This window comes from Streptomyces jeddahensis (assembly GCF_001642995.1).
Lineage (GTDB): Bacteria > Actinomycetota > Actinomycetes > Streptomycetales > Streptomycetaceae > Streptomyces > Streptomyces jeddahensis.
This window is the reverse complement of record NZ_LOHS01000116.1, coordinates 1-54,748: the sequence shown is the minus strand read 5'-3', so window position 1 is coordinate 54,748 and position 54,748 is coordinate 1. Positions and strand designations below refer to the sequence as shown.

The 54,748-nt window shown below is 71.1% G+C and carries 59 protein-coding genes and 1 riboswitch (1 of these 60 cut by a window edge); of the genes, 32 read left to right on the top strand and 27 right to left on the bottom strand.

The window, feature by feature from the left end:
- The 5 genes in view from STSP_RS27775 to STSP_RS27755 are tightly spaced (at most 8 nt apart) and all read right to left on the bottom strand, a layout consistent with a single transcriptional unit that may run on beyond the window.
- Positions 1-113, bottom strand: partial view of an amidohydrolase family protein gene (locus STSP_RS27775; protein WP_067283516.1) — the start only. 745 nt of this gene lie to the left of the window's left edge; the window shows 113 of its 858 coding nt (coding positions 1-113); its start codon is at positions 111-113; its stop codon lies beyond the left edge, outside the window.
- 8 nt (positions 114-121) lie between these two features.
- Complete coding sequence (locus tag STSP_RS27770) at positions 122-433, bottom strand: L-rhamnose mutarotase (RefSeq protein WP_067283514.1); 312 nt, start codon at positions 431-433, stop codon at positions 122-124.
- Complete coding sequence (locus tag STSP_RS27765; RefSeq protein ID WP_067283552.1) at positions 430-1,422, bottom strand: aldo/keto reductase; 993 nt, start codon at positions 1,420-1,422, stop codon at positions 430-432. Before STSP_RS27765 ends, STSP_RS27770 begins: the two co-directional genes overlap by 4 nt.
- A 5-nt stretch (positions 1,423-1,427) precedes the next feature.
- Complete coding sequence (locus tag STSP_RS27760) at positions 1,428-2,210, bottom strand: SDR family NAD(P)-dependent oxidoreductase (RefSeq protein WP_067283513.1); 783 nt, start codon at positions 2,208-2,210, stop codon at positions 1,428-1,430.
- Positions 2,207-3,562: an L-fuconate dehydratase gene (locus tag STSP_RS27755; protein WP_067283511.1), complete on the bottom strand. Its 1,356-nt coding sequence runs from the start codon at positions 3,560-3,562 to the stop codon at positions 2,207-2,209. Before STSP_RS27755 ends, STSP_RS27760 begins: the two co-directional genes overlap by 4 nt.
- Before the next feature lie 203 nt (positions 3,563-3,765).
- Between STSP_RS27755 and STSP_RS27750 the strand changes: the two genes are divergently transcribed.
- Positions 3,766-4,500 (top strand): FadR/GntR family transcriptional regulator, encoded by a 735-nt coding sequence (locus STSP_RS27750; protein WP_067283510.1) that lies wholly within the window; start codon positions 3,766-3,768, stop codon positions 4,498-4,500.
- On the opposite strand, the gene STSP_RS27745 is transcribed toward STSP_RS27750, so the two are convergent.
- The 3 genes from STSP_RS27745 to STSP_RS41330 form a co-directional block, all read right to left on the bottom strand.
- On the bottom strand, positions 4,444-4,803 hold the full coding sequence (locus STSP_RS27745; protein WP_157902912.1) for a hypothetical protein: 360 nt from the start codon (positions 4,801-4,803) through the stop codon (positions 4,444-4,446). The two genes, STSP_RS27750 and STSP_RS27745, sit on opposite strands and share 57 nt — an antisense overlap.
- Positions 4,804-4,877: 74 nt before the next feature.
- Positions 4,878-5,354: an SPW repeat protein gene (locus STSP_RS27740; RefSeq protein ID WP_232789817.1), complete on the bottom strand. Its 477-nt coding sequence runs from the start codon at positions 5,352-5,354 to the stop codon at positions 4,878-4,880.
- A gap of 257 nt (positions 5,355-5,611) precedes the next feature.
- The gene (locus STSP_RS41330; RefSeq protein WP_198547446.1) at positions 5,612-5,887 is read right to left on the bottom strand and encodes a hypothetical protein; all 276 of its coding nucleotides are present in this window, start codon (positions 5,885-5,887) and stop codon (positions 5,612-5,614) included.
- A 227-nt stretch (positions 5,888-6,114) separates the two neighbouring features.
- Between STSP_RS41330 and dhaK the strand changes: the two genes are divergently transcribed.
- The 5 genes from dhaK to STSP_RS27710 all read left to right on the top strand — a co-directional run bounded on the left by dhaK (position 6,115) and on the right by STSP_RS27710 (position 10,154).
- Entirely contained in the window at positions 6,115-7,107 is a 993-nt protein-coding gene (gene dhaK, locus STSP_RS27730) for a dihydroxyacetone kinase subunit DhaK (protein ID WP_067283502.1), read from the top strand.
- Between the two features lie 58 nt (positions 7,108-7,165).
- The gene (gene dhaL / locus STSP_RS27725; RefSeq protein ID WP_067283500.1) at positions 7,166-7,765 is read left to right on the top strand and encodes a dihydroxyacetone kinase subunit DhaL; all 600 of its coding nucleotides are present in this window, start codon (positions 7,166-7,168) and stop codon (positions 7,763-7,765) included.
- Positions 7,766-7,775: 10 nt separating this feature from the next.
- Positions 7,776-8,201, top strand: coding sequence for a PTS-dependent dihydroxyacetone kinase phosphotransferase subunit DhaM (locus tag STSP_RS27720; RefSeq protein ID WP_067283499.1), 426 nt, complete (start codon positions 7,776-7,778; stop codon positions 8,199-8,201).
- A gap of 151 nt (positions 8,202-8,352) precedes the next feature.
- A complete protein-coding gene (locus tag STSP_RS27715; RefSeq protein ID WP_067283497.1) occupies positions 8,353-9,348 on the top strand; it encodes a fibronectin type III domain-containing protein in 996 nt (331 codons plus the stop codon).
- Between the two features lie 287 nt (positions 9,349-9,635).
- Positions 9,636-10,154, top strand: coding sequence for a hypothetical protein (locus STSP_RS27710; RefSeq protein ID WP_067283495.1), 519 nt, complete (start codon positions 9,636-9,638; stop codon positions 10,152-10,154).
- A 60-nt stretch (positions 10,155-10,214) separates the two neighbouring features.
- Here STSP_RS27710 and STSP_RS27705 read toward each other — a convergent pair whose 3' ends face one another.
- Positions 10,215-10,814 (bottom strand): PadR family transcriptional regulator, encoded by a 600-nt coding sequence (locus STSP_RS27705; protein ID WP_067283494.1) that lies wholly within the window; start codon positions 10,812-10,814, stop codon positions 10,215-10,217.
- A 79-nt stretch (positions 10,815-10,893) separates the two neighbouring features.
- A complete protein-coding gene (locus STSP_RS27700; RefSeq protein ID WP_067283492.1) occupies positions 10,894-12,915 on the bottom strand; it encodes an NADPH-dependent 2,4-dienoyl-CoA reductase in 2,022 nt (673 codons plus the stop codon).
- A 219-nt stretch (positions 12,916-13,134) separates the two neighbouring features.
- Between STSP_RS27700 and STSP_RS27695 the strand changes: the two genes are divergently transcribed.
- Positions 13,135-13,428 (top strand): hypothetical protein, encoded by a 294-nt coding sequence (locus STSP_RS27695; protein WP_067283484.1) that lies wholly within the window; start codon positions 13,135-13,137, stop codon positions 13,426-13,428.
- A gap of 330 nt (positions 13,429-13,758) precedes the next feature.
- The gene (locus STSP_RS27690) at positions 13,759-14,808 is read left to right on the top strand and encodes a LacI family DNA-binding transcriptional regulator (protein ID WP_067283482.1); all 1,050 of its coding nucleotides are present in this window, start codon (positions 13,759-13,761) and stop codon (positions 14,806-14,808) included.
- A gap of 84 nt (positions 14,809-14,892) precedes the next feature.
- Here STSP_RS27690 and STSP_RS39310 read toward each other — a convergent pair whose 3' ends face one another.
- The gene (locus STSP_RS39310) at positions 14,893-16,860 is read right to left on the bottom strand and encodes a serine/threonine-protein kinase (protein ID WP_067283480.1); all 1,968 of its coding nucleotides are present in this window, start codon (positions 16,858-16,860) and stop codon (positions 14,893-14,895) included.
- Between the two features lie 245 nt (positions 16,861-17,105).
- Between STSP_RS39310 and STSP_RS27680 the strand changes: the two genes are divergently transcribed.
- On the top strand, positions 17,106-18,644 hold the full coding sequence (locus STSP_RS27680) for an ATP-dependent DNA ligase (protein ID WP_067283479.1): 1,539 nt from the start codon (positions 17,106-17,108) through the stop codon (positions 18,642-18,644).
- 34 nt (positions 18,645-18,678) lie between these two features.
- Here the strand turns inward: STSP_RS27680 and STSP_RS27675 are convergent, their stop codons facing one another.
- Both STSP_RS27675 and STSP_RS39765 read right to left on the bottom strand, forming a co-directional pair.
- Complete coding sequence (locus STSP_RS27675; RefSeq protein ID WP_067283478.1) at positions 18,679-20,094, bottom strand: glycosyltransferase; 1,416 nt, start codon at positions 20,092-20,094, stop codon at positions 18,679-18,681.
- Positions 20,091-20,270, bottom strand: coding sequence for a hypothetical protein (locus STSP_RS39765; RefSeq protein WP_067283477.1), 180 nt, complete (start codon positions 20,268-20,270; stop codon positions 20,091-20,093). The genes STSP_RS27675 and STSP_RS39765 overlap by 4 nt, the downstream gene beginning before the upstream one ends.
- A 347-nt stretch (positions 20,271-20,617) precedes the next feature.
- Here STSP_RS39765 and STSP_RS27665 point away from each other — a divergent pair, with 347 nt between their 5' ends.
- The 6 genes from STSP_RS27665 (at position 20,618) to STSP_RS27640 (ending at position 26,735) form a co-directional block, all read left to right on the top strand.
- Positions 20,618-21,094 carry an NUDIX domain-containing protein gene (locus STSP_RS27665; protein WP_067283476.1) on the top strand — a complete coding sequence of 159 codons (477 nt, stop codon included), beginning with the start codon at positions 20,618-20,620 and terminating at the stop codon, positions 21,092-21,094.
- A 178-nt stretch (positions 21,095-21,272) separates the two neighbouring features.
- Positions 21,273-22,667: an NADP-dependent succinic semialdehyde dehydrogenase gene (locus STSP_RS27660; protein WP_067283475.1), complete on the top strand. Its 1,395-nt coding sequence runs from the start codon at positions 21,273-21,275 to the stop codon at positions 22,665-22,667.
- A gap of 242 nt (positions 22,668-22,909) precedes the next feature.
- On the top strand, positions 22,910-23,173 hold the full coding sequence (locus STSP_RS27655; RefSeq protein WP_078067559.1) for a DUF6213 family protein: 264 nt from the start codon (positions 22,910-22,912) through the stop codon (positions 23,171-23,173).
- A 232-nt stretch (positions 23,174-23,405) separates the two neighbouring features.
- Positions 23,406-24,497, top strand: coding sequence for a type III polyketide synthase (locus tag STSP_RS27650; RefSeq protein WP_067283473.1), 1,092 nt, complete (start codon positions 23,406-23,408; stop codon positions 24,495-24,497).
- A gap of 188 nt (positions 24,498-24,685) precedes the next feature.
- Positions 24,686-25,216 (top strand): cupin domain-containing protein, encoded by a 531-nt coding sequence (locus STSP_RS27645; protein ID WP_067283551.1) that lies wholly within the window; start codon positions 24,686-24,688, stop codon positions 25,214-25,216.
- A gap of 130 nt (positions 25,217-25,346) precedes the next feature.
- Entirely contained in the window at positions 25,347-26,735 is a 1,389-nt protein-coding gene (locus STSP_RS27640; RefSeq protein WP_232789816.1) for an acetamidase/formamidase family protein, read from the top strand.
- A 25-nt stretch (positions 26,736-26,760) separates the two neighbouring features.
- Here STSP_RS27640 and STSP_RS27635 read toward each other — a convergent pair whose 3' ends face one another.
- The gene (locus STSP_RS27635) at positions 26,761-27,987 is read right to left on the bottom strand and encodes an acyl-CoA dehydrogenase family protein (RefSeq protein WP_067283472.1); all 1,227 of its coding nucleotides are present in this window, start codon (positions 27,985-27,987) and stop codon (positions 26,761-26,763) included.
- Positions 27,988-28,150: 163 nt separating this feature from the next.
- Here STSP_RS27635 and STSP_RS27630 point away from each other — a divergent pair, with 163 nt between their 5' ends.
- Positions 28,151-28,795, top strand: a complete 645-nt coding sequence (locus STSP_RS27630; protein ID WP_067283471.1) for a TetR family transcriptional regulator — start codon at positions 28,151-28,153, stop codon at positions 28,793-28,795.
- A 102-nt stretch (positions 28,796-28,897) separates the two neighbouring features.
- Here the strand turns inward: STSP_RS27630 and def are convergent, their stop codons facing one another.
- The gene (gene def, locus STSP_RS27625) at positions 28,898-29,449 is read right to left on the bottom strand and encodes a peptide deformylase (RefSeq protein ID WP_067283549.1); all 552 of its coding nucleotides are present in this window, start codon (positions 29,447-29,449) and stop codon (positions 28,898-28,900) included.
- 233 nt (positions 29,450-29,682) lie between these two features.
- Between def and STSP_RS27620 the strand changes: the two genes are divergently transcribed.
- The 5 genes from STSP_RS27620 (at position 29,683) to STSP_RS38705 (ending at position 34,381) form a co-directional block, all read left to right on the top strand.
- Entirely contained in the window at positions 29,683-30,921 is a 1,239-nt protein-coding gene (locus STSP_RS27620) for a MurT ligase domain-containing protein (protein WP_067283469.1), read from the top strand.
- A 23-nt stretch (positions 30,922-30,944) separates the two neighbouring features.
- Positions 30,945-31,673: a type 1 glutamine amidotransferase gene (locus STSP_RS27615; protein WP_067283467.1), complete on the top strand. Its 729-nt coding sequence runs from the start codon at positions 30,945-30,947 to the stop codon at positions 31,671-31,673.
- Between the two features lie 202 nt (positions 31,674-31,875).
- Positions 31,876-32,901 carry a 6-phosphofructokinase gene (locus STSP_RS27610; RefSeq protein WP_067283466.1) on the top strand — a complete coding sequence of 342 codons (1,026 nt, stop codon included), beginning with the start codon at positions 31,876-31,878 and terminating at the stop codon, positions 32,899-32,901.
- 166 nt (positions 32,902-33,067) lie between these two features.
- The gene (locus tag STSP_RS27605; protein WP_067283464.1) at positions 33,068-34,018 is read left to right on the top strand and encodes a cytochrome c oxidase assembly protein; all 951 of its coding nucleotides are present in this window, start codon (positions 33,068-33,070) and stop codon (positions 34,016-34,018) included.
- A gap of 204 nt (positions 34,019-34,222) precedes the next feature.
- The gene (locus tag STSP_RS38705) at positions 34,223-34,381 is read left to right on the top strand and encodes a hypothetical protein (RefSeq protein ID WP_107441415.1); all 159 of its coding nucleotides are present in this window, start codon (positions 34,223-34,225) and stop codon (positions 34,379-34,381) included.
- A gap of 103 nt (positions 34,382-34,484) precedes the next feature.
- Here the strand turns inward: STSP_RS38705 and STSP_RS27600 are convergent, their stop codons facing one another.
- A complete protein-coding gene (locus STSP_RS27600; RefSeq protein ID WP_067283462.1) occupies positions 34,485-34,892 on the bottom strand; it encodes an SSI family serine proteinase inhibitor in 408 nt (135 codons plus the stop codon).
- A gap of 417 nt (positions 34,893-35,309) precedes the next feature.
- Between STSP_RS27600 and STSP_RS27595 the strand changes: the two genes are divergently transcribed.
- Positions 35,310-35,879, top strand: coding sequence for a TetR/AcrR family transcriptional regulator (locus STSP_RS27595; protein ID WP_067283460.1), 570 nt, complete (start codon positions 35,310-35,312; stop codon positions 35,877-35,879).
- A gap of 75 nt (positions 35,880-35,954) precedes the next feature.
- Here the strand turns inward: STSP_RS27595 and STSP_RS27590 are convergent, their stop codons facing one another.
- Positions 35,955-36,722 carry a class I SAM-dependent methyltransferase gene (locus STSP_RS27590; protein ID WP_067283459.1) on the bottom strand — a complete coding sequence of 256 codons (768 nt, stop codon included), beginning with the start codon at positions 36,720-36,722 and terminating at the stop codon, positions 35,955-35,957.
- A 289-nt stretch (positions 36,723-37,011) separates the two neighbouring features.
- Between STSP_RS27590 and STSP_RS27585 the strand changes: the two genes are divergently transcribed.
- The gene (locus tag STSP_RS27585; RefSeq protein WP_067283457.1) at positions 37,012-37,797 is read left to right on the top strand and encodes a lysophospholipid acyltransferase family protein; all 786 of its coding nucleotides are present in this window, start codon (positions 37,012-37,014) and stop codon (positions 37,795-37,797) included.
- Between the two features lie 89 nt (positions 37,798-37,886).
- On the opposite strand, the gene STSP_RS27580 is transcribed toward STSP_RS27585, so the two are convergent.
- The 8 genes from STSP_RS27580 to STSP_RS27545 form a co-directional block, all read right to left on the bottom strand.
- Positions 37,887-39,410, bottom strand: a complete 1,524-nt coding sequence (locus STSP_RS27580; protein WP_078067562.1) for an alpha/beta hydrolase — start codon at positions 39,408-39,410, stop codon at positions 37,887-37,889.
- Between the two features lie 209 nt (positions 39,411-39,619).
- On the bottom strand, positions 39,620-40,378 hold the full coding sequence (locus STSP_RS27575) for an urease accessory protein UreD (protein WP_067283453.1): 759 nt from the start codon (positions 40,376-40,378) through the stop codon (positions 39,620-39,622).
- Positions 40,378-41,076, bottom strand: coding sequence for an urease accessory protein UreG (gene ureG / locus STSP_RS27570; RefSeq protein WP_067283451.1), 699 nt, complete (start codon positions 41,074-41,076; stop codon positions 40,378-40,380). The genes STSP_RS27575 and ureG overlap by 1 nt, the downstream gene beginning before the upstream one ends.
- A 201-nt stretch (positions 41,077-41,277) precedes the next feature.
- Positions 41,278-41,952: an urease accessory protein UreF gene (locus STSP_RS27565; protein WP_067283450.1), complete on the bottom strand. Its 675-nt coding sequence runs from the start codon at positions 41,950-41,952 to the stop codon at positions 41,278-41,280.
- Positions 41,953-41,960: 8 nt separating this feature from the next.
- Positions 41,961-43,682: an urease subunit alpha gene (locus tag STSP_RS27560; protein ID WP_067283448.1), complete on the bottom strand. Its 1,722-nt coding sequence runs from the start codon at positions 43,680-43,682 to the stop codon at positions 41,961-41,963.
- A complete protein-coding gene (locus tag STSP_RS27555; protein ID WP_067283446.1) occupies positions 43,675-43,986 on the bottom strand; it encodes an urease subunit beta in 312 nt (103 codons plus the stop codon). Before STSP_RS27555 ends, STSP_RS27560 begins: the two co-directional genes overlap by 8 nt.
- A gap of 10 nt (positions 43,987-43,996) precedes the next feature.
- Positions 43,997-44,299 (bottom strand): urease subunit gamma, encoded by a 303-nt coding sequence (locus STSP_RS27550; RefSeq protein WP_010355509.1) that lies wholly within the window; start codon positions 44,297-44,299, stop codon positions 43,997-43,999.
- A gap of 416 nt (positions 44,300-44,715) precedes the next feature.
- A complete protein-coding gene (locus STSP_RS27545; RefSeq protein ID WP_067283445.1) occupies positions 44,716-44,994 on the bottom strand; it encodes a type II toxin-antitoxin system Phd/YefM family antitoxin in 279 nt (92 codons plus the stop codon).
- A 189-nt stretch (positions 44,995-45,183) separates the two neighbouring features.
- On the opposite strand from STSP_RS27545, the gene STSP_RS27540 reads away from it, so the two are divergent.
- The 4 genes from STSP_RS27540 to STSP_RS27525 all read left to right on the top strand — a co-directional run bounded on the left by STSP_RS27540 (position 45,184) and on the right by STSP_RS27525 (position 47,916).
- Positions 45,184-45,834, top strand: a complete 651-nt coding sequence (locus tag STSP_RS27540; RefSeq protein WP_067283443.1) for an ATP-dependent Clp protease proteolytic subunit — start codon at positions 45,184-45,186, stop codon at positions 45,832-45,834.
- A 7-nt stretch (positions 45,835-45,841) separates the two neighbouring features.
- Entirely contained in the window at positions 45,842-46,150 is a 309-nt protein-coding gene (locus tag STSP_RS27535; RefSeq protein ID WP_067283442.1) for a hypothetical protein, read from the top strand.
- Between the two features lie 397 nt (positions 46,151-46,547).
- A riboswitch (cyclic di-AMP (ydaO/yuaA leader) is annotated at positions 46,548-46,707 on the top strand.
- Between the two features lie 3 nt (positions 46,708-46,710).
- Complete coding sequence (locus STSP_RS27530; protein ID WP_067283440.1) at positions 46,711-47,190, top strand: C40 family peptidase; 480 nt, start codon at positions 46,711-46,713, stop codon at positions 47,188-47,190.
- Positions 47,191-47,313: 123 nt separating this feature from the next.
- The gene (locus STSP_RS27525) at positions 47,314-47,916 is read left to right on the top strand and encodes a DUF6328 family protein (protein WP_078067556.1); all 603 of its coding nucleotides are present in this window, start codon (positions 47,314-47,316) and stop codon (positions 47,914-47,916) included.
- 390 nt (positions 47,917-48,306) lie between these two features.
- Here STSP_RS27525 and STSP_RS27520 read toward each other — a convergent pair whose 3' ends face one another.
- Positions 48,307-48,738 carry an ATP-binding protein gene (locus STSP_RS27520; protein WP_067283438.1) on the bottom strand — a complete coding sequence of 144 codons (432 nt, stop codon included), beginning with the start codon at positions 48,736-48,738 and terminating at the stop codon, positions 48,307-48,309.
- A gap of 254 nt (positions 48,739-48,992) precedes the next feature.
- Between STSP_RS27520 and STSP_RS27515 the strand changes: the two genes are divergently transcribed.
- Positions 48,993-49,853: a helix-turn-helix domain-containing protein gene (locus STSP_RS27515; RefSeq protein WP_067283437.1), complete on the top strand. Its 861-nt coding sequence runs from the start codon at positions 48,993-48,995 to the stop codon at positions 49,851-49,853.
- An 8-nt stretch (positions 49,854-49,861) separates the two neighbouring features.
- Entirely contained in the window at positions 49,862-50,098 is a 237-nt protein-coding gene (locus STSP_RS27510; RefSeq protein ID WP_067283435.1) for a DUF397 domain-containing protein, read from the top strand.
- Here STSP_RS27510 and STSP_RS27505 read toward each other — a convergent pair.
- Positions 50,080-51,234 carry an 8-amino-7-oxononanoate synthase gene (locus tag STSP_RS27505; RefSeq protein WP_067283433.1) on the bottom strand — a complete coding sequence of 385 codons (1,155 nt, stop codon included), beginning with the start codon at positions 51,232-51,234 and terminating at the stop codon, positions 50,080-50,082. The genes STSP_RS27510 and STSP_RS27505 overlap by 19 nt on opposite strands.
- Positions 51,235-51,411: 177 nt before the next feature.
- Here STSP_RS27505 and bioB point away from each other — a divergent pair, with 177 nt between their 5' ends.
- The 3 genes from bioB to bioD all read left to right on the top strand — a co-directional run bounded on the left by bioB (position 51,412) and on the right by bioD (position 54,673).
- Positions 51,412-52,563, top strand: a complete 1,152-nt coding sequence (gene bioB / locus STSP_RS27500; RefSeq protein WP_067283431.1) for a biotin synthase BioB — start codon at positions 51,412-51,414, stop codon at positions 52,561-52,563.
- On the top strand, positions 52,556-53,851 hold the full coding sequence (locus STSP_RS27495) for an adenosylmethionine--8-amino-7-oxononanoate transaminase (protein WP_107441414.1): 1,296 nt from the start codon (positions 52,556-52,558) through the stop codon (positions 53,849-53,851). The genes bioB and STSP_RS27495 overlap by 8 nt, the downstream gene beginning before the upstream one ends.
- Before the next feature lie 72 nt (positions 53,852-53,923).
- A complete protein-coding gene (bioD, locus tag STSP_RS27490; protein ID WP_067283429.1) occupies positions 53,924-54,673 on the top strand; it encodes a dethiobiotin synthase in 750 nt (249 codons plus the stop codon).
- Positions 54,674-54,748: the final 75 nt, after the last annotated feature.

The window sequence follows — 54,748 nt, the reverse complement described above, 5'->3', positions numbered from 1 at the left end:
AAGGTGCGCCGGATCGGAGCCAGGTCCGGGCCGGTGATCCAGTCCTGGTCCCGTACCGACAGGTCCCACACGTGGTGGTGCGCGTCAACGATCCGGTCTATCCCGTCGACCATGGCTTCCCTCACAGCTCCCATACGACGGGCAGGCCGGCGTCCGCGCCCTCGGCCGAATAGTCGTGGACGACGTCCAGGAGGTCGGCCATGCGGGCCTGCCAGGCGATGTTGACGGGGAGTTTCTCCAGCTCGGCGAGCATGCGCCCGTAGTCCTCACACTCGAGGACATGGAACAGGTCCGTACCGCTGCGCCAGATCGTCCAGGAGGTGGCGCCAGCCGCCCGGATCGCGGCCGTGAGCTCCGCCGGGACCTCCCGGTGCGCCCTCTCGTACTCCTCGATGCGGTCGGCGCGGACCTTGGTGTGCAGGGCGATCCTCATGACGGCTCCTCTCCGGGTACCGGAACGTCGTCGGGCAGGAGCCGCTCCGCGCGGAGCTCCGCCCAGAAGTCTGCGGGCACGGCCACCGCGAACTGCTCTGCCGCGTCTCGTACTTCGGCCGCCGAGCGGGTGCCGACCAGCACGCTGGTGACGGCCGGGTGCGCCAGGGGGAAGGCCAGGGCGGCGGCGCGCAGGGTGGTGCCGTGCCGTTCGGCCAGGTGCTTCAGCCGTAGCGCCCGGTCGAGGAGGGCGGGCGGTGCGGCGGCGTAGTCGTACGTGGCTCCCGGGCGCGGGTCCGCGAGCAGCCCGGAGTTGAAGACGCCTCCGACGACCACCGATGTGCCGCGCGCGGCGGCGGCCGGGAGCAGTGCGGTGAGGGCCTGCTGGTCGAGGAGCGTGTAGCGGCCCGCGCACAGGACCGCGTCGACGTCCGTGTCCAGGACGAACCGGGTCAGCATCTCGGCCTGGTTCATGCCGGCGCCGATCGCGCCGATCACACCCTCCGAGCGGAGCTTCTCGAGCGCCGGGTACCCCTCGCGGAAGGCCTGTTCGGCGCGGTCGTCGGGGTCGTGCAGATAGACCACGTCGACCCGGTCCAGGCCGAGCCGCGTGAGGCTGTCCTCCAGCGAGCGGCGGACGCCGTCGGCGCTGAAGTCCCAGACCCGGCGGTGGGTCGCGGGCACGGCGAAGCCGTTCGCGAGGTCGTCCCCTCCGCCGTCGCCGGGTTCCAGGAGTCGCCCGGCCTTCGTGGACACGGTGTACGCCGGGCGCGGACGCTCCCGCAGGGCCTCGCCGAGGCGCCGTTCGGACAGGCCGAGGCCGTAGTGCGGCGCCGTGTCGAAGTAGCGGACACCGGCGTCCCAGGCGGCCGCGACGGCGGCGTACGCCTGTTCGTCACCGACCGCCGCGTACAGGTTGCCGATGCCCGCCGCGCCGAACGACAGCTCCGTCACCTCGACGGTGCTCCGGCCGAGAGTGCGTGTACGCATGGCGGTCACTGTCCCACCGGCCGCAGCCGCAGCCCCTGCATCCCGCCGTCGACGGCGAGCGCCGTGCCGGTCGTGGCGCCGGAGAGCGGGCTCGCCAGGTAGGCGATGGCGCCCGCGACCTCGTCCGCCGACACCAGGCGCCCGGTGGGCTGGCGCGCCTCCAGGGCGGCGCGCTCGGCGGCCGGGTCGTCCGTGGCGTCCAGCAGCCGGCCCACCCAGGGGGTGTCGGCGGTGCCGGGGTTCACGCAGTTGACGCGGATGCCCTCGCGTACGTGGTCGGCGGCCATGGCGAGGGTCAGCGAGTACACCGCGCCCTTCGTGGCCGAGTACAGGGCGCGCTGCGGCAGGCCCGCGGTGGCGGCGATCGAGCAGGTGTTGACGATCGCGGCCCGGTCGGAGGCGCGCAGGTGTGGGAGCGCGGCACGGGTGGTGCGGACCATGCCGACGACGTTGACGTCCAGCACGCGGTGCCACTCGTCGTCGTCGTTGTCCTCCACGGTGCCCTGGGCGCCGATGCCCGCGTTGTTAACCAGGACGTCGAGGCCGCCGAGGTCCGCGACCGCGGCGGTGACGGCCTCGCGTACGGAGGCGTCGTCGGTGACGTCGGCCCGGTACGCGAGGAGGGGCGTGTCCCCGTCCTTCAGGGCTTCCGGGTTCAGGTCGAGCACGGCCACCTGGGCGCCCCGGGCGGCCAGCAGTTCAGCGGTCGCCCGGCCGATGCCCGAGGCGCCGCCGGTGACGAGGACCTTGAGGCCCCCGAAGTCCTGGGAGTGCTGGGCGTCCGTCATGCCGCTGTTCCCTTCTGCTGCGCGTGCTCCCGCTGAGCGAGGTCGGCGGCCCAGAAGGCCCCGCCCGGGTACGTGTACTCCGCGATGGACTCGGGCCGCATGGCGGCCGAGAAGCCCGGCGCGGTGGGTGCCTGGTAATGACCTTCGCGGATCACCACCGGCTCGAGGAAGTGCTCGTGCAGATGGTCGACGTACTCGATGACACGGTCCTCGGTGGTGCCGGACAGCGCGACGTAGTCGAACATCGACAGGTGCTGGACGAGTTCGCACAGGCCGACGCCGCCCGCATGCGGGCAGACTGGCATGCCGAACTTGGCCGCGAGCAGCAGGATCGCGAGGTTCTCGTTGACGCCGCCGACCCGGGCGGCGTCGATCTGCAGCACGTCGATCGCGCCGGCCTGCAGCAGCTGCTTGAAGACGATGCGGTTCTGGACGTGCTCACCGGTGGCGACCTTGACCGGCGCGACGGCCTTGCGGATCGCCGCATGCCCGAGCACGTCGTCGGGGCTGGTGGGTTCCTCGATCCAGTACGGGTCGAACTCGGCGAGCGCCTGGGTCCAGGTGATCGCCTCGTCCACGTCCCAGCGCTGGTTGGCGTCGACGGCCATACGGACACCGGGTCCGACGACGGAACGGGCGACGCGGCAGCGCCGCACGTCGTCGGCGAGATCGGCGCCGACCTTGAGCTTGATCTGCGTGAAGCCGTCGGCGACGGCCTGCGCGGCGAGCCTGGTCAGCTTCTCGTCGTCGTAGCCGAGCCAGCCGGGCGAGGTGGTGTACGCGGGGAAGCCTCGGCGCAGCAGATCGGCCGCGCGCTCGTGGGAGCCCTCCCGGCCGCGCCGCAGGAGTCCCAGCGCCTCGCCGGGCGTGAGCGCGTCCGTCAGGTACCGGAAGTCGATCTGCGAGACGAGCCACTCGGGCTCCGCGTCCGCGAGGAACTGCCACAGCGGCTTCCGTGCACGTTTCGCCGCGAGGTCCCAGACGGCGTTGACGACCGCGCCGATCGCCATGTGCATCAGGCCCTTCTCGGGGCCGAGCCACCGCAGCTGGCTGTCCCCGATCAGGTCCCGGCTCACCACTCCCGGATCGGCGCACAGCTCCTCGACGTCACGCCCGAGCACATGCGGCCGCAGGGCGTCGATCGCGGCCACCTGGACGTCGTTGCCCCGTCCGATCGTGAAGGTGAACCCGTGCCCCTCGTGCCCGTCCCCGGCGTCCGTGCGGAGGACCACGTAGGCCGCCGAGTAGTCGGGATCCGGGTTCATGGCGTCGGACCCATCGAGCTCCCGTGACGTGGGAAAGCGGATGTCGTAGGTGTCGACCGCGGTGATGCGGGCGGGGGTCGGGGACACAGATGGCCTTTCGGTTTCCGGTACGGGCTTGTTGCGGTACGGGGTTCAGTGGCGGTTCGGGGCTCGGAATATTTATCAGACCACTTCAGGATCACAACAGACTTCAGCGCGCACTTTTCCCTGCTTGGACGGTATTCACCGTCATGGTGGTCTGACCACATTCCCGAATAGACTCGGCGGCCGAGGCGACGGAAGGACGTGCCGTGGACGAGTCGGTCCCACAGAAGGGCACCGTGACGCAGCGCGCCATCGAGCAGATCAAGGCGATGATCGGCGAGGGGCGGCTGGAACCGGGACAGCGGCTGCCGACCGAGCGCGATCTCGCCACCCAGCTCGGCATCTCGCGCAGCTCGATGCGCGAGGCGATCCGCGCCCTCACCGTGCTCGGCGTGCTGGAGGCCCGGCACGGCTCCGGCATCTACGTCACGCAGCTGGAGGCCGGGGACCTGCTGGAGACCTTCGGCGTCGTCGCCGATCTCTCCCGCGGCCCGCGTCTGGTCGAGCTCCTTGAGGTGCGGCGCGTCCTGGAGTCGACGGCGACCGCGCTGGCGGCCGCGCGGATCACCCCTGAGCAGCTCGCCGAGGTGGAGAAGCACCTCGAGGCGATGAACGCGACCGAGGACCCGGAGGAGATCCTCTTCCACGACCTGGCGTTCCACCGGGCCATCGTGGCGGCCGCCGGAAACGAGACGATGGCGGCGATCCTCGAAGGGCTGTCCTCGCGAACCTTCCGGGCCCGGGTCTGGCGCGGCTACCAGGAGGAGGGCGCGTTCGAGCGCACACGCCGCGAACACGCCCGCATCCATCGCGCTCTGGCGGACCACGACCCGGAGGCGGCGCGGGCGGCCGCCGCCGCGCATGTCGGGGAGGTCGAGGCGTGGCTACGGGGCCAGGTGGAAGAGCACGGCTGGACGACGACGAACGGCACACGGCCGTAGCGCACAAGCGCGCCGGTCCCGGCCCACGCGAATCCCGGACCCGCGAGTCCCGACCCAAGCGATCGCCGCGACGCGCAGGAGCAGCAGGGCTGCCTCGCCGCGGCGCCCGATGAGTTCGATGCCCTTCTCCCGCAGCCGTTCGGTGACCGTGGGCTCGCCGGCCGGCTCGGCGCCGAGCCCGGCGCCGTAGCGCTTGCCGATGTCGGCGATCTCGCGGACGTGCCGCTGCGATCGGCCGGCGAGGGCGTGGGCGAGGTAGTGGATGTCGTGGTCGGTCCTGAACTGTTGCGCTGAGCCGGGCACGCGGCAGAGGGCGCCGGCCGCCACGGGGCCTACAGGTCCGGCCCCGGGCGCCCGGCCCGGTGCGCTGGGTGAGGTCAGGCCGGTCGCCCTCCGTATGTCGCGGACGCACGCCGGCGGTCCACCTGCCTGGCGGCTGCGCTGGCGGCGAGGGCCAGAATCAGTGCGATCGCACCGACGATGACGTTGTTGACGATCGTCCTCGCGGTGCTCACGTCACCCGCCACGGCCCACGGCGAGATGATCGTCCACGCAGCGAGGGCGCACGCGGCCCACGCCATGCTGTGCGTGCGCTCGTAGGCACGGCCGAAGCCGCCGCTCATGAGCAGCGCGTAGGCGACGCCGACGACCAGGTTGTTGACCGCCAGGGTCGACAGACCGTTGAACCCAGCGATCCAGGGAGAAGCGGCCAGGTAGAGGCCCGTGATGAGTGCCGCCGTCTCGATGGCCTGTGCCCGAGGGGTGGTCGTGGCACGTTCGGCCATGTCGTGACGCTGGCGCATGGCGACGATGTCGGGATGTGTTTCCATGTCCGACCGGGGCGAAGTCGTCATGGCGATCACCTCCGAAGTGTCGTGCGGGTTAGTACCCCGGGGCCGGGTACCCCATCGGGGCCGTATAACCATCAGGCACCCGGCCATCGCCGAAGGCTCGGGAAGAGCAGGTCGTCCGCAGGTGTCAGGCTGGGGCCGCGATGATCGAGGTCCCGCCCGCCGGGCCGACCGGCACCAGCTACTGCAGGCGCTCGCCGCACTGACCGATCCCGCACCGGATGCGGATCATCGGGCGCCCCTGGAGAGACGCACCGACGTCAGCGCGCCCGGCCCGCGAGCTGGGCCTGGGCCGCCCGCTGCTGCACATGCACCTGCAGCGCCTGGAGGCCGCCGGGCTGGTCATCGGATCCCTCGAAGCTGCGAAGGACGGCGAGACGATGAAGTACGTCGAAGTCGCCTCGTGCTTCTTCGAGTTGCCGCCGCCCGGCCATGCCAGTCCGGGCCGTGCCCGTCCTGGCCGCGCGGGGCTCGGCCCGGCAGACGGCCCGCACGCCCGAGGCCGGGCCGAGGCCGGGACCGCCTTCGTGACCCACCGGGTGATCCGTTTCATACTGGACGTGACAGGAGCCGTCCCGTACCCGCCCAGAGCCGCCCGCAGCCGCCTGACGGAGCGTCACGAAAGTCAGCATCAGGTCAGCGTCAACACCGCCAGGAGCCGCCGCGGTCACTGCGAAGCACCAAGATCGACAACTTGCCATACCAGCTCTGACCTGCACAACCACAGGTGACGGCCACCGCTGTGAAGGACCGAGGAGGCACCATGAAGATGCTGATCAACGTAGCGGAGACGGTGGTCGCGGACGCGCTGCGGGGTCTGGCGGTCGCTCATCCCGAGCTGACGGTCGACGTCGAGAACCGCGTCGTCGTACGGCGGGACGCTCCGGTGGAGGGGAAGGTCGCCCTCGTCTCCGGCGGCGGGTCGGGGCACGAGCCGCTGCACGGCGGTTTCGTGGGGCTCGGCATGCTGTCGGCCGCGTGTCCCGGTGAGGTGTTCACCTCACCCGTTCCGGATCAGATGGTGCGGGCCGCGGCCGCGGTGGACAGCGGCGCGGGCGTCCTGTTCATCGTGAAGAACTACACGGGCGACGTGCTCAACTTCGACATGGCGGCCGAGCTCGCCGAGGACGAGGGCGTCCAGATCGCGAAGGTGCTGGTCAACGATGATGTGGCGGTCACCGACAGCCTGTACACGGCGGGCCGCCGCGGCACCGGCGCGACCCTGTTCGTCGAGAAGATCGCAGGCGCGGCGGCGGAGGAGGGGCAGCCGCTGGAGCGGGTCCAGACGATCGCCCGGCAGGTCAACGAGAACGCGCGCAGCTTCGGCGTCGCGCTGAGCGCGTGCACCACGCCCGCCAAGGGCAGCCCCACCTTCGACCTGCCTCCGGGAGAGCTGGAACTCGGGATCGGCATCCACGGCGAGCCGGGCCGCGAGCGGCGCGCCATGATGACGGCGCGGGAGATCGCCGACTTCGCGGTCGACGCGATCCTGCAGGACATGCCCCCGAAGAACCCGGTGCTGCTCCTCGTCAACGGCATGGGCGCGACGCCGCTGCTGGAGCTGTACGGCTTCAGCGCGGAGGTGCACCGCGTGCTGGCCGAGCGGGACGTGGCCGTGGCCCGCACACTGGTGGGCAACTACGTCACCTCGCTGGACATGGCGGGAGCCTCCGTGACGCTGTGCCAGATCGACGAGGAGCTGCTGCGGTTGTGGGACGCCCCCGTCCGTACGCCCGGACTGCGCTGGGGGATCTGAGGGGTCGTCCGATGAATGGCCCACACGCGTCAACGTACCGACCACCGAAGGAGATTCCGTGCTCGACGCCGACTTCTTCCGCCGCTGGATGACGGCGGCCGCCGCAGCCGTCGACCGGGAGGCGGAGCGCCTCACCGCGCTGGACTCGCCGATCGGCGACGCCGACCACGGCACCAACATGCTGCGCGGGTTCAGGGCGGTGACCGCGGCCCTGGAGAAAGAGGACCCGGCCACTCCCGGTGCCGTCCTCACGCTCTCGGGGCGGCAGTTGATCTCCACGGTCGGCGGCGCGTCGGGGCCGCTGTACGGCACCCTGCTGCGCCGCACCGGCAAGGCGCTCGGCGACGCGGCGGAGGTCAGCGAGGAGGAGCTGGCCGCCGCGCTGCGGACGGGCGTGGAGGCCGTGGCGACGCTGGGCGGGGCCGCGCCCGGCGACAAGACGATGCTGGACGCGCTGATCCCGGCGGTCGACGCGCTGGCCGAGTCCTTCGCCGCGGCATGCGAGGCCGCCGAGAAGGGTGCGGTCGCGACGACACCGCTGCTGGCCCGCAAGGGCAGGGCGAGCTATCTGGGCGAGCGCAGCATCGGGCACCAGGATCCCGGCGCCACGTCGTCGGCTCTGCTGTTCGCGACGCTCGCCGAGGCGGCCGGTGAGTGAGGAGGCGTCGGTGAACAACCACGGCAAGAACGACGACAAACTCGTGGGCGTCGTCCTGGTGTCCCACAGCGCCGCGGTCGCGGCCTCGGTCGCCGAACTGGCGGCCGGGCTCGCGGGCGGCGGCGCGACCGCGCCGGTGGCGGCCGCGGGCGGTACGGAGGACGGCGGGCTGGGTACGAGCTCGGAACTGATCGCCGCGGCGGCCGCCGGGGTCGACCGGGGCGCCGGCGTGGCGTTGCTGGCCGATCTGGGCAGCGCGGTGCTGACCGTGAAGGCCCTGCTCGCCGAGGGCGACGAACTGCCCGACGGCGCCCGTCTGGTGGACGCACCGTTCGTCGAGGGCGCCGTGGCGGCGGTCGTCACGGCGTCCGCGGGCGCGGATCTCGACGCGGTGGAGGCGGCGGCAGCGGAGGCGTACACGTACCGGAAGGTGTGACCCCGCCGCCCCCGCCCACGCGGAGGAGCGCCCATCACGCGAGATCCCGCCGGAGGGTTGAGCGCCGCACCCCTTGATGCCCCTCTTGATGTGTTCCCGTCACCCATGGCATACAGGTCTGGACCAATGCCCTCGAGGGGAAGGCATCACCATGCGACGCACTCCCGGGCTCGACCTGCTGACCGCGGTGGCCTGCGCCACCGCGGTCATGACGGCGACCTCCTGCGCAGGGAGCGACGAGGCGGCCCGGGGCGACCGGCCCCCTTCGGCCCCGACGGGCGTCACGGCACAGGCGGGCAGCGCCACCTCGGTCCACGTCATGTGGAACCAGGTGGGCAACGGCTCCACCGTCGTCGCCTACGAGGTGTATCGCGGCACCACCAAGGTCAAGGAGGTACCGGGTGATCACCACATGGTGGACGTCACCGGACTGAAGCCGTCGGCCACCTATGCGTTCGCTGTGCGGGCCCGGGGCGCCGACGGGAACACCGGGCCGTTCAGCAAGAAGGTGCCCGTCACCACGCCTGCCGGAGTCGAGGAGGACCGCGAGCCGCCGACCCGGCCACGGGAGGTACGCGGGCGGGTCGCCGGAAGCCGGGCCGTCTCGTTGTCCTGGAGCCGCTCGACGGACGACCGCGGCGTGGCGTCGTACGACATCTACCAAGGCACGTCGAAGATCCACAGCACCCCTGGCGGCGAGACGTCGGCGCTGCTCACCGGGCTGCGTCCCGGCACCACGTACGCGTTCACCGTCAGGGCACGGGACGCGGCCGACAACACGTCACCCGCGAGCCGCACCGTCCGGCTCACCACCGCGGCGGACGGCGGTGACGGGCGCGGTACGGCGCCCATCGGCTTCCGCGCGACGACGCACCACACGGACGGTGCGTACTACATCGACCTGTCCTGGACGCCGCCGCGCACGGGCGGTGCGGTGACGGAGTACCGCATCCATCTCGACGGACGGCTGGCCACCACCCTCGTCTGGGGCGGTGCGGCGCCACAGGACAGGGCCGAGCACAGCTTCTTCGTGACGCGCGAGAGCGGCGTGACCTACCGCGTACGGATCCGGGCGAAGCTCCCCGACGGCACGTGGGGCGGCTTCTCCCCCGAGCGGACGGTGACGACGGGGACAGGGCGGGGATAGCCGCGGCCGGACAGCCCCGACCGGACAGTCGCGGCCGCGACAGTCGCGGCCGGACAGCCGGACGGAGAGCTCCGGGGGCGGCCCGGCTGCCGACTGCCGGTGGCCGGGCGAACCGGCGACTCCCCGTCCGGCGGTCAGCCGGACGAAGGACGTTTCACCTGCCCGGATGCGGTCCGCATGCGGCCGGGACCCACGGCATCTTGACTCGACGTCAGGCAGCACGGGCGTTCCCAATCCTCGGCGGCGCATGGGATGTACCGCCAACCGTGCCGCCGGAGGGCAGAGACATGCGTACCAACACTCAGATATCCGTCCGATCCGGCCTGATCGCAGCCGCCGCCGCGCTGCCGCTGACGCTGGCCGCTCCATCGGTCGCCGCGGACAACGGGATCACCGTGACCAGCACCGGTTCCACGGTCTCGGTGAACACCGCCGCCTGCCCAGGCGGCGGCAACGCCTCACTCCTGTCCAGCGGCCTGACCACCTTCACTCAGGGCAGGCAGGCGGTGCTGGCGGTGGGTGCCACCAACCAGACGGCCGCCTGGTCGAACGTCAGCCCAGGCGCGTACACGGTGATCGTGAACTGCAACGACGGCCGGAACGTGGGCAGCCAGCCCGTCACCGTCACCCTCACACCCACCCTTTCGACGACGAACTCGCCTGCGCTCGGAGTCAGGGGCGGCATCGGCGGTGGCATCAAGGACTACGGCACCCTCACGATGGTCGGCGGCGGGGTCATGGTGGCCGCGGCGCTGGGCGGCGGCGCGTGGTACATCCGCCGGCGCAACACGCATCACAGGACCTGATCCGGGTCCCCGATGGCCGACTGCCGTCCGCCCGATGTCCCCCCGGGCGGACGGCAGCGGTCATGCCGGTGGCGTGGGCGTGTCCACTGCGGGCGGCGTCGAAGCCTCCGCCGCCGCCGACGGCGACGCCGGTGGCTCCAGATCGGCCAGCGTGCGGCTGAGCCATCGCGTCCAGAACGTCTCCAGGTCGATACCGGCACGCAGGACGGCATGGCGCAGCCGGTCCTCGACCGTGTCCCGGCCGGGCGGGAAGTCCCGCTCCTCGATCTCGAGGTACTCCGTCAACTGCCGCTGATGCAGGGCGAGATGGCGGCGCAGCTCCGACTCGATGCCCTCCGCGCCGACGACTCCGGCGGCACGCAGCCGCAGCAGAAGAGGGTCGCGGATGGGCTTCGGGTCCTGCGACTCGGCCGTCCAGCGGGCGAGCTCCGCACGGCCTGCCGGCAGGACCTCGTACTCCTTCTTCTGGCCACGGGTCGGCTGCGCCGACGGCAGGGCCCGGATGTAGCCCTCGTGCTCCAGTTTCCCCAGCTCGCGATAGATCTGCTGATGCGTGGCCGACCAGAAGTAGCCGATGGACCTGTCGAACCTCCGTGTCAGCTCGAGCCCGGACGACGGCTTCTCGAGCAGGGCGGTGAGGATCGCGTGCGGGAGTGACATGGGGGGCATCCTAGGGACGGGGTCTGACAGGCACCGATGGCGCCGTCACAGGCCACGCATCCGGCAAGCCGCCGCGCCGCTACAGCGCCGCCGCCAGCTCCGTCCCCTGCCGGATGGCCCGCTTGGCGTCCAGCTCGGCGGCCACGTCCGCGCCCCCGATCAGATGGACGCTGCGTCCCGCGGCGCTCAGCTCCTCGTACAGGTCACGGTGCGGCTCCTGCCCGGTGCACAGGACGATCGTGTCGACCTCGAGGGTCTGGCTGCGCCCGTCGACGGTGAGATGCAGCCCGGCGTCGTCGATGCTGTCGTAGCGTGCGCCCGCGACCATCGTGACGCCGCGGTGGCGCAGCTCGGTGCGGTGGATCCAGCCGGTGGTCTTGCCGAGACCGGCCCCGACCTTGGACTCCTTACGCTGCAGGAGGTGGACGGTGCGCGGCGAGACCGGGCGTTCGGGCCGGCCGAGGCCGCCGGCCGCGCGGTAGTCCATGTCGACGCCCCACTGCCGGAAGTACGCGGCCGGGTCCTCACTCGTCTTGTCGCCGGGGTCGGTCAGATACGCGGCGACGTCGAAGCCGATGCCACCGGCGCCGATGATCGCGACCCGGTCGCCGACGGGCGCGCCGTCACGCAGCACGTCCAGGTAGCCGAGCACGCTCGGGTGGTCGATGCCGGGGATCTCCGGCGTACGGGGCGTGACGCCGGTCGCGACGACGATCTCGTCGTACTCCGCGTCCGCCAGCGATTCCGCGGTGGCACGGTTGTTCAGTCGCACGTCCACGCCGAGCTCGTCCAGCCGGGTGCGGTAGTAGCGTAGCGTCTCGTCGAACTCCTGCTTGCCCGGGACCTGGCGGGCGACGTTCAGCTGGCCGCCGACCTCGCCGGCGGCGTCGAACAGCGTCACCTCGTGCCCGCGCTCGGCGGCCGATACGGAGCAGGCGAGCCCCGCCGGGCCGGCGCCGACGACGGCGATGCGCTTGCGCAGCCGGGTGGGCGCGAGGACGAGCGCGGTCTCGTGGCAGGCACGCGGATTGACCAGGCAGGACGTGATCTTCCCGCTGAAGGTGTGGTCCAGGCATGCCTGGTTGCAGCCGATGCAGGTGTTGATGGCCTCAGGGCGGCCGGCCTCGGCCTTGGCGACGAAATCGGGGTCGGCGAGCAGCGGGCGGGCCAGCGACACCATGTCCGCGTAGCCGTCGGCGAGCAACCGCTCGCCCAGTTCGGGGGTGTTGATGCGGTTGGTGGTGACCAGCGGCACCGACACCTCGCCCATGACCTTCTTGGTCACCCAGGCGTAGGCGCCGCGCGGCACGGACGTGGCGATGGTGGGGATACGGGCCTCGTGCCAGCCGATACCGGTGTTGATGATGGTCGCACCGGCCGCCTCGACCGCCTTCGCCAGCGTGACGACCTCGTCGAGCGTCGAGCCGCCGGGGACGAGGTCCAGCATCGACAGCCGGTAGATGATGATGAAGTCCGTGCCGACGCGTTCGCGTACGCGGCGGACGATCTCGACGGGGAAGCGCATCCGGTTCTCGTAGGAGCCGCCCCAGCGGTCGTCGCGGTGGTTGGTCGCGGCGGCGATGAACTCGTTGATCAGATAGCCCTCGGAGCCCATGATCTCGACGCCGTCGTAGCCCGCGTGCCGCGCCAGGTCCGCCGCGCGCGCGAAGTCCTCGATGGTCTCCTCGACCTCGTCGTCGGTGAGGGCGCGCGGCGTGAACGGGCTGATCGGCGCCTGGAGGGCGCTCGGCGCGACGAGGTCCGGGTGGTAGGCGTACCGCCCGAAGTGCAGGATCTGCATCACGATCCGGCCGCCCGCGCGGTGCACGGCGTCCGTCACGCGCGCGTGCTCCTCTGCCTCCGCCTCGGTGGTCAGCTTGGCGCCGCCCACGCCGGGGCGCCCCGCGTCGTTCGGTGCGATGCCGCCGGTGACCATGAGCCCGACGCCGCCACGCGCGCGTGCAGCGTAGAACTCCGCCATGCGCTCGAAACCGCGCTCGGCCTCTTCGAGCCCCACGTGCATGGACCCCATCAGCACCCGGTTGGGCAGCGTCGTGAAGCCCAGGTCGAGGGGGCTGAGGAGATGCGGGTAGCGGGTCATGCGGGCCTCCGTGCGCGGGACGCGGTGCTCGGGCGAGCTCGTGCGGTGTACGCGGTGTCGTCCCGACTGTTGTAGACGACCCCGGGCCGTTATGCAACTAGTTGCAAAACGACGGAGCGCCCGGCCACCGACGGGGACCGGGGGCACGACGACGAGCGCCGCGGAGGACCCGACCCGGCCCGGGAGGCAGGCAGCGCCCGGCGGGCCTAGCGTCGTGGCATGAGCCCAGTCCCGACCCGCTACACCGTCGCCCTGAAGCCCCAGCTCTCCGACGAGGAGGGGCATCCCGTACACGGCGCTCCGATCCGCACGGCGGTCGTCGAGGCCACCGGGGACACGGGCGCGAGCGGCTATCCGCGCTATGTCGGCCACGGCATGCAGGCCGACATCGACCCCGAGACGCACCATGTCGAGGCGATCACGGTCGACGGACGGGAGCTCCCGTACGGGTGGGTGGCCCAGGTCGTCGAGGTCGGCCGCCCCGGCCACCCGGGCCGCGACCGGTTCGTCTGACCGGCGCACCTCATCGATGCGGACGGGGGAACGTAAGCCCGGCCGGGAGCCACTGAGAGCCCGCCCAGGAGCCCCGCAAGCAGGGCGAAGGGGGCAGGGAGGTCGAACCGGCCGGGCGCGATACCCTTGCAGCGCTCGGCGCCGGTCTGCGGCCGCCATGCGGTCGCGCCGACAGATGTCCGCGACTCGCACGACCGTCCGCGACTCGGCAGGGGGCTCCCGGGCACCCGCGCGCGGTCATACTGGCGAACCAACTGCCGCCGCCTCTTCCCGTCAGCCCCCACTTTCCGGAAGACTTCCGCAAAGTGCCGAGGAACGAGGGAGCAGAGTATGGCAACCGAGGACGCGCCGGGCGATACCCCGAAGCGCAAGGTGACGATCACGGCCATCGCGCAGGAGGCGGGGGTCTCGGTGCCGACCGTGTCCCGTGTCGTGAACGGGCGTTCCGACGTGTCCGCCGCGACCCGCGCCCGTGTCGAGGAGCTGTTGCGCCGGCACGGCTACCGGCGGCGGCCCCAGGCGCCCGGCGAGCGGGCCTCGCTCCTCGACCTGGTCTTCAACGATCTCGACAGCCCCTGGGCCGTCGAGATCATCCGCGGCGTCGAGGAGGTGGCGCACGCGTCGGGCATCGGCACCGTGGTGTCGGCGATACACAACCGCGCGGGCTCGGCCCGGCAGTGGATGCAGAACCTCCGGGCCCGCGCCTCGGACGGCGTCATCCTGGTCACGTCCGTCCTGGAGCCGAACCTGCACGAGGAGCTGCACCGGCTCGGCGTACCGCTGGTGGTCGTCGATCCGGCCGGTTCCCCGGCCTTCGAGGTGCCCACCGTCGGTGCCACCAACTGGGCCGGCGGCATGGCCGCGACCGAGCATCTGATCTCCCTCGGCCACCGCCGCATCGGCCTGATCGCGGGCCCGCCCCGGCTACTGTGCAGCAGGGCCCGCCTCGACGGCTACCGGGCGGCGCTGGAGGCGGCGGGACTCCCGTACGACGAGAAGTACGTCGTGCCGGGCGACTTCCACCACGCGTCCGGGTTCAGCGGCTGCAACGCGCTGCTCGACCTGGCCGAGCCACCCACCGCGCTCTTCGCCTCCAGCGACCAGATGGCCCTCGGCGCGATCGAGGCGCTGCGCCGCCGCGGCCTGCGGGTGCCCGAGGACATGAGCATCGTGGGATTCGACGATCTCCCCGAGGTGCGCTGGTCTGCGCCGCCGCTCACCACGGTGCGGCAGCCCCTCGCCGAGATGGGCAAGGCCGCGGCGAGAACCGTCCTGCGCCTCGCACACGGCGAGGAGATCGACTCACTGCGCGTCGAACTGGCCACGGAGCTCGTCGTGCGGTCGAGCACGGCTTCCGCGGAGGGCGCCGCCGGGCTCTGAGTACACGGCGGCCGATCCGATATTTTTCGATCAGATTTCCGGAAGTCGGCTGACGACAGGGCCTGGGGCCCATGCCTCGGGCCCTCAGCCGTCCACGGGCTCGGCGACACCGCCGGGAAGCTTCTTGGAGGCGTCCGCGTCCTTGAGCGCGCACATGAGGAACCGAAAGCCGCTGTTCCACCGGTCCTCGTCCGCGGTGTACCAGCCGGCGATCTTCCGTGATGTGCCGCGCGCCCATTCCTTCTCGTATTTCTGCTGGCAGAGGTCCGGATTCGCCTTCAAGAACTCCTGGTAGGACATGTCGTCCCGGGCCTTCGCCCAGCCGATCGCCTGCTGGGCGTGCGGTTTGTCGCAGTTGATCAGGATCCACCGGTTCCGGTCGTCGACGTTGAAGCAGTCGCCTGTTCCGGCGTTGGTGACGGCGAGATGCTCGCCCTCGGTGCGGAACTCGCCGAGCGGGCCGTATATCTCGTCGGTGCCGCGCTGGAAGACCAGGCAGGCGAGCGTCGAGCCGTCGCCGGAGGGCAGCATCGGGTAGGCCACGGGCGCGGCGAGGGTCTTGCGGAGCTCGGCGGTGCGTTCCTCACAGGTGCGCCTGGCCTGCGTCTCGCTCAGGCTCTCCGGGTCGGCGACCCGCTCGACGGCTATCACCTGGCCGGCGGGCGAGGAGACACGGCAGTCCGCGGGCCACATCTGCACCTCGCCGGTGTACGGCTTCTTCGGGTTCTCCCAGACGGCGTTGACGCATTCGCCGGGGACCAGTTCCTGATCGAGGGTGGTGTTGTTCCGGTACGGGCGGTAGGGGTGGCCGTCGGAGGACTCGGACGTGGAATCAGTCGGGTTCTTGTCGGCGTCGGCTCCGATCCCGTCGGCGAGCGCGATACCGCCCCAGACCGCGCCCGCCACGGCGGCCGCCGCGAGGCCCAGCAGAGAGGCCCGAACCCGGCGCCTCCTCCCCGGCGCGACGACTGCGGCCGTCGGGGCAAGAGGAGGAGAGGGCGCCGGCAGGGCCGCCACCGGCGGCCCTGGCAGGTCAGCGCCCTGCTGGTGCCCCGCACCGGAGCCTCCCGCGAAGGCGTGTCCCGCCGACCCGGCAGAGACCGCCTCACGCAGCAGGCGCGCAGCCTCCGAGCCCGTCATACGCCGCTCCGGATCCTTCTCCAGGAGCCCCAGCAGCACGGTGGCCAGCGGAGCGGAGGCCCGGCGCGGCGGGGGCGGGTCCTCGAAGAGCACGGCCGTGAGCGTGGAGAGGTCGGAGTCGCGGGCGAACGGGCCCTCGCCCTCCACCAGGCGGTACAGCGTCGCGCCGAGCGAGAAGAGATCGCCGGCCGCCGTCGGCGTTCCTCCCCTGGCCCGCTCGGGCGACAGATAACCCGGCGTACCGATAACCCCGCCGGCCGCGGTCAGCCGGGGATCGCCCGAGGCGGGGCGCAGCGAGATGCCGTAGTCGGTGAGCAGCACCCGCTCGAACACCGCCCCTGCACCGGCACCGGCGCCGGCACCGGCACCGTCAGCCGAAGCATCGGAAGTCCCCGGTGCCAGAAGGATGTTGGCCGGTTTCACGTCCCGGTGCAGAATGCCGAGCCGATGCCCCGTGACCAGCGCGTCAAGGACGGCGATGCCGATGCGGGCGGTATCGGATGAGGACATCGGACCGTTCGCCCGGACCACCGCCTCCGCGTCGGTGGCCCCCGGTACGTATTCCATGACGATCCACGGCAGCCCCTTGTGCTGGACCACGTCGTAGACCGTCGCCACATGCGGATGGCTGCGCAGCCGTGCCGCGTTGCGGGCTTCCGCGCGTGCCCGCGCCACCCGGGCGGTCATCTCCTGGTCCAGGCTCCCCTCGCCGCCCGCATGCCAGGACAGGCCGGGCTCCGGCACGGCGATCTCCTTGACCGCGACCTCGCTGGCCAGCACCTCGTCGTAGGCGAGCCACACCATCGCCATGCCGCCGATGCCGAGCCGCCGCACCAGCCGGTACCGGTCCGCTATCAGCCCCCTGCCGTCCTGATCCTGACCCCGGCCGTGGCCCGACGTCTCCCCCGTCATGGCCTTCCCCCTGAGACCCTCGCCCAGCGCTGAATCTTCCGTATGACAGTTACCCGCGCGACCACCGCCCGCAAGACTCTTCGAGCGGCCAAATGCCGTCACAGCACGCGCTCTTGCCCCTCTACGCGCTTCCTTCCCCTCCGCCTCACGGAGTACGGCCGCCGGGTCCGCCACGAGTACGGTCCGGGGTGCCTCACCGCGGTGGCGGCCGGGCACGAGGGCCCGCCGCGTTGCAGGATGGCTGCATGCTGTTCGCCCGGCTCGTACGTGTGTCCAAGGACGTCGCGGCCACCTCGGCGCGGTCCCGCAAGATCTCTCTGCTGGCCGAGTTGTTCCGGGCCGCGGAACCGGACGACGTGCCGATCGTCATCCCGTATCTGGCGGGGCGCATCCCGCAGGGGCGGCTCGGCATCGGCTGGAGCGTGCTGCGCGAGCCCGTCGCGCCCGCGGCCGAGCCGACGCTCACCGTACGGGATGTGGACGCGGCACTGACCGGTCTGGGGGCGGTGTCCGGCGCGGGCTCGACGGCCGAACGAAAGCGGCTCGTGGGCCGGTTGCTGGGCGCGGCCACGGCGGACGAGCAGCGGTTCCTGTTCGGGCTGCTCACCGGTGAGGTGCGCCAGGGGGCGCTGGACGCGGTGGCGGTCGAGGGGCTCGCCGAGGCGACCGGTACGCCCCCGGCGGACGTGCGCCGCGCCGTGATGCTGGCGGGATCGCTGCAGAACATCGCCGAGGCCCTGCTCACCCGCGGCCCGGTGGCACTGGCGGACTTCCAGCTCACCGTCGGACGGCCGGTCCTGCCGATGCTCGCGCACACCGCGTCGTCCGTGGGCGAAGCGGTCGGCAAGCTTGGGCCCTGCGCGGTCGAGGAGAAACTCGACGGCATCCGCGTGCAGGTACACCGCACCGGCGACGACGTACGCGTCTACACCCGCACACTCGACGACATCACCGACCGGCTCCCTGAACTCACCTCCGCAGCACGGCAGTTGAGGGGCGAGCGGTTCATCCTCGACGGCGAGGTGATCGCGCTGAACGCCGAGGGCCGGCCGCGGTCGTTCCAGGAGATCGCCGGCCGCGTCGGCTCGCGTGTCGACGTGGCCACCGCGGCGGCCGCCGTGCCCCTGTCCCCCGTCTTCTTCGACGCGCTGTCCGTCGACGACCGCGACCTTCTCGACCTGCCGTTCAGCGAGCGACACGCCGAGCTGGCGCGGCTGGTGCCCGAGCCGATGCGGGTACGGCGCGCCGTCGTGGACGATCCCGCGGACGACGCGGCCCGCCGAGCAGCCGAGGAGTTCCTGGCCGCAACGCTGCACCGCGGCCACGAGGGCGTCGTCGTCAAGGCACTCGACGCGCCCTACAGCGCGGGACGGCGCGGGGCCTCCTGGCTGAAGGTGAAGCCCGTGCACACCCTGGACCTGGTGGTGCTGGCCGCCGAGTGGGGCCACGGCCGGCGCACCGGAAAGCTGTCCAACCTCCATCTGGGCGCGCGCCGCCCCGACGGCTCCTTCGCCATGCTGGGCAAGACCTTCAAGGGCATGACGGACACGATGCTCGCCTGGCAGACCGAGCGCCTGCAGCAGCTCGCGATCAGCGACAACGGCTACGTCGTCACCGTGCGCCCCGAGCTCGTCGTCGAGATCGCGTACGACGGGCTGCAGAAGTCCACGCGGTACCCGGCGGGGGTCACGCTGCGGTTCGCCCGGGTGGTGCGGTACCGGGAGGACAAGTCGCCCGCGGAGGCGGACACCGTGGAGACGGTGCTCGCCGCCCACGCCCGATAGCCGTCGGCCGCATCGCCCGATGGCCGCCACCGCATCAGGTGCCGACGCCTTGCCGTCGGGTTCGGAACCTGGCACCCGGTACCGCCCGCGTGCCGGGCTCGGGCACAGCGCCGAGGGACACCTCCACCGTCTGACGGGTGGACCAGCCGGTCTTCAGGAAGGTGGCGAGACCCACGTACTGCAGCGCGGTGCACACGTACAGGTTCACCAGCGTCGCGATCGGCGCCATCGCGAAGGCCGTCAGCTGCTGCACGCGGGTCTGGTCGGGGCGCCGGACGATGAGGTACCGCATGGAGCGGACATAGGACAGCAGCGCCAGATATCCGAGGAACGGCAGCACGAGCCCGCCGGCCTCGGACGTGTGGACGATCACCACCACAGGAAGCGCGTAGGAGTTCAGGACGAAGCAGGCGAACTGCCACATCACCAGCCACCACCCGGGCTTGGACAGCGGACACGTGCGGATGAGCCAGGCGCCGCCCCAGAAGAACGACCGCCACCACCGGACGCGTTGCCGGGTCAGATGGGACAGGTTGTCGGGCAGCAGTGTGTAGGCCACCGACCCCTCCTGAATCACCGTCCGCCCCTCCAGCAGGGAGTAGCCGGTCAGCATCCGGTCGTCGCCCGTGCAGACGGGCCGTCCGCACACGGTCTGCGCGACGTATGCGTGCTGGTACTTCCGCACGACGTCGGCGCGGTAGAACGCCAGTCCCCCGCAGTTCACGACCACGGAGCCGAGGCGGGACGTGGAGGAGCGGCCGTTGAGGAACGACAACACGTACGACAGGTCCACCAGCCGCGTCAGCAGGTTCTGCGCGTGGTTGAGCCCCACGAGCAGCCCGGCCACGCTGGTGGTGTCGGCGCGTGAGAACGGTGCGATGCCCTCGCGGATGGCGTGCGGGTCCAGGACGGTGTCGGAGTCCAGCGTGCAGAAGATGTCCGCCTCCGGGTCGGCGTCGAACGCCACCGCCTGGGCCCGGCGCTTGCCCACCCGGCCGGTGGCGTCGTACCGCGCCTCCAGGCCCGCCGGGGCGGTCCGGACCCAGTCGTCGAACACACTCCGGCAGTCGCTGTCGGTGGAGCCGTTGTCGACGATGTGGAGGCGCTGCGGGAGCCGCGACTGGCGGGCCACGCTCTCCAGGAGCGCGCGGAACGTCTTGGGGTCCTCGTTGAAGACGGGCACCACCACCGTGACCCGGCGGTGGTCCATCAGCCGGGCCTGCCCGGCTGTGAGCCTGACATCGCGATGTGCGTACGCCGCGATCAGGGTGAAGGCCAGCCAGCAGAAGGCGAAGGCGTCGATCGCGACCAGACGCGACGGCTCGTGCACGACCCGGGTGAGGTGGTGGTGCGCGTAGGCGGTCAGGGCCGCGGCGCTGACGAGCGAGAACGCCAGGCAGCGCCGACGGCCGGTCTGATCGGCACAGGCGAGAGCGAAACGATTCTTCATCGATATGCGCGAACCGCTTCCCCAGTTCTCCGGGGCAGGCGGCTGGAGAGACGAAGGCCGATGGCGCCGACGAGGACGACGCCGACGCCGATCGCCATCTGCCACAGCGGCGTGAAGGTCACGCCGCCGATGACGAGGGCTGCCGGCCCGGTGCGGGCGAGTTCGGATCCGTACATGCGATTCCTTCAAGGTGTCCGTGGTCACGTGGGTCGCTGCGGGCGCACGGGCGGCCAGCCGTCGGGCCCGGCAACCGTCAGCAGGATGGGCAGGGCCGCCTCGGTCATCGCAGGGACACGCCCGTTCCCCTGAGCGGACCATGTGTTTTTCCTTCGAATGGATGCCGGCCTCACTCTGCGATGCGCCTGCTTGCCGCCGGCTGGCCCCGCGTCGCCCCCGGTCGGCCTCCCGCCGGACGGACGCCCGCGGAGGCGTACCGCCGACGTGGAGACATCGTGCCGACACGCGTGGAGACGGGCCCGGCTGCGCCCGCGCCCCCTGAACGGCGGCTCGGCACACTGGATCCATGGCCGTGAACCGCAGCGCGGGACTCCTGCTGTACCGTCGCGCGCCCGAGGGTGTCGAGGTCCTGGTGGGGCACATGGGCGGGCCCTTCTGGGCGCGACGCGAGGCCGGGGCGTGGACCGTGCCGAAGGGGGAGCACGACGCCGACGAGCCGGCGTGGGACGCCGCTCGGCGGGAGTTCGAAGAGGAGCTCGGGGTGCCGCCGCCGGACGGCGCCGCCGTCCCGCTGGGCGAGGTCCGGCAGAGAGGCGGCAAGACCGTGACGGTCTGGGCCGTGGAAGGTGACATCGACCCCGCCGACGTGGTGCCGGGCACCTTCACGATGGAGTGGCCGAGGGGATCGGGGCGGGTGAGCACGTTCCCCGAGCTCGACCGGGTCGCTTGGCTCCCGCTCAGCCGGGCCCGGGAGGTCGTCGTCTCCGCTCAGACGGCGTTCCTGGACCGGCTCCCCGAGCACCTCGGCTCGGTCCACGGCTGAGGCGCCGCACGGCCCTCGCGGCGCCGGCGGCCGAGGGCCGCCACCAGGACAGGCATGACTGGACAGGCATGACGGGCCCCGCCCACGGGTACGCGGCGTTTCCCGGCGCATCCGCCGCCTTGCGACGCCGTACACGCCGGGCCAAGGTCGAAGCACCGCGCACAAGGAGGTGCCCGCCATGCCCATCGCTACCGTGAATCCGGCGGACGGCCAGACGCTCAAGACGTACGACGAGCTGAGCGCCGAGGAGATCGAGCGGCGGATCGCCAGGGCCGCCGCGGCCTTCCGCAGGTATCGCACCACCTCGTTCGCCGAGCGGGCCCGGCTGGTGCACCGCGCCGCCGACCTGCTCGAGGAGGACCAGCAGGACGTCGCGCGCACCATGACGACCGAGATGGGCAAGCCGGTGACGCAGGCGCGCGCGGAGGCCGCGAAGTGCGTGAAGGCGATGCGCTGGTACGCCGACCACGCGGAGGGCCTGCTCGCCGACGAGCACCCGGCTGGTACGGACGTGAAGGACTCCGGAGCAGTGCGCGCCCGGGTCCGCTACCGCCCGCTCGGAGTGATCCTCGCGGTGATGCCGTGGAACTTCCCGCTGTGGCAGGTGATCCGGTTCGCCGCGCCCGCGATCATGGCGGGCAACGTGGGCCTGCTCAAGCACGCGTCGAACGTGCCGGGGACAGCCCTTTATCTGGAGGACCTCTTCCGCAGGGCGGGCTTTCCCGAGGGCTGCTTCCAGACTCTGCTCATCGGATCCGGCGCCGTCGAGGGCATCCTGCGCGACCCCCGGGTGGCCGCCGCGACGCTCACCGGCAGCGAACCGGCGGGCCGCTCCGTCGCCTCGATCGCCGGCGACGAGGTGAAGAAGACGGTGCTGGAGCTGGGCGGCAGCGACCCGTTCGTCGTCATGCCGTCGGCGGACATCGAGGAGGCGGCGAAGACGGCGGTGCGCGCGCGGGCGCAGAACACCGGCCAGTCCTGCATCGCCGCCAAGCGGTTCATCGTCCACACGGACGTGTACGAGGCGTTCGCGGGCCGCTTCGCCGCCGGCATGCGCGCCCTGAAGGTCGGCGACCCGCTGGACGAGTCGACCGAGGTGGGACCGCTCTCCAGCGAGCAGGGCCGCAAGGACCTCGAGGAGATCGTCGACGACGCGGTGCGGCGCGGCGCGACGCTCCTGTGCGGCGGCCACCGCCCGGAGGGGCTCGCCGAGCGCGGCTGGTACTACTCCCCCACGGTGATCGCCGACATCACGCCCGGGATGCGCATCCACCGCGAGGAGACGTTCGGCCCGGTCGCCGCGCTCTACCGGGTGCCCGATCTGGAGGCGGCCGTGGAACTCGCCAACGACACGCCGTTCGGGCTCAGTTCGAACCTCTGGACGCGTGACGACGCAGAGGTGGACCGCTTCGTGCGGGACATCGAGGCGGGCGGTGTGTACGTCAACGGAATGACGGCCTCACACCCGGCGTTCCCGTTCGGCGGAGTCAAGCGCTCCGGCTACGGGCGCGAGTTGTCGGGTCACGGGATCCGCGAGTTCTGCAACATCACCACGGTGTGGCAGGGCGCCTGAGCACCAGCGGCCCGGCACTTGGGCCAACGCCCGGCGGCCGGTGGCCCGGCGCCCGAGCACCGCGTCGCCACCGGGTCGGACGCACGTGACACGGGCCTTCGGCAGGCCGCCCCGGCCGCGATCCGCTCCTGCGGCCGGGGCTCCGGTTACGATCCACAGGGGTCGCCGAGGCGGGCCGGCCGTTTTCCCGGCAGCCGGACGACCGCCCGGTCCAGCCGTACGCCCTCTCTGTGGGAGCCCCAGTGGGTCGTGAAGTGACAGTGCCTCTGATCGTCGACAGGCAGGGCGCTCTGCATGTGGCCGCCGCCGACGTGAGCAAGCTGCTGCGCACCCTGGGCGGGCAGTGGCTGCGCATGGTGCATGCCGGCAACGAGGCGCTCGACGAGGACACGGTGGCGGCACTCACGATCGAACTCGCCAAGCTCGCCGACCGCATCGACGTGGCGTGCATCGCGCACAGCAGTTCGGCCCCGGAGGCCCCAGGCGCCCGCCGCCCGCACCCGTAGGGCGCCCGCACCCGCTGGGACTGGCACTGCGTGCCTGCACCCGCACCAACGCCGCTGACCTGCGAAAACCTGACCGCCGAAGTCGACTCGGGCACCTCGGGCCGTGGCCCGCACGTCCCCGGTCTGGAGTAATCCGGCGCGAGATCCACGCCCGTCCGGGCCATCGTGGGATGAGCCGCCCTCAGCCGGGTGGCCCAATCCTCAGCCGGGGGGCGAGAGAAGGCGCAGGCTCATGGCGACTTTGTGCAGGCCCGCTGTGTCCGTTCCGGAACATGTCATCACCATGGAGGAGACGCTTGATCTGGCACGATCCCGCCACGCGGACCACCCACAGCTTCCGCTGGCGCTCAGACTCATCGAGAACACCGGGGTGCGTACCCGCCACCTGGTGCAGCCGATCGAGGAGACGCTGAAGCATCCCGGGTTCGAGGAGCGCAACAAGCTCTACCAGACCGAGGCGAAGGCACGGGTGCCCGAGGTCGTACGCCGGGCGCTGGACGACGCCGAGCTGAAGCCCCAGGACATCGACGTGATCATCTACGTCTCCTGCACCGGCTTCATGATGCCGTCGCTGACCGCGTGGATGATCAACACCATGGGGTTCCACAGCGACACCCGCCAGATACCCATAGCCCAGCTGGGCTGTGCCGCGGGCGGCGCGGCCATCAACAGGGCGCACGACTTCTGCACGGCGTACCCCGACGCCAACGCCCTCATCGTCGCCTGCGAGTTCTGCTCGCTGTGCTACCAGCCCACCGACCTCGGCGTCGGCTCGCTCCTGTCGAACGGCCTCTTCGGCGACGGCCTGGCCGCGGCCGTGGTGCGCGGCAGCGGCGGCACCGGGGTCCAGCTCGAGCGCAACGGCTCGTACCTCATCCCGGAGACGGAGGACTGGATCGCGTACGACGTGCGCGCCACGGGCTTCCACTTCCTGCTGGACAAGCGGGTGCCGACGACCATGGAGCCGCTCGCCCCCGCCCTCAAGGCGCTCGCGACAGCACACGGCTGGGACGCCTCGGACCTCGACTTCTACATCATCCACGCGGGCGGTCCGCGGATCCTCGACGACCTGTGCAAGTTCCTGCGGGTCCCGCCGGAGGCCTTCCGGTTCAGCCGCGCGACGCTCACGGAGTACGGGAACATCGCCAGCGCGGTCGTCCTGGACGCGCTGCGCAGGATGTTCGACGACGGCGGCGCGGACCACGGCGCCCGCGGTCTGCTCGCCGGTTTCGGTCCGGGCATCACGGCCGAGATGTCGGTGGGCAGCTGGACGGTCGCCCATCGCGAACCGGCGATGGAGGCAGCAGCCGTACGCATGGCATAGCCGGCTGACTGCCGTACGACGCAGGAAACGAAGAGTGCCCTGGTGCCGCGGCGCCCCGATCCGCGGCCGGGTAGCCCTGCCGGTCACCTGGTGAGGCATCGCTCGCAAGGAGCCCCATGTCAACGCTCACCCAGCCCGAAGGACACATACCGGCCGAGGACGGGGACGGAACCCATCCGTCCGACGACATGCCGGCGCCGCGAGCCGAGGGCCTGCTGGTGCCACCGGGCCAGGGCCGCACGGTCCGCACGCCTGCCCACCATGTGACGTTCAAGGTGACGGGGGCGCACTCCCGGATGGCATCCAGCTTCGAAGTGGTGGTCCCTCCGGGGTTCGACGTCGGCGCGCACGTCCACACGCGCAGCGAAGAGCTCTTCTACGTGCTCGAAGGCGAGCTGGACGTGCTCGCCTTCGAGCCGCTCGTGCGGACGCCCGACAACTGGCAGCGGTGGCAGTCGGCTTCGGGCAACCGGGTCGTGCGGGCCACGCCGGGCACGGTGATCGTCGTCCCGCCCGGCTGCCCGCACGCCTTCGCCAACCCCACCGACGCCCCAGCGAAGATGTTCTTCCAGGCGTCGCCGCCGCCCGATCACGAGCGGTACTTCGAGGAGCTCCTCGAGATCTTCGCCTCCGGCGGACCACCGGACCGCGCCGCGATCGCCGAGCTGCGCTCCCGCTACGACATCGAGCAGCTCACACCGCTGCGGCACGGCCCCTGACGGGCTGTCAGCACCCGTCGGCTCTCCGTGCTTAACGGGTAGGCAACCGGCAACTGACGCACCGGCAACAACCCGCTTCTACAAAGCGTTGAGCGTGTCCCGCGAAGTGGAAGTGATGGAGGAGTCGCCTGTGCCAGCCGATGCCGTGGAACCCGGCCGTGTCCGTGACCTGCTCGTCGACCGCATGGGACGGCGGGGCCTGCTACGGGCCGCGGCGGCCGTGACCACCCTCGGCGCCGGTGCCGCAGCGCCCCTCGCGCTCCCAAGCCAGGCGGCGGCCGCGCCGTCGGCCGGCCCCCACGTCTCGTATCCGAAGCAGATCCTGCAGCCCGGAAAGGGACCGGTGCACGGCACGCACTATCTGTCCGCCGACCCGGACCGGGTGCGCTGGGGCTATGTGCCCGCGCTCGACAGCGAGCCAGTGCTGCGCATGCGCTCCGGGGAGACGGTCACGGTCGACTCCGTCTCGCACGAAGGCCTCCTTGAGGACCAGGGCCGTGACCCGCTCGCCTGGTTCCGCGAGCGCGGGGTCGCCGCGGACCACGTGCTGCGCGACGCCGTGGCCATCGCCCGCGACTACGACCGCACCGACCGCGACTTCGACGCGGACGGCCCGCACGTCGTGCTCGGGCCGATCCAGGTCGAGGGCGCGGAGCCCGGCGACGTCCTCAAGGTGGAACCGCTGTCGCTACTGCCGCGCGTCCCGTACGGCGTCGTGTCGAGCCGCCACGGCAAGGGCGCGCTGAGCCGCAGGGCCGACGGCTCACCTGCCGACGGCATCACACTGGACGAGGTCATGCCCCCGGCCGCCACGGACGGACGGTCCACCGGCGATCCCGAACGCTATGGGAACGTCTCGGTGTTCACGCCCGTGCGGCGCGGCACCGGCGGGCAGGCGCACGGAGTGCTCCCGCTGGGCTCCACCGGCGAGGTCGCCTTCCCGCTCAACCCGCACATGGGCATGATGGGCGTCGCGTACGCCGCCGGGGACCGGCTCACGGCCCCGCAGCTCAACTCCATCCCGCCCACGCTCGGCGGCGGCAACATCGACATCCGGCTGCTCGGCGCCGACTCCGCCTTCTACCTGCCGGTCTTCGCGGAAGGCGCCCTCTTCTACACCGGTGATCCGCACTTCGCCATGGGCAACGGCGAGGTGGCCCTGACGGCCGTGGAGGGCTCGCTGCGGACCACCTTCCGGCTGACCGTGTGCAAGCCCGGCTCGGGCGACGCACCGTCGGTCGCCTACCGCTACCCGTTCGGCGAGACGCCCGACGCCTGGCTGCCCGTCGGGCTCTCGGACCCCGACGGGCCGGGCGGCGGCGCCCAGATCAGCGACCTCGACATCGCGATGCGCCGCGCGGTGGTCAACGCCCTGGACTTCCTCCAGGACGACCTGGGCATGGACCGGCCCACCGCCTACGCGTATCTGTCAGCCGCGGCCGACTTCGAGATCTCGCAGGTGGTGGACCGCACAGTGGGCGTGCACGGTGTGGTCCGCAAGAGCCACTTCGGTCGCTGACGCACAATCCACCGAGGTCAGTGCCTCAGCGGATCGGCATGCCCGCCAGCGTCCGCGCGATCACCAGGCGCTGGATCTCGCTCGTGCCCTCGAAGATGGTGTAAATCGCCGCGTCGCGGTGCATGCGCTCGACCGGGTACTCACGGGTGAAGCCGTTGCCGCCGAGGATCTGGATCGCCTGGGCCGTGACCTTCTTTGCGGTCTCGCTGGCGAACAGCTTCGACATGGAGCCCTCGGCCGCGGTGAACGGCTTGCCGTTCACGGCCATCCAGGACGCCCGCCACACCAGCAGCCGGGCCGCGTCGATCTGCGTACGCATGTCGGCGAGCTGGAAGGCGACGCCCTGGTTGTCGATGATCGGGCGGCCGAACTGCTCACGCGTCTTGGCGTACTCCAGTGCCTCCTCGTACGCGGCACGGGCCGTGCCGACGGCCATGGCGCCGACGGCCGGGCGGGACGCCTCGAAGGTGGCCATGGCGGCGTTCTTCACGCGCTCGCCGCCCGACTTCGCGCGCTCACGCGCGCGTGCCAGGCGCTCGTCCAGCTTGTCCTTGCCGCCGAGCAGGCAGCTGCCGGGGATGCGCACGTTCTCCAGGACGACCTCGGCGGTGTGCGAGGCGCGGATGCCGTGCTTCTTGAACTTCTGGCCCTGGGACAGGCCGGGGGTGTTCGGCGGGATGATGAAGGACGCGTGGCCCTTGGAGCCGAGCTCGGGGTCGACGACCGCGACGACGACGTGGACGTTGGCGATGCCGCCGTTGGTGGCCCACGTCTTCGTGCCGTTGATCACCCACTCGTCCTTGGCCTCGTCGTAGACGGCGCGGGTGCGCATCGAGGCGACGTCGGAGCCGGCGTCGGGCTCGGACGAGCAGAAGGCGGCGACCTTCACGTCGTCGGCGTCGCCGTACATCTGCGGGATCCAGGTGCCTATCTGCTCGTCGGTGCCGTTGGCGAGGACGCCGACGGCGGCCAGACCGGTGCCGACGATGGACAGGGCGATACCGGCATCGCCCCAGAAGAGCTCCTCCATGGCCATCGGGATGCCGAGGCCCGTGGGGTCGAAGTACTGCTGGGCGTAGAAGTCGAGGGAGTAGATGCCGACCTTGGCGGCCTCCTGGATGACCGGCCACGGGGTCTCTTCACGCTCGTCCCACTCGGCGGCCGCGGGGCGGATCACATCGGCGGCGAAGCCGTGCAGCCAGTCGCGGACCTCCTTCTGTTCGTCGTTGAGCTCCATGGTGAACTCGGCCATGACCCCTCCAGCAATGCCTTCTCAACATGTGTTACTTACGGTAACTCGAGTCTGTTACCGGCCGGTAGTGAATGTCAACTCCCGGCAGCCCGTTCGATGCGGACACCGCCTTGGGTGTTACTTTGCGCGTGCGCGACCGATCACACGGGCGGGGAGAGACGACATGGACACCACACAGCGGACCGAGCAGCAGCGCTCCGCCGAGCAGCGGCGGCGCGAGCTGCTGGAGGCGGCCGACCGCGTGGTGCTCCGCGACGGCCCCGGCGCCTCGATGAACGCCATCGCGGCCGAGGCGGGCATCACCAAGCCGATCCTCTACCGGCACTTCGGCGACAAGGGCGGCCTGTACGCGGCGCTCGCCAAGCGCCACACGGACGCGCTCCTGGACTCCCTGCGTGCCGCGCTGGACGCCCCCGCGGAGCGCCGCGAACGGGTTGAGGCGACGCTCGACACCTACCTCGCGGCGATCGAGTTGCGCCCCCAGGTGTACCGGTTCCTCATGCACCCGGCGGAAGGCAGCTCGGCGGGCGAGCCCGGCTTCGACGTGGGACGGCACTCCGCTCCCCTCCTGCGCCGGCTCGGCGAGGAGCTGGCCAAGGTCATCGCCGACCGCGTCGACCTCGGCCCCGAGAGCCAGCAGCTGGCACGTGTCTGGGGCCACGGCATCGTCGGCATGATGCACGCAGCAGGCGACTGGTGGCTCGGCGAACGCCCCTGCTCCCGTTCCGAACTGGTACGCAGCCTGGCGGACCTGCTCTGGGGCCGTCTGGCAGCGGTCGCGGACCGCGTAGGCGGCCCAGGCTTCTGAGGACCGTTGTGGGCAGTCGTTCCGCTGGGCTGGGGGCCCCTCCCAGCGGTAGCTGGGGGAGGGTGGGCACAACCCACGACGGCGGGTGCCCGTCAGACGGCCTCAGCGGGTACCAACCCGCCCCCATGGCGCCCGCGCCGCAGCCCGCAGCACGCGGCGCCGACGCCACCCCGTGACGCGGTCCGTGTACACACGCCCGTCAAGGTGATCGCACTCGTGCTGCAGGCACCGGGCGAAGAACCCCGTGCCATGCACACGCACCGGCTCCCCGACCATGTCGACGCCCTCCACCACGGCATGATCGAACCGCTCCGTCCCTGCCTCGAGCCCCGGCAGCGACAGACACCCCTCAGGCCCGCGCACCACGACGCCGTCCGCCTCCACCAGCCGCGGGTTCACCACATGCCCGAGATGACGGATGTCCTCGTCGTCCGGGCAGTCGTACACGAAGACGCGCAGCGCCTCGCCGACCTGGTTCGCGGCGAGACCCACGCCCCGGGCGGCGTACATGGTCGCGTACATGTCCTCGATCAGCCGCGCCAGCGAGGGGCCGAAGTCGGTGACCTCCTCGCAGGGCGCGTGCAGCACGGGGTCGCCGAGCAGGGTCATGGGCCTTACGCGCCCGGTGGCGCCCGGGATCTTGCCGTGTCGCATGGCCGCAAGGGTACGTTCCGTGCACGGCGTGAACGCCCCGGGGAGATCGAACAGGCCTCCGGCGCGGATCGGGTACGTTCCGTGGACGACGCGAACGGCGGTTCGGCGGGGCATGGGGTGAACGGCGGTTCGGCGATGCCGCCGTTCAGGCCGGTGAGCGGAGGTCGATAGGCTGAGGGCCACACTCTGCCCGGAGGCAGGCGTGGCGCAGTACCCAAGGAGGATCCAGAACGATGGCAGGCAACTCGGACCCGCTGTCACCGCGGGCCAAGCTGGCCGTGACGGCGGGCAAGGCTGTCGCGGCGGCATCGCGCGCCGCCGGGCGCGGCAGCGGTTCGGTGATCGGCGGCCGGGTGGCGCTCAAACTCGACCCCGACCTGCTCGGGGAGCTCGCCCAGCACCTGGATGTCGTCCTCGTGTCGGGCACCAACGGCAAGACGACCACCACCCGGCTCATCGCGGAGTCGCTGCGCGCCGCGGGCCCCGTGGTGTCGAACGCGCTGGGCGCGAACATGCCTGCCGGCATCACGTCGGCCCTCGCCGAGGGCTCGGAATCCCGCTTCGGCGTGATCGAGGTCGACGAGAAGTACCTCTCCGGAGTCGCCCGCGACGTCGAGCCCAAGGCCATCGCGCTGCTGAACCTCTCTCGCGACCAGCTGGACCGCGCCGCCGAGACCCGTATGCTCGCCGAGCACTGGCGCGAGGGCCTGGCCGGCTCGAAGGCCGTGGTCATCGCCAACGCCGACGACCCGCTGGTCGTGTGGGCCGCGTCCTCCTCGCCCAACGTGGTGTGGGTGGCCGCCGGGCAGATGTGGCTGGACGACGCCTGGTCGTGCCCGGCCTGCGGCGGCGTCATGCAGCGGCCCGGCGACGACTGGTTCTGCGGCCAGTGCGGTTTCCGCCGCCCCACGCCGAGCTGGGCTCTGTCGGGCGACCACGTCCTCGACCCGCACGGTTCCGCGTGGCCCATCCACCTCCAGCTGCCGGGCCGCGCCAACAAGGCCAACGCCACGACGTCGGCCGCGGTCGCCGCGGTCTTCGGCGTGCCGCCACAGGTCGCCCTCGAACGTATGTACCAGGTGCAGGCGGTGGCCGGCCGGTACGACGTCGTGAATTTCATGGGCCGCGAGCTCAGGCTGCTGCTCGCGAAGAACCCGGCGGGCTGGCTCGAGACGTTCTCGCTGATCGAGCAGCCCCCGACCCCGGTGATCCTGTCCGTCAACGCCCGCGCCGCCGACGGCACCGACACGTCCTGGCTCTGGGACGTCGACTACACCCGTCTCACCGGGCACCCGCTGTTCGTCATCGGCGACCGCAGGCTCGACCTCGCCGTACGCCTCGAGGTCGCGGGCCAGACGTTCCAGGTGTGCCAGTCCGTCGACGAGGCCGTGCAGTTGGCTCCGGCCGGCCGCATCGAGACCATCGCGAACTACACCGCGTTCCAGGACCTGCGCCGCCGCGTCGGCAACTGACCCCGGGTAAGGACGAATTGAGCATGAGCGACAACAGCCTGCGTCTGGTGTGGGTCTACCCGGACCTGCTCAGCACCTACGGCGACCAGGGCAACGCACTCGTCGTGGAGCGCCGGGCCCGGCAGCGCGGCCTGGACGTGACCCGCATCGACGTACGCAGCGACCAGCCGATCCCTACCTCCGGGGATATCTACCTCATCGGCGGCGGCGAGGACCGGCCACAGCGGCTCGCGGCCGAGCGGCTGCGCCGCGACGGCGGCCTGCACCGCGCGGTCGGCAACGGCGCGATCGTCTTCTCGGTGTGCGCCGGGTACCAGATCCTCGGCCACGAGTTCATCAACGACCTCGGCGAACGTGAGCCCGGTCTCGGCCTGCTCGACGTCGTGTCGACCCGCGGCGAGGGCGCGCGGTGCGTCGGCGACGTACTGGCCGACATCGACCCGCGGCTCGGCCTGCCGCAGCTGACCGGGTTCGAGAACCACCAGGGCATCACGCATCTCGGCCCGACGGCACGGCCGTTCGCGCAGGTCCGGCTCGGCAACGGCAACGGCACGGGCGACGGCAGCGAGGGCGCGTACAACGACACCGTCTTCGGCACGTACATGCACGGCCCGGTGCTGGCCCGCAACCCGCAGATCGCCGACCTGCTGCTGAAGCTCGCACTGGACGTGAACGCGCTGCCGCCGGTCGACGACCGGTGGTACGAGGCGCTGCGCGCCGAGCGCATCGCGGCCGCTCAGCAGCCCGCCTGACGGGCCTTCGGTACGGCGGCACGATGCGCCGCGGACATGGAGCGGACAGCCCGCCTGACGGGCTGTCCGCTCACTTGTGCAGGGCCGTCCAGCAGTCGGACGCACGGTTCGGCCGCACCCCCTTCCGCCGGTAGGGTGGCGGGGACACAGCCGGACAACGTGGTCCGGTCCTCGGCCCACGTAGTAAAGGTATTTCGGGCAAATGCGCATTGGTGTCCTCACCTCCGGCGGCGACTGCCCCGGTCTGAACGCCGTCATCAGGTCCGTCGTGCACCGTGCCGTCGTCGACCACGGCGACGAGGTCATCGGCTTCCGCGACGGCTGGAAGGGCCTGCTCGAGTGCGACTACCTCAAGCTGGACCTGGACGCGGTCAGCGGCATCCTGGCCCGCGGCGGCACGATCCTCGGCTCGTCCCGTGTGCGCCCCGAGCATCTGCGCGACGGCGTGGAGCGGGCGAAGGGCCATGTCGCGGAGCTGGGTCTTGACGCGATCATCCCGATCGGCGGCGAGGGCACGCTGAAGGCGGCCCGGCTCCTTTCGGACAACGGCCTGCCCATCGTCGGCGTGCCGAAGACCATCGACAACGACATCGCCGCCACGGACGTCACCTTCGGCTTCGACACCGCCGTGGGGGTCGCCACCGAGGCGCTGGACCGGCTCAAGACCACCGCCGAGTCCCACCAGCGGGTCCTGATCGTCGAGGTCATGGGCCGGCACACCGGCTGGATCGCCCTGAACTCGGGCATGGCGGCCGGTGCGCACGCCATCGTCGTGCCGGAGCGGCCCTTCGACATCGAGGAGCTGACGCAGAAGGTCGGCGAGCGGTTCTCCGCGGGCAAGCGGTTCGCCATCGTCGTCGCCGCCGAGGGCGCCAAGCCGCGCCCGGGCAGCATGGAGTTCGACGAGGGCGGCAAGGACATCTACGGCCACGAGCGGTTCGCGGGCATCGCCCGGCAGCTCTCCATCGAGCTGGAGGAGCGCCTCGGCAAGGAGGCCCGCCCGGTGATCCTGGGCCACGTCCAGCGCGGCGGCACCCCCACCGCGTACGACCGCGTCCTGGCCACCCGCTTCGGCTGGCACGCGGTAGAGGCGGTGCACCGCGGCGAGTTCGGCATGATGACGGCGCTGCGCGGGACCGACATCACGATGGTGTCCCTCGCCGAGGCGGTGGAGACGCTCAAGACCGTCCCGCCGCACCGGTACGACGAGGCGGAGTGCGTGCTGTAGCACACCAGGGACACGTCCCGTACGACACCCCCGTACATTCGGGGAACTGCCCCCGGCCGTGGAGACGGCCGGGGGCAGTTCTACTCTGGTGCGGACAGACAGCGCAAAACCCCTCCCCTGGTGCCTGCACGGACCTGGGAGGCCCCCACGAATCAGGAGCCGGTGCATGGATCACAGCGGGCACGGCATGACGATGGATCTGCCGCCGTTCACGCTGGCGAGAGCCCTCGAGTGGTCCGCGGACCCGTTCTTCCTCATCGGCTGCCTGGTGGCGCTGGCCCTGTACGGCTGGGGGGCGCTGCGCCTCGTACGGCGCGGTGACGGCTGGCCGGCCGGCCGGACCGTGGCCTTCACCGTCGGTGTGCTGAGCATGATGCTCATGACGTGCACCAGGCTCAATGACTACGGCATGGTCATGTTCAGCGCCCACATGGTGCAGCACATGGTGATCAGCATGCTGTCGCCGATCCTGCTGCTCCTGGGTGCGCCGATCACGCTGGCACTGCGGGCCCTGCCGGTCGCGGCACGCGGCAGCAAGGGCCCGCGCGAGCTGCTGCTGATGCTGCTGCACAGCCGGTACATGCGGATCATCACGCACCCGGCGTTCACGATCCCGCTGTTCATCGCGAGCCTGTACGCGCTGTACTTCACGCCGATCTTCGACTTCCTGATGGGCTCCAAGCCGGGGCACATCGCGATGATGGTCCACTTCCTCATGGTCGGCCTGGTGTTCTTCTGGCCGATCATGGGCGTCGATCCGGGGCCGCACCGTCCGGGCTATGTGATGCGCATGCTGGAGCTGTTCGCGGGCATGCCGTTCCACGCGTTCTTCGGCATCGCACTGATGATGGCGTCCACGCCGATGATCTCCACATACGAGAACCCGCCCGCCTCGCTGGGGATCGACGCGCTCAGCGACCAGACCTGGGCGGGCGGCATCGCATGGGCGTTCAGTGAGATTCCGTCCGTCCTCGTGCTGATCGCGCTGCTGTTCCAGTGGCAGCGCTCCGAGGAGCGGCAGGCGCGCCGCAAGGACCGCGCCGCGGACCGCGACGGCGACAAGGAGCTCGAGGAGTACAACGCCTATCTGGCGTCCCTCAACGCACGCGGCCGCTGACGCCCTCCGGCCCCGGCCCTGCTCCTCGCGGCGCCTTCTCCCTGCGGCACGTGTGCCGCGATGGGTCCACCTGCGGCGCGACACCGGCACTATGGAGGGGAAGGACCGTTGAACCGGCCGACCCTGGCGGACAGCGCCCGGCCGGGCGAGGATGGCGCAAGGCCACGGCCCGCGCGGCGGGCCCGCCACGAGGAGGGTGTTGCGATGCCCGGTTCCACGAAGGTCATGGGGGTGCTCACCGTCGGAGGTCTGGTCGTCGTGACGGCCTACACGGTGGCGCTGGGAAGCAGCGGCTGGCTGTGGTTCGGCTGGGTCGTGATCGGCCTGATCACCTTGGCGATGGCGGTGTCGCGCAGCACCTGACGGACGCCGCATGTCGCGGCAGCACCCGACGGACGCCGGGTGCTGCGCGGCGGTACGTAAGGCCCTGCCCCGGGAGCGGCGGCAGGGGGCCGGGGCCGGTACCTCAGAAGCGGAAGACGTACCCGGTTGCGGCTTCCATCGCACACGCGTTGGGGAACGTCTTCTTCCAGGTCAGGACACGGCCCTGGTAGACGCCGGTGGCCGACACGGTGACCGGCGAGTACCGATGGGTGCAGATGCGCCTCTCGACGGGCAGCGCACCGAGGTCGCCTTTCGCGGCGTCAAGAGCGGCACAGGCCTGGGCCCCGTACGGGTGATGACCCGCCACCACTCTGGGCGCACAGCGCAGCAGCACCCCGCGGATCCAGGTGTCGCTGTCCCCGGAGACGCTCAGGAACAGGCGGCTCTGCGCCTTGGGGGGCGTGCCGGGGCCCGGCACGGGGGCTGCCGTGGCAGGAGCGGCCGACGCGAGCGCGATCAGGGCCGTGGCAGCGATGGCGAGGGGGCGCATGAGGACCTCCTGGGGTTGCGAGGGCACGGGGCCGTCACAGGTTTCGGCGTTCTGCAGGAGGCCAAGAGCACAGCCCGTCCCCGCCCGGGCCAAGGGAACACGCCGGGCCTGTCGCCCGGGCGAGCACCTCGTCTACGCCGAATGGCGGCTCCGGCGGGCGTCTGCGGCAGCCTCCTGTCCTGTCATCCCTGGCCTCCCGGGGCTGGGTGATGATGGCCGTCGGCCTCATGGCTGCCGCGCTGTTCGGCTTCGGCGTGACGGGCTGGTACGACCGCAAGGCCTTCCCTCAGGGCCGTCGCCGAGCCTCTGTGCGGCCTTCAGACGTCCGCTCGGCCGTACGCGGCGCCGGACCTCGCCCCGGCACACGCTGGAAACCGATCGGTTTTCATTTGGTCTGAATCGAGTTAACCTCGCAGCATGACCACCGAAGTGAAGCCAAGCCCCAGAGAGCGGCTGCTGGAGGCGGCGGCCACGCTCACCTATCGAGACGGTGTCGGCATCGGCGTCGAGGCGCTGTGCAAGGCGGCGGGGGTGTCGAAGCGCTCCCTGTACCAGCTGTTCGAGAGCAAGGACGAACTGCTGGCAGCGAGCCTGGAGGAGCGCGCCTCCGCCTTCGTGGCGACGCTCCTGCCCGCGGCGGACGATGACCGTTCACCCCGCGAGCGAATCCTGCACGTCTTCGAGCAGGTGGAGTTGCAGTCAGTTGCGCCCGAGTTCCGAGGCTGCCGGTACCTGGCTGTTCAGATCGAGCTCAAGGATCAGAGCCACCCTGCCAGCCGGGTGGCTCACCAGATCAAGGCGAACCTGACGGCGTTTTTCCGTTCCGAGGCCGAACAGGGTGGCGCGAGCGATCCCGACCTGCTGGCCCGGCAACTCAGCCTGGTCTTCGACGGCGCCAGCGCCCGCGCGGGGATCCAGGCCGACACCCTGGCCGGGCTCATCGCGCCCACGGTGGCCACCCTGCTCGATGCGGCAGGCATGCGCTGACATTTTTCCCCCCGCATAGCGCGGCCCACGCCATCGGTCACGACCCGACGTAACCCGCACCGTTAAAGAGGCCTGTCACCCCGCCAGCCGGGCCTTCCAGACCTCTTCGCTGGGCCATTGCCGGGCCCAGTCGGCAGGAACTTCGGCGTAGTCCCGGTTTGTGGGCTGGGGTGCCTGGATTTCAATCAGGTCTTCCACGACGAAGCCGCAGGACCGAAGCAGACGAAGCATCTCGCCATGCGGCAGGACGAACTCCACGTGATTCCCCCAGTCCAGCTGAGTCAGGCCGAACTGTCCGCGGGAGAGAGTGTTGGATACTGGCCCCTCGGGCGGTACGCAGAGCGCGAACAGCGGTGAGTAGCGCATGAACACCAGATGGCCCCCAGGAACGAGAAGCCGGGCCGCCTCCGGGATCCACTGATAGGGGTCGCACCACAACGAGGCGCCATACTCGCTGATCGCCAAGTCGAACGTGTTGTCGTCGTAGGGCACCTTCTCAGCCTTGCCCAGGACGAGGGGGAAGTCGATGCCGAACTCCGCCTGCATCGCGCGAGCAGTGGCGAGCTGCTTCTCCGAGAGGTCGATACCGATCGGGTGGGCCCCTGCTCTGGCCAGCCAAGCTGAAACGTAGGCAGTACCACAGCCCAGCTCAATGGTGCGCATCCCGGCTATGCCATCGGGAAGCAGGGAGACCCGGGACTCAGGGGTGGCCCATAAGCCCCAGCGCGGTTCCGCCTGTGACCAGTGATCGCGGGCGAGCGGCCCGTGCCACGCAGCCGCCTCATTATCCCAATAGCGCCGGTTCTGCTCCACATGGTTCGCACGGCCGTCATGAGCAGTCATGGAGGCATTCGATCGGAGAAGTAGGTGCCCCCGCAACGGAATTACACCTCAACCGTCTCCGTCGAAAACGAGCGGCTGCACCGGCGATCGGGTCAGCCAGCCGGGAGGGCGCTACCCCGCTCCACCGACCTGACGCACCATCACAAAGGTCAGCAAAGTGTCAGCATCGGTCTGACCAGAGAAGGTCGCACCTGACTACACTCGCACTTGTCCCGAACTCTCTCCAGATGTGCTTTGACCTGGCGCAACGTGGTCCTGGAACCGATCTCGCCGACCGAGGAGCCACCCCGTGTTCTACTACGTCCTCAAGTACGTCCTTCTGGGGCCTCTGCTGCGGCTGTTGTTCCGCCCCCGGATCGAGGGGCTCGAGCATGTGCCGGCATCGGGCGCGGCGATCATCGCGGGGAACCATCTGTCGTTCTCGGACCACTTTCTGATGCCCGCCATCCTCAAACGACGCATCACCTTCCTCGCGAAAGCCGAGTACTTCACCGGGCCCGGCATCAAGGGGCGACTGACCGCGGCGTTCTTCCGCAGCGCCGGGCAGATCCCGGTGGACCGCTCCGGCCGGGAGGCCGGCCAGGCCGCGATCCGCGAGGGCCTCGGGGTGCTCGGCAAGGGCGAGCTGCTCGGCATCTACCCGGAGGGCACCCGCTCGCACGACGGCCGGCTGTACAAGGGCAAGGTCGGGGTCGCCGCGATGGCCCTGAAGGCGCGGGTGCCGGTGATCCCGTGCGCGATGATCGGCACGTTCGAGGCGCAGCCGCCCGGCCAGGTGGTGCCGAGCATCCACCCTGTGACGATTCGTTTCGGCGAGCCGCTGGACTTCTCCCGCTACATCGGCATGGAGAACGAGAAGGCGATCCTGCGTGCCGTGACGGACGAGATCATGTACGCGATCCTCGGCCTGTCCGGTCAGGAGTACGTCGACAAGTACGCGGCCGTGGCCAAGGCCGAAGAGGCTGAGAAGGCTGAGAAGGCGAAGCAGGACGCGAAAGGTCCGGAAGGCAGGAAAGCCTCTGAAGGCAGGAAGAGCTCTGAGGGCAGGAAGTTCCCGCGTATGCCGCTCAGTTGACGGAGTCGATGACGCGAGGGCGCGGGGGACGAGCGGCGAACCGCCCCTCCCCCGCGCCCGTGTGTCTCTCGCGGACCGTTCGGCTGGGGCTAGGGCTTGGGCGTGGCGTGCGGAGCGCACGTCACGTCGCTGCTGTCCGTCCCGCCGGTGAGCAGATAGGTGTCGACGCGCTCGTTGATGCACGGGTTGACCAGGTTGGTCACACCGTGCGAGCCCGCGTCCTTCTCGGTGATCAGCCGGGAGCCCGTGAAGCGCTTGTGCAGCTCGACGGCGCCCTCGTAGGGGGTGGCCGCGTCACGCGTGGACTGCACGATCAGGACGGCCGGAAGCCCCTTGCCCGTCTTGACGTTCAGCGGGGTCTGCTGCTTCACGGGCCAGGTGGCGCACGGCAGGTTCATCCAGGCGTTGGCCCATGTCATGAACGGATAGTCCTGGTGGAGCCGGGTGTTGTCGCGGTCCCAGGTCTTCCAGTTCGTGGGCCACTTGGCGTCGGCGCACTCGACGGCGGTGTAGACGGCGTTGCCGTTCTCGGACGCGGCATTGCCCGCGGTGTCGGACAGGTCGGGTGCCGCCGCGTCGACGAGTGCCTGCGTGTCACCGGCGACGTACTCGCTCCACACCTGGGCGGTCGGCACCCACGCGGAGTCGTAGTACGGCGCGCTCTGGAAGAAGGAGATGAGCTCGGCCGGGCCGACGACGCCGCCGATCGGGCTTTTCTTGGCCGTGGCGCGCAGCTCCAGCCACTTGGCCTGCACCTCTTCCCGGGTGGAGCCGAGGTGGAAGGTCGCGTCGTTCTCGGCGACCCAGTCCTGCCAGTCCTTCCAGCGGCCCTCGAACGCGACGTCCTGGTCGAGGTTGGCCTGGTACCAGATCTTCTCGCGCGACGGGTTGACGACGCTGTCGAGAACCATGCGGCGGACGTGGCCCGGGAAGAGCGTGCCGTAGACGGCTCCCAGATAGGTGCCGTAGGAGACGCCCAGGTAGTTGAGCTTCTTCTCGCCGAGCGCGGCCCGGATGACGTCCAGGTCGCGGGCGGTGTTCGGCGTCGTCATGTGCGGCAGCATCTCGCCGCTGCGCTCGGCGCAGCCGTCCGCGTACTCGGCGGCGAGCTTGCGCTGGGCGAGCTTGTCGGCTTCGCTGTCCGGCACAGGGTCGGCCTTGGGGGCCTTCACGAACTCCTGCGGGTCGATGCACGAGATCGGCGCCGAGTGGCCGACACCGCGCGGGTCGAAGCCGACGAAGTCGTACGCCTTCGCGGTCTTCTCCCACAGCGGGCTCTTGGTGACGACGCGGCGCGGGAAGCGCAGACCGGAGCCGCCGGGGCCGCCCGGGTTGTAGATGAGCGCGCCCTGGCGCTCCTCCTTGGTGCCGGTGTTCCCGATGCGGTCGACGGCGAGCTTGATCTGCTTTCCGTACGGCTTCGCGTAGTCGAGGGGGACGCTGACCCAGCCGCACTGGATGGGCTTCTCGAGGCCCCAGTCGGCCGGGCAGTCCGCCCAGTCGATGCCCGCCTCGGCCGCGCGGGCGGCTGCGATGGCCGCGCCGCGCGCCTCGCGGTCCTGGCCGGTGCGGGTGTCCGCGCTGGCCGAAGGGGCCGCGATGGCTCCGGCCATCAGCGTTGCCGCTACCAGCGTGCCGGCGGAGCCGAGCACAGCTGCTCGTCTCGGACGTGGCGTCCGTGTCAAGTGGGGCCTCCCGTTCACCGATTGGATCAGTCCGGGCGATCCTTTCGGCTGTGAGGTCCCTGAGAACAGATGGACGCAGCCTTCTTTGCCAATCCGATAACCGGATAGGGAAGCCCCGTTGAACGGAGAGTGTCCGGTCAGCCGAGGGTGCGCGCCGCTTCGTCGAGTACGCGGCGCAGGTGGCGGGCGTCGGGAGCGACGGCCGTGACGAGGAGTCCGGGCCCGGCCAGCGGCGTGATGGCGGCGAACTCGCCGAGCAGCGCAGCCCGAGGCATCTCGCGCTCGAACTCGGGCTTGACGACGGCGAGTTGCCCGACCGACCGATGCCCGGCAAGGACGGCCGGACCGTCCCAGCCCCCCGGTGCACCGGGGCCGCACGCCAGCTCCTGGTCGAGCAGCAGCCGCCCGGCGCGGCGCACCGAGAGCCGGCTGGTGAGCCGGCCGGGGCCCTCCCCCGCTCGACCGAGAACCTGCTCCTCGCGGAGCACGAGGCGCGCTCCCGCGGCAAGCTCGACACGCGTACCGACCTGCAGTTCACTGTCGCACGCGGAGATCAACTGCTCGGGCAGCCAGTGAAGTTCGGCGCCGTCTGCGACGGTCAGCCGGACGTCGTAACGCGCCGCACCCTTGGCCTGCCCCGGCAGGGCGATCGTGGCGGCGGCCGAACCGACGTGCAGCCGCGCTCCCTCGTGGGCGGTCGCCTCGACGGTGAAGTGGTCACCGCCGAGGGGACCGCTCATCGCACCGACGAGCATCACGCGCGCCTCGGACCCGGCGGCACGGGTGCGGCGCAGCGCAATCGGCCCCTCTCCTTCGAGCACGGGCAGGGCGGTGCCGCCCCGGCCGTCCGCGGTAGCGGCGATCCTGGCGGTGGCCCGGACGCCCGCCGAGGTCATCACCGAGCCCTCCAGGCCGCGAGCTGTCCGCGCACCCAGTCGGCGACGGCCGCGACGCCCTTGTCGCCCCTCAGGGACTGGAAGACGACGGGCAGTTCCGCCCGCTGCGCCTTGGCGTCCGCAGCCATCCGGCCCAGGTCGGATCCGACGTACGGCGCGAGGTCCGTCTTGTTGACGACGAGCAGGTCGGCCGTGGTGACCCCCGGTCCGCCCTTGCGCGGGATGTCGTCGCCGCCCGCCACGTCGATGACGAAGATCTGCGCGTCGACGAGCCCCTTGGAGAAGGTCGCGGTGAGATTGTCCCCGCCGGACTCGACGAGGATGAGATCCAGCGGACCGACCTCGTCCTCCAGATCTTCGACAGCTTCGAGGTTGGCCGAGATGTCGTCACGGATCGCGGTGTGCGGGCAGGCGCCGGTCTCCACGGCGGCGATCCGCTCGGGCGGCAGCACGGCCTCGCGCAGCAGGAACTCGGCGTCCTCGCGCGTGTAGATGTCGTTGGTGACGACGGCGAGCGACAGTTCGTCACGCAGGGCGTGGCACAGGGCGGCGACGGTCGCGGTTTTCCCGGACCCTACGGGCCCGCCAAGCCCGATACGCAGGGCACGCCGAGAGCCGTCGGGCCGGTGCGCGTCGGCGCTGATGGCGGAGGGTCCGTGGTGGGAGTGGGAGGAGGAGAGGGAGTGGTCGAGGTGCATGCGCGACTCCAGGTAGCTCAGCCCATCTCAGCCCGTCCGGCGCTTGAGGACGAGCGAATATCAGCCCGTCCGGCGTTTGAGGACGAGCCCGAAGGGCGATACGGGGGTCTGGGGGCGAAGCCCCCAGCGGGGGTCCAGGGGGCTGGCCCCCTGGTTACGGGAAGGGGCGGGGTGGGGGAAGAAAAACCAGCAACCCACCCCCTAAGAGGCAAAGAGCCGCACAGCCCAAGCAGCATGCGCCTCCGCCCCGATCTCCAACAAGGGCGCGGACCGCGCAGGCAACGCGTCCACCCCCTCATCAACAGCACGCCGCGCAGCGTCAGCCGCCGCGAGCGCGACCCGATCAAGCTCAGGCGCCAGCCGCGCCAGAACCCCGGTCGCATCGAACGGATCAAGACTCAGCAACCGCACCGTCGCGGTAGCCGCCCCACTGACGCTCTCGTACGCGGAGCAGTACGCGGCGTCAGCGGGCCCCAGCCCGGCAGCACGGGCAGCCACCCCCAGCACGACAGGCTGATGGGCTCCCTTGGGAAACAACCGCGCCAACGCATCCAGCTCGGGATGCGGCCAGGTGGCCCGCGCAGCCCGCATCATCTGCCGCCCCAGCCGCCGCGCAGCGGTACGCAGCGCAGGCGACGGCGTCCGCGCTTCCGCGGCCTCGTCCAGCTCGACCGGGTCGAGCCCGAGCGCGGCGGCAGCGGCCAGCGCGGCCGACACCAGCCCGGCGGTGTGCAGCCGCCCGCGGCAGAACTCCTCCAGGCTCGCGGCGTCGGTGATGCGCCCGGCCTTGACGGCCGCCTCGGCCCCGCCGGAGTGGGCGTGCCCACCGGCGGGGAAGCGGCCGTCGGCCAGAACAAGAAGTGCAGCTCGAGTCATGACGCCCGTCAGAAGAGGAAGTAACGCTGAGCCATGGGCAGTTCCGCGGCCGGAGTCGCCTCGACGAGCTCCCCGTCGATGTGGACGGCGAAGCTGTCGGGGTCGACCTGGACGCGCGGCAGGGCGTCGTTCTCGCGCATGTCCGCCTTCGTGACTCCCCGCGTGCTCCCGATGGCCACGAACTTCTTGCCGAGACCGAGCCGCTCGGGCAGCCCGTCCTCGATGGCGCAGGGCGCCACGAAGTTCAGGGAATTCGAGGCCGGGGCCCGCCCGATCGCGCCGTACATCGGACGCGGCAGAATCGGCTGCGGCGTCGGGATGGACGCGTTCGCGTCGCCCATCTGCGCGTACGCGATCTGGCCGCCCTTGATGACGACCTGCGGCTTGACGCCGAAGAACGCGGGCTCCCACAGCACCAGGTCGGCAAGCTTGCCGGTCTCGACGGAACCGACCTCGCCCGCGAGGCCCTGCGCGACCGCCGGGTTGATCGTGTATTTGGCGACATAGCGACGAACCCGGTGGTTGTCGGCCCGTCCATCCCCCGGCAGGGCACCGCGCCGCCGCTTCATCACATGCGCGGTCTGCCAGGTCCGCATGATGACCTCGCCCACCCGCCCCATGGCCTGCGAGTCGGACGAGATGATCGAAATCGCACCCAGGTCGTGGAGGATGTCCTCGGCTCCGATGGTGGACGGCCGGATCCGGGACTCGGCGAAGGCCAGGTCCTCCGGCACGGCCGCGTTGAGGTGGTGGCAGACCATCAGCATGTCGAGGTGTTCCTCGGCGGTGTTGACGGTGTACGGCCGGGTCGGGTTGGTCGAGCTCGGCAGCACGTACGGCTCCGAGACGACCGTCATGATGTCGGGTGCGTGCCCGCCGCCCGCGCCCTCCGTGTGGTACGCGTGAATGGTCCGCCCCGCGATCGCGGCGAGCGTGTCGCCCACGAACCCGGCCTCGTTGAGGGTGTCCGTATGGATGGCGATCTGGGCGCCGGTCTGATCGGCGACGGTGAGCGCGGCATCGATGACGGCGGGGGTCGAGCCCCAGTCCTCGTGGAGCTTCAGCCCGAGTGCGCCGCCGCGCAGCTGCGACAGCATCGCCTCATGCGAGACGGTGTTGCCCTTGCCGAGCAGACCGAAGTTGAGCGGGTACGCCTCCATCGCCTCGAGCATCCGGGCGAGGTGCCAGGGGCCGGGCGTGACGGTGGTCGCCTTGGAGCCCTCTGCGGGACCGGTGCCGCCGCCGACGAGAGTGGTGATGCCGGCCGCCAGCGCCTCGTCGGCGATCTGCGGGCAGATGAAGTGGACGTGCGCATCGATGGCGCCGGCGGTCACGATGCGCCCGTTGCCCGCGATGACCTCCGTCTCCGGGCCGATGACGAGATCGGGGTGCACCCCGTCCATCGTGTCGGGGTTGCCCGCCTTGCCGATGCCGGTGATACGGCCGTCGCGGATACCGATGTCCGCCTTGACGACGCCCCAGTGGTCGACGATCACGGCACCGGTGATGACGGTGTCGGGCGTGCCCTCTGCGCGCGTAGCACGCGACTGGCCCATGGACTCGCGGATGACCTTGCCGCCGCCGAACACGGCCTCGTCACCGGCGAGCCCTGGGCCACCGGAACGGTCCTCTTCGATCTCGATCAGCAGATCGGTGTCGGCGAGCCGAATACGGTCGCCGGTGGTCGGGCCGAACAGATCGGCGTACGCGGCACGGGAGATCTCAGGCATCGAGTGCACCTCCGGTCTCGCCGCGCAGGCCCGGCACCACGCGGGCGCCCGTGATCGGGACGAGTTCGACGTCGACGGGGATTCCGGGCTCGAAGCGCACGGCGGTGCCGGCGGCGATGTTGAGCCGCTTACCGCGCGCGGCCGCGCGGTCGAACTCCAGACCAGGGTTGGCCTCGGCGAAGTGGTAGTGGGAGCCGACCTGGACGGGCCGGTCGGCGGCGTTGAGGACGGTGAGCTGCGTGACCTCGCGGCCCTCGTTGATCAGGACGGGCTCGTCCGCGAAGAGGATCTCTCCAGGAATCATCGCGCCCCCCTCAGACGATCGGGTCGTGGACGGTGACAAGCTTGGTGCCGTCCGGGAAGGTGGCCTCGACCTGGACGTCGTGGATCATCTCGGGGATGCCCTCCATGACGTCGTCGCGGGTGAGCAGCTTCCGTCCGGAGGCCATCAGCTCCGCCACCGTACGGCCGTCGCGCGCCCCTTCGAGGATGTGCGAGGTGATGAGGGCGACCGCCTCGGGATGGTTGAGCTTGAGCCCGCGGGCCCGGCGCTTCTCGGCCACGTCGGCGGCCACATGGATGAGCAGTCGCTCCTGCTCGTGCGGCGTCAGTTGCACGCGTCCCACCTCACAGTCTCGCGCCGGACCGTGCGGGGTCCGGCTGCCGCAGCCACCACGGCGGGGCTGGATTCGTACCGCCACCACGGCGGGGCCGTAGGCCGTACACGGCAGCCGCGGCGCGAGCGCGCACCTCCGACCGCCGAAACCCCTGGTGACATGGTGGTGCAGGCTAGTTCGACGGCGTTTCGGGGACGTTAACCGGCTTCCGGCGTATTGCCGCGTGCGCGACGGCGACGCGGTGCGCGCCCTGCGCGAGCGGTGTCGGCCGCCGGATCGGGGCCGTCCCCGTTCTGATCCCGTCGCCCGGCGCATGGCGAACCGTATACGGCGGTGCCTGGTCTCCTGTGCCTCGGCGGCGCGGCAGCACCCTGAAGGACCACGCGCCCGCACCAGCGCCGCACTCCGTCGCGCTACTACGTCGCGCTGGATCCCCGGTGCTCCGCGGCGATGCCGAACCGCTGGCGTTCGCCGGGAGCGGACGGCATGGAGCCGACCGTAGAGACGGAGCTGACCACCTGCTCATCCCCTGTGCCCTCGATTTCCTCGAGACGCTGCAGGTCAGCGGCCGAGACCAGGGCGACGAGCGGCTTTCCGTGGCGGGTGACGACCACGCGCTCGCCGCCGTACACGACGCGGTTGATCAGGTCGGCAAGCTCCGCCCGGGCTTGCGTCACCGGAATCTCGTAGGCCATGGTTCCATCATAACGTCATGTACGTCCTGTACATTTTTTACAGAAGCGCACGGGCAGCACTGCCCACACACGCCTGCGTACGGGGGCGGCCGACGGAACACCGCTTGACGGAACACCGCACGACGGAACACCGCATGAACGTCGCAGCGAGGACTACGCCCGAGGCCTCGCGATGAGGAGGCGCCACACATGAACCGACCCATCGGTACTGGGCCGACGGCCCGCCATGTCCTGCCCGAGTTCACCGAGCGCACGACGGCGGGCCACCGGACCCTCGATCCGTACTCGAAGCTGCTGGAGGAGCGGATCGTCTTCCTCGGCGCGCCGGTCGACGACACGTCCGCGAACGACGTGATGGCGCAGTTCATGCACCTCGAGTACACGGCGCCGGACCGCGACATCTCGCTCTACATCAACTCGCCCGGCGGCTCGTTCAGCGCGATGACGGCGATCTACGACACGATGCAGTACGTCAGCTGCGACGTGGAGACCATCTGCCTCGGCCAGGCGGCATCGGCCGCCGCCGTGCTGCTGGCCGGCGGCACCCCCGGCAAGCGGTTCGCGCTGCCCGGGGCCCGCGTCCTGATCCACCAGCCGTCGCTCGCCGAGCCGGTCCAGGGCCAGGCGGACGATCTGGCGATCCAGGCGCGCGAGATGATGCGCACGCGTGAGCTGCTGGAGGAGATGCTGCAGCGCCACACCGGGCAGAGCCTGGAGCGGATCCGCTCGGACATCGAGCGGGACAAGATCCTCGACGCGCGCGAAGCCGTGGAGTACGGGCTCGTGGACCGGATCATCCCCAGCCGCAAGGGGTCCGGCACGGCGTACGGCGCGAGGTGAGCCGCCGATGCTGCCGCCCGAACTGCCGCCGCTGCCCGCACTCACCCGCGCCGAGGGCGAACTGATCGACCGTTACCTCGAAGTGGTCGATCTGCTGGGCCGGATCAACCCGGCGCGCGCTCACGACACCTACGGCGGGCTGCGTGCGGCCCAGGCCCTGGTGGGCGCCGCGGCGGCGCTCCGGGACGCGTTGACGCTGATGCATCAGCGGGGAGAGACGGAAGTCCATACGCCGACGCTCGCGCGAGCCCTGCGGGTACTGGACGGCGAACGCCGCGCGGCGCGGGTCACCGTGCCGCCGCCCAGGGGCGATTGATGCCGAGTCAGGACCGGTCGAGGCCGCTGAGGGGCTCACCGCCCCGCCGTGACGTCTCCCCGACCGTCCGGACCGGATTTGAAACGGCCCAGTCGGGCTACCCCCGATCGGCGTAGAAAGCGATAGACATTTTCGGTCGGCAAACTTGCGCAACATGCGTACGTCGCGATCGAAGTGTTGCCTTTCTGTGCTGGTCCGGCCATCGTCGGGCCTTTCGCCGCCCATTCGAAATCTTGCCTGTCCACCCGATCGGACGAGCGGTGAGCAGCTTCACACATCGCCGGTTCGCCTCGGATTTCGGGCCATGTGTGCGTGAAGATCCCTTCCGACGACAAGCCCCCGCCGCCGCGGCGGGGCGGTCCGGGCGGACGCCGAGTCCTGCCGCCGCACGGACGTCAGGTCGACATCGGTGGATCGGCAGGAGTGGAGGACCCAGCACGGCGGGCAGCCCGGAGCACTCCGGGAGGCCCTTGGGGTGAAGCCGCACCGCGCGGCCGGGCATCTTCGCCTGCCCGAACCCGACAGGTCATCCTTCACAGGCGGCTGACGAAGGGCTGCGCATGACCGCGCTCAATCGATTTCCGTCGCTGATGGCCCGGGCAGGCACCGCATCGGCGCTCACACTCGCCGCAGTGGGCGGCACCATCGTGGCTCCGGGCATCGCCTCCGAAGCCGAGGCCTCAACCGTGACGGCCTCAACCAAGGCACTCAAGATCGCGGCTTCCAAGAAGGGTTCCCCGTACCGGTGGGGAGCCACCGGGCCGCGCCGGTTCGACTGCTCCGGGCTCACGCTCTACTCGTTCAAGCAGGCGGGCAAGAAGCTGCCGCGCACCGCGGCCCAGCAGTACAACAAGACCCGCCATGTGTCCGCGAAACAGCGGCAGCCCGGGGACCTGGTGTTCTTCCACTCCGGCCGGTCCGTGTACCACGTCGGCATCTACGCCGGGAAGGGCCGCATCTGGCACGCGCCCAAGTCCGGGGACGTGGTACGCCTGCAGAAGATCTGGACGAAGAACGTCTGGTACGGCCGAGTGCGCTGATCCCGCGGCCGGGCGGCGGCCGGCCGGGCTTCGGCCGCCGCCCGGCCGGGTCCCGCCGCCCAGCGGGTGCGTGCCGCGCCCACCGGGTGCGTGAGAAGCACCGAGGAGGTCACTCGTGTAGGCATGGCTGAGGACCGTTCCGGAGGGCCGACGCGCCATGAGACCCGCTTCGAGCGCGCCGACCGAAACTTCAGCGAGCTGCTGCAGGAGCTGAGGGTCACGCAGACGGGCGTGCAGATCCTCTTCGCGTTCCTGCTGACGCTCGCGTTCACACCGCGCTTCCCCTCCCTCGACACGCTGCAGCGCGTCACTTACGTGACCACGCTGTTGCTGGCCGTACTGGCTGCCGCGCTGTTCACGGCCCCGGCAGCGCTGCACCGGTCGCTGTTCCAGCAACGTGCCAAACCGCAGATCGTGCGGTGGTCCTCGGATCTGGCGCGGGCCGGCATGGCGGTGCTGGCGCTCGCGCTGACCGGGTCGGTCCTGCTCGTGGTGGACGTGACGCTCGGCCGGGTCGGCGGCTTCCTGGCGGGCGCGGGCACGCTTCTGATGTGCGTGGGGCTGTGGGGCGTACTGCCGAGGGTGGTCCGCCGCGAGGTGGCCCCGGCGCGCGCCGCCGCAGCGAGGGCGGCGGACATGCCGGAGGACGACGAGGACGCCAGACCAACGGAGGACGTCAGGCCGTCAGCACAGGTCAGCTCACCGGCGGAGCGGGGAGACGACTGATCGCCGTCTCGCGGTACGAGCCGCCGGAGGGCGTCACCGCGGTGCGGTACTGCTGCCCGCTCGCCACCGTGGCGAGGGCACAGGCTCGACACTTCGGCGCGGCGGCGGCTGCTCCGGCGCCGTGCTCACCCGCGTCTGCCTGGCCCGGCTCGGGCGGCGGCAGGCGTACCGGCCACCGCCCCGGCCGTGCCGGGGCTGGCCGGGGCTACGGTGCGCAGTCCGGCGCGTCGGGGTCCTCCCCAGCTAACGCTGGGAGGTGCCCCCAGCGCCCACGCCCTGGGGGTACCTCCCAGGCCCTTAAGGCACTGGGGGAGGAACGCATGCCCACAGGCTGCGGGGATCGCCATGGTGCCCGGTTCGGCCCGGGATGGTGGCCGCCACCGGCAGTCGTCACTGCTGGACGGGGGCCGCCCACGGCAGCTCGATCCACACGGTCTTGCCGCCTTCCGCCGTGCGGCTGACCGAGAGACGGCCGCCGCATTCGGCCGTGAGCCAGCGGATGATGACCAGGCCCCTGCCGTTGTCCTGCTGGACGGCGGCGGGCAGCCGTCTCGGCAGGCGCGGGTGGCTGTCGGTGACGCCGATGCGCAGCTGCTCGTCGCGCTCCAACTCGACGTCGACCGTGAACGTGGGTGACTGTCCGAAGGTGTGCTGCACGGCGTTCGTGGCGAGTTCGGACACGATGAGCCGGACCGATTCGGCGACCTCTGCATCGCCCGGCAGCCCCCAACCCGCCAGGACTTCGATGACGTACTTGCGCGCCGCGGGGACCGAGGCGGGATCGCTCGGCAGAGTGACGGATGCTTCCTGATGGTCTGCCATGGCGGCGTCGTCCCTTTCCCACCGGGACCGGACTCCGACGCGTCGCGGATGGTTCGGGGACGGTCCCGGTCCGGTACTGCGCGACAGACTGCCACTCCCGGCGGGTCACAGGCGGCGATCCACCTGGATATGCAGATATCTGTCGCCCGAAGCGGTGAACTCTGCTAGAGGCGACCGTATTTGGGAGCCGCATCCGCACTCCTCTACCGTCGGCGGTGCACTGGCTGGTACCGCCGGTAAGAGAGGAGACGGGTATGCCATACGGTACCGCGGTCCGCCGCCGCAAACTGGGCGCGGAACTCCGCGCCCTGCGCGGCCGGGCGGGCCTCACCAGCGGCGAGGCCGCCCGCCTCGTCGGCTGGCACCAGTCGAAGGTCAGCCGCATCGAGACCGGCCGCAGCTGGGTCAAGGCCTCTGATGTGACCCTGCTGCTCGACGCGTACGGCGTCCGGGATCCCTCGCTGCGGGACCTGCTCGTCGCACTCGCGGGCCCGGGCGGCGGCGACGAACGACCGCACTGGTGGCAGGCCTACCGTGAGCTGCTCCCGCCCGAATACCGGGACTTCATCCGGCTGGAGTCGCAGGCCGACCGCATGCGCACCCTGGAGACCACCGTGGTGCCGGGTCTGCTGCAGACGCCGGACTACGCCAGGGCCGTGACGCGGGCCGCGCTGGGCGGGCTGCCGGATGCCCAGATCGACGCCCTCGTGGAGGTGCGGCTGGCCCGGCAGGAGGTGCTGCGCAGGGATTCGCCGCTGCGGGTGAGCGCCGTCCTGGACGAGGCGGTGCTGCGGCGGACCGTGGGCGGGCCAGGGGTGATGCGGCACCAGCTGTACCGGTTAGTGGAGGCGGCCCGGATGCCTCATGTCCGGCTTCAGGTACTGCCATTCACCGCAGGTGAGCACATAGGGGTCACCGGTCCTTTCGTCATCTTCTCATTTTCGAACATTTCCGATCTAGATGTTGTCGTTCTCGACCACTTGACGAGTAGCCTCTACCTCGAGGCCAAAGAAGACCTGAAGGCGTACGCCGACGCCTTCAACTCGCTGCAGAGACTGGCCCTTTCGCCCGAGGACTCGTTGGAGTTCATCGCCGGGACATGTGACGGCGCCTAGGAGGCACCATGTCTGCTCTGCCTCGGTACGTACCTTCCAGCACCTCCCTGCACAGCGCCCCATGGCGGCGCAGCAGCTTCAGCACGGGAATGAACAACTGCGTGGAGACGGCCGATATCGGCACCGGTCCGCTGGCCGGGCTGCTCGCCGTGCGCGACTCCAAGCGGCAGGCCGGACCCGCACTGCTCTTCTCCGCGACGGCCTGGGAGAACTTCCTGGACACCCTTCAGCCCGCGGACGCCTGACCTGGCGCGGTGCGGCTGATCACCCGTACCGCTTCGGCGATCTGCCCGTCGGTGAGGTCCGCGCGGGCGGTCAGCCGCAGACGCGAGATGCCGTCGGGCACAGACGGGGGCCGGAAGCAGCCCACCGCGAGGCCGGCGGTGCGGCAGTCCGCGGCCCACTGCACGGCCAGTTCGGGCGACGGGGCACGCACGGAGACCACGGCCGCGTCCGGGCGTACCGCCTGCAGGCCCTCGGCCGTGAGCAGGTCGTACAGGGTGGTTGCGACCGCGTGGGCGCGCGCACCGCGCTCCGGTTCGCGACGCAGCAGACGCAGCGCGGCGAGCGCGGCTCCGGCCGCGGCGGGGGCCAGTCCCGTGTCGAAGATGAAGGTGCGGGCTGCGTTGACGAGGTGGTCGATGACCTTGGCGGGGCCGAGCACGGCGCCTCCCTGGCTGCCCAGGGACTTGGAGAGGGTGGCGGTCACGACGACGTCGGCTGCGCCCGCGAGCCCGGCCGCATGCGGCGCGCCCCGGCCGCCGTCGCCCAGCACACCCAGCCCGTGCGCGTCGTCGACGATCAGACCGAACCCGAACTCCCGGCAGACATCGGCGAGTTGGGCGAGCGGCGCCGCGTCGCCGTCCACGGAGAACACCGAGTCGGACACGGCGACCGCGGGACCCTGGTGGGCGTCGAGCGCCTTGCGCACCGCGTCTGTGTCGCCGTGCGGCACGACCTGTACGGTCCCGCGGGCGAGCCGGCAGCCGTCGATCAGCGAGGCGTGGTTGCCCGCGTCCGACACGATCAGCGATCCGTGCGGGGCGAGCGCGGTGACGGCGGCGAGGTTCGCGGCGTATCCGGACGACAGCACCAGAGCGGACTCGAATCCGCAGAAGTCGGCGAGTTCCCGCTCGAGTTCGGCATGGAGCTCGGTCGAGCCGGTGACCAGCCGGGAGCCGGTGGCGCCCCCGCCCCAGCGGCGGGCCGCGGCGGCCGCCGCCTCGGTGATCTCCGGGTGCCGGGCGAGGCCCAGATAGTCGTTGCTCGCCAGATCGAGAAGCGTCGATTCGGCCGGGCGCGGCCTGAGGGTGCGTACGAGCCCGGCCCGGCGGCGGACGTCCGCCTGCTCGTCCAGCCAGTCGAACGGCGATCTCGCCATGGAGGTCCTCCGGGTCGTCGTACGTCGTACGCACTGCGCCATGTCGTTTTGTAGGCAGTGCACAGACCCTAACGGTGCGGCCACAAGGTCATGATGTGGCAATACCCACACCTCGAACGGCCTCTGTTGTACGAAACCTCCTTGGCCGCAGCGGCGGCGTACGTCAGGATCAGCGCCATGGACCTGCTGAACACGCTGGTGGACAAGGGGCTTCGGCGCGAGCTGCCGACCCGCGACGAGGCGCTGGCCGTGCTGGCCACCTCCGACGACGAACTCCTCGACGTAGTGGCCGCGGCCGGCAAGGTGCGCCGGCACTGGTTCGGACGGCGGGTGAAACTCAACTACCTGGTCAACCTCAAGTCGGGCCTGTGTCCTGAGGACTGCTCGTACTGCTCGCAGCGGCTCGGCTCCAAGGCCGACATCCTCAAGTACACCTGGCTGAAGCCCGACGAGGCGTCGCAGGCGGCGGCCGCCGGTGTCGCAGGTGGCGCCAAGCGCGTCTGCCTGGTGGCGAGCGGCCGGGGGCCGACGGACCGGGACGTCGACCGCGTGTCGAAGACCATCGAGACGATCAAGGAGCAGAACGAGGGCGTGGAAGTGTGCGCCTGCCTCGGGCTGCTCTCCGAGGGGCAGGCCGAGCGGCTGCGCGCGGCGGGCGCCGACGCCTACAACCACAACCTCAACACGTCCGAGGGGACGTACGGCGAGATCACCACGACGCACACGTACGCCGACCGCGTCGACACGGTGCAGCAGGCCCAGGCCGCCGGGCTGTCGGCCTGCTCCGGGCTGATCGCCGGCATGGGCGAGTCGGACGAGGACCTGGTCGACGTGGTCTTCTCGCTCCGCGCGCTCGACCCCGACTCGGTGCCCGTCAACTTCCTGATCCCCTTCGAGGGCACGCCGCTCGCGAAGGAGTGGAACCTCACGCCGCAGCGCTGCCTGCGCATCCTCGCCATGGTCCGGTTCGTCTGCCCGGATGTGGAGGTGCGCATCGCGGGCGGCCGCGAGGTCCATCTGCGCACGATGCAGCCGCTCGCCCTGCACCTTGCCAACTCGATCTTCCTCGGCGATTACCTGACCAGCGAGGGCCAGGCGGGCAAGGCGGATCTGGAGATGATCGCGGATGCCGGTTTCGAGGTGGAGGGCACGGACACCGTGACTCTGCCGGAGCACCGGGCCGCCGAGGGGTGCGGTTCCCACGAGGGCGGCGGCTGCACGGCGCCCGGCGGGCCGGGTGCCGCGGAGGCATCGGTCCCGGACGCGCGTACAGATCTCGTGGCGGTACGCCGCCGAGGTGCCGGAACGGATCTCGCGCCCAATGCCTGAGCTGCCGGTACGCGACCTGCCCGTACGTGAACTCCTCGAGCTCGACCGCAAGCACGTCTGGCACCCGTACGGCCCCATGCCCGGCCGCCGGGAACCGCTCGTCGTGGAGTCGGCGAGCGGGGTGCGGCTGCGGATGGCGGACGGCATCGGTGAACTCGTGGACGGCATGTCGTCCTGGTGGTCCGCGATCCACGGCTACAACCACCCCGTGCTCAACGAGGCTGTGCGCGATCAGCTGGGGCGGATGAGCCATGTCATGTTCGGCGGGCTGACCCACGAGCCCGCCGTGCGGCTGTCCAAGCGACTTGTCGACATGTCACCGGACGGCCTGGAGCATGTGTTCCTCGCTGACTCCGGCTCCGTCTCGGTCGAGGTCGCCGTCAAGATGTGTCTGCAGTACTGGCGTTCGCTGGGCCGGCCGGCGAAGCAGCGGCTGCTGACGTGGCGCGGCGGGTACCACGGCGACACCTGGCAGCCGATGTCGGTGTGCGATCCCGAGGGCGGGATGCACGAGCTGTGGTCTGGCGTGCTGCCGCGCCAGGTCTTCGCGGACGCGCCGCCTGTCGCGTACGAGGAGGCGTACGCCGATCATCTTCGCGAGCTGATCGAGCGGCACGCCGACGAGCTAGCAGCGGTGATCGTGGAGCCGGTGGTGCAGGGCGCGGGAGGGATGCGGTTCCACTCCCCCGCGTATCTGCGCGTGCTGCGCGAGGCGTGCGACGCGCACGGCGTGCTGCTGGTGTTCGACGAGATCGCGACCGGCTTCGGGCGCACGGGCACGCTGTTCGCGGCGGACCAGGCCGGCGTCAGCCCGGACGTGATGTGCGTGGGCAAGGCGCTGACCGGCGGATACATGACGATGGCGGCGACGCTGTGCACCTCCCGGGTGGCGGACGGGATCTCGCGTGGCGAGGTGCCGGTGCTCGCCCATGGGCCGACGTTCATGGGCAACCCGCTCGCGGCCGCGGTGGCCTGCGCCTCGATCGACCTGCTGCTCGGACAGGACTGGGCGACCGAGGTCAAACGCATCGAGACGGGCCTGCGCGAGGGCCTGTCGGCCGCCGCGGGGCTGCCGGGCGTACGGGACGTACGCGTGCTGGGCGCGATCGGCGTCGTCCAGCTGGACCACGAGGTGGACATGGCGGCGGCGACCCGCGCGGCGGTGGCGGAGGGGGCATGGCTGCGGCCGTTCCGGGACCTCGTCTACACGATGCCGCCGTACGTCACGGGCGACGAGGACCTCGCACGGATCGGCCGGGCGGTGTGCGCGGCGGCAGCGGCCGGTTGAGTGGCGGTCGGCCCCTGGGCGAACGGGGTCGGCAGGGCGGCGTACGAGCGAAGAAGGGTGCGTAGGAACGACATGGCGGTTCTCGTGGTGACCGGGACGGGCACCGAGGTCGGCAAGACGGTGACGACGGCCGCGGTGGCGGCTGCCGCGCTGGCCGCCGGGCGGTCCGTCGCCGTGCTCAAGCCCGCACAGACCGGCGTCGCGCCGGGCGAGCCGGGCGATGTCGACGAGGTGGTGCGCTTGGCGGGCGACGTCACGGCCGCCGAACTGGCCCGGTACCCCGAGCCGTTGGCCCCGGACACGGCGGCGCGGCGGTCCGGACTCCCGACGGTACGGGTGGCCGAGATCGCCGAGGCGGCGGAGAAGCTGGCGGCCGAGCACGACCTGGTGCTGGTCGAGGGGGCGGGGGGCCTGCTCGTACGGCTCGACGACGCGGGTTCGACGCTGGCGGATGCGGCACGGCTGCTGGACGCGCCGGTCCTGGTGGTCGCGGCCGCGGGACTCGGCACGCTCAACACGACGGCGCTGACGGCCGAGGCGCTGCGCGCACGGGAACTGACGTGCGCCGGGGTGGTCGTCGGCTCGTGGCCGCGCCTGCCGGACCTCGCCGCGCGCTGCAACCTCGCGGATCTGCCCACCGTGGCGGGGGCCCCGCTGCTGGGCGCGGTACCGGCGGGCGCGGCGGCCCGTCCGCCCACCGACTTCCGCGCCGCGGCGCCGACGTGGCTGGCGCCACGGCTGGACGGCACGTGGGACGCGGCGGCCTTCACGGCGCGGGAGGCGCCGTCGTGCCCTACGCGGCCGGGCGCGCCGTCGGCGTAGTACGCCGCCGCCGCTGCGGGCAATCGTGCCGCTGGGGCGGCACGGGTGGGCGCAGCGGCACCCCGACGGTGGGTA

Bases quoted from the DNA above. Each gene is read 5' to 3' on its own strand.
- STSP_RS27770 (WP_067283514.1), bottom strand. From the start codon at position 433: ATGAGGATCGCCCTGCACACCAAGGTCCGCGCCGACCGCATCGAGGAG.
- STSP_RS27765 (WP_067283552.1), bottom strand. From the start codon at position 1,422: ATGCGTACACGCACTCTCGGCCGGAGCACCGTCGAGGTGACGGAGCTG.
- STSP_RS27760 (WP_067283513.1), bottom strand. From the start codon at position 2,210: ATGACGGACGCCCAGCACTCCCAGGACTTCGGGGGCCTCAAGGTCCTC.
- STSP_RS27740 (WP_232789817.1), bottom strand. From the start codon at position 5,354: ATGACGACTTCGCCCCGGTCGGACATGGAAACACATCCCGACATCGTC.
- dhaK (WP_067283502.1), top strand. From the start codon at position 6,115: ATGAAGATGCTGATCAACGTAGCGGAGACGGTGGTCGCGGACGCGCTG.
- STSP_RS27715 (WP_067283497.1), top strand. From the start codon at position 8,353: ATGCGACGCACTCCCGGGCTCGACCTGCTGACCGCGGTGGCCTGCGCC.
- STSP_RS27710 (WP_067283495.1), top strand. From the start codon at position 9,636: ATGCGTACCAACACTCAGATATCCGTCCGATCCGGCCTGATCGCAGCC.
- STSP_RS27705 (WP_067283494.1), bottom strand. From the start codon at position 10,814: ATGTCACTCCCGCACGCGATCCTCACCGCCCTGCTCGAGAAGCCGTCG.
- STSP_RS27700 (WP_067283492.1), bottom strand. From the start codon at position 12,915: ATGACCCGCTACCCGCATCTCCTCAGCCCCCTCGACCTGGGCTTCACG.
- STSP_RS27695 (WP_067283484.1), top strand. From the start codon at position 13,135: ATGAGCCCAGTCCCGACCCGCTACACCGTCGCCCTGAAGCCCCAGCTC.
- STSP_RS27690 (WP_067283482.1), top strand. From the start codon at position 13,759: ATGGCAACCGAGGACGCGCCGGGCGATACCCCGAAGCGCAAGGTGACG.
- STSP_RS39310 (WP_067283480.1), bottom strand. From the start codon at position 16,860: ATGACGGGGGAGACGTCGGGCCACGGCCGGGGTCAGGATCAGGACGGC.
- STSP_RS27680 (WP_067283479.1), top strand. From the start codon at position 17,106: ATGCTGTTCGCCCGGCTCGTACGTGTGTCCAAGGACGTCGCGGCCACC.
- STSP_RS27675 (WP_067283478.1), bottom strand. From the start codon at position 20,094: ATGAAGAATCGTTTCGCTCTCGCCTGTGCCGATCAGACCGGCCGTCGG.
- STSP_RS39765 (WP_067283477.1), bottom strand. From the start codon at position 20,270: ATGTACGGATCCGAACTCGCCCGCACCGGGCCGGCAGCCCTCGTCATC.
- STSP_RS27665 (WP_067283476.1), top strand. From the start codon at position 20,618: ATGGCCGTGAACCGCAGCGCGGGACTCCTGCTGTACCGTCGCGCGCCC.
- STSP_RS27660 (WP_067283475.1), top strand. From the start codon at position 21,273: ATGCCCATCGCTACCGTGAATCCGGCGGACGGCCAGACGCTCAAGACG.
- STSP_RS27650 (WP_067283473.1), top strand. From the start codon at position 23,406: ATGGCGACTTTGTGCAGGCCCGCTGTGTCCGTTCCGGAACATGTCATC.
- STSP_RS27645 (WP_067283551.1), top strand. From the start codon at position 24,686: ATGCCGGCGCCGCGAGCCGAGGGCCTGCTGGTGCCACCGGGCCAGGGC.
- STSP_RS27635 (WP_067283472.1), bottom strand. From the start codon at position 27,987: ATGGCCGAGTTCACCATGGAGCTCAACGACGAACAGAAGGAGGTCCGC.
- STSP_RS27630 (WP_067283471.1), top strand. From the start codon at position 28,151: ATGGACACCACACAGCGGACCGAGCAGCAGCGCTCCGCCGAGCAGCGG.
- def (WP_067283549.1), bottom strand. From the start codon at position 29,449: ATGCGACACGGCAAGATCCCGGGCGCCACCGGGCGCGTAAGGCCCATG.
- STSP_RS27620 (WP_067283469.1), top strand. From the start codon at position 29,683: ATGGCAGGCAACTCGGACCCGCTGTCACCGCGGGCCAAGCTGGCCGTG.
- STSP_RS27615 (WP_067283467.1), top strand. From the start codon at position 30,945: ATGAGCGACAACAGCCTGCGTCTGGTGTGGGTCTACCCGGACCTGCTC.
- STSP_RS27610 (WP_067283466.1), top strand. From the start codon at position 31,876: ATGCGCATTGGTGTCCTCACCTCCGGCGGCGACTGCCCCGGTCTGAAC.
- STSP_RS27605 (WP_067283464.1), top strand. From the start codon at position 33,068: ATGGATCACAGCGGGCACGGCATGACGATGGATCTGCCGCCGTTCACG.
- STSP_RS38705 (WP_107441415.1), top strand. From the start codon at position 34,223: ATGCCCGGTTCCACGAAGGTCATGGGGGTGCTCACCGTCGGAGGTCTG.
- STSP_RS27600 (WP_067283462.1), bottom strand. From the start codon at position 34,892: ATGCGCCCCCTCGCCATCGCTGCCACGGCCCTGATCGCGCTCGCGTCG.
- STSP_RS27595 (WP_067283460.1), top strand. From the start codon at position 35,310: ATGACCACCGAAGTGAAGCCAAGCCCCAGAGAGCGGCTGCTGGAGGCG.
- STSP_RS27590 (WP_067283459.1), bottom strand. From the start codon at position 36,722: ATGACTGCTCATGACGGCCGTGCGAACCATGTGGAGCAGAACCGGCGC.
- STSP_RS27580 (WP_078067562.1), bottom strand. From the start codon at position 39,410: ATGGCCGGAGCCATCGCGGCCCCTTCGGCCAGCGCGGACACCCGCACC.
- STSP_RS27575 (WP_067283453.1), bottom strand. From the start codon at position 40,378: ATGACCTCGGCGGGCGTCCGGGCCACCGCCAGGATCGCCGCTACCGCG.
- ureG (WP_067283451.1), bottom strand. From the start codon at position 41,076: ATGCACCTCGACCACTCCCTCTCCTCCTCCCACTCCCACCACGGACCC.
- STSP_RS27565 (WP_067283450.1), bottom strand. From the start codon at position 41,952: ATGACTCGAGCTGCACTTCTTGTTCTGGCCGACGGCCGCTTCCCCGCC.
- STSP_RS27560 (WP_067283448.1), bottom strand. From the start codon at position 43,682: ATGCCTGAGATCTCCCGTGCCGCGTACGCCGATCTGTTCGGCCCGACC.
- STSP_RS27555 (WP_067283446.1), bottom strand. From the start codon at position 43,986: ATGATTCCTGGAGAGATCCTCTTCGCGGACGAGCCCGTCCTGATCAAC.
- STSP_RS27545 (WP_067283445.1), bottom strand. From the start codon at position 44,994: ATGGCCTACGAGATTCCGGTGACGCAAGCCCGGGCGGAGCTTGCCGAC.
- STSP_RS27540 (WP_067283443.1), top strand. From the start codon at position 45,184: ATGAACCGACCCATCGGTACTGGGCCGACGGCCCGCCATGTCCTGCCC.
- STSP_RS27535 (WP_067283442.1), top strand. From the start codon at position 45,842: ATGCTGCCGCCCGAACTGCCGCCGCTGCCCGCACTCACCCGCGCCGAG.
- STSP_RS27530 (WP_067283440.1), top strand. From the start codon at position 46,711: ATGACCGCGCTCAATCGATTTCCGTCGCTGATGGCCCGGGCAGGCACC.
- STSP_RS27525 (WP_078067556.1), top strand. From the start codon at position 47,314: ATGGCTGAGGACCGTTCCGGAGGGCCGACGCGCCATGAGACCCGCTTC.
- STSP_RS27520 (WP_067283438.1), bottom strand. From the start codon at position 48,738: ATGGCAGACCATCAGGAAGCATCCGTCACTCTGCCGAGCGATCCCGCC.
- STSP_RS27515 (WP_067283437.1), top strand. From the start codon at position 48,993: ATGCCATACGGTACCGCGGTCCGCCGCCGCAAACTGGGCGCGGAACTC.
- STSP_RS27510 (WP_067283435.1), top strand. From the start codon at position 49,862: ATGTCTGCTCTGCCTCGGTACGTACCTTCCAGCACCTCCCTGCACAGC.
- STSP_RS27505 (WP_067283433.1), bottom strand. From the start codon at position 51,234: ATGGCGAGATCGCCGTTCGACTGGCTGGACGAGCAGGCGGACGTCCGC.
- bioB (WP_067283431.1), top strand. From the start codon at position 51,412: ATGGACCTGCTGAACACGCTGGTGGACAAGGGGCTTCGGCGCGAGCTG.
- STSP_RS27495 (WP_107441414.1), top strand. From the start codon at position 52,556: ATGCCTGAGCTGCCGGTACGCGACCTGCCCGTACGTGAACTCCTCGAG.
- bioD (WP_067283429.1), top strand. From the start codon at position 53,924: ATGGCGGTTCTCGTGGTGACCGGGACGGGCACCGAGGTCGGCAAGACG.